This is a genomic window from Novosphingobium kalidii (assembly GCF_040534015.1).
Lineage (GTDB): Bacteria > Pseudomonadota > Alphaproteobacteria > Sphingomonadales > Sphingomonadaceae > Novosphingobium > Novosphingobium kalidii.
Genome location: NZ_JBEWLY010000023.1, coordinates 168,424 through 226,094, shown reverse-complemented (window position 1 = coordinate 226,094; position 57,671 = coordinate 168,424). Strand labels below are relative to the sequence as shown.

The window sequence follows — 57,671 nt, the reverse complement described above, 5'->3', positions numbered from 1 at the left end:
GGCTTTGAGACCAATAGGACCGATCCCGCACAGATCACCCGCGTCTTTGCCGGCCTTTGCGTCGGAACTCACGTAGAGTCCAACCAGCTCCATGTCTGGATGCTCGATGACAGCCCGCAGCGCTCGGCTGCCGATATTCCCTGTCGCCCATTGGATTACCCGGTGCTTGCGCCGCTGCGACATCGTGTCTCTCCCTCATTGTACGTATAAAGAAGGCGCCGGAGGACCATGCCCCCGGCGCCTCAGGATCGTCATAAGGGGTGTGCGGCGGAGCGGGCAATACCCGCTTGGTAACGCCGCTCCCGGTTAAAACTTCACGCCCACTTCGGCACCGAAGGTGATTGGCTTGCTCCAGTTCGCGCCGATGCCGAAATTGGAATACTGCACCTGCGTGAGGTAGCGGCTGTTGGTCACGTTGTCGCCGTAAGCGGCGAGGTACCACCGCTCGCTGGGCGCAGTCCATTGTGCCCGCAGCGACATCGTCTCGTAGCCGCCCTGACGGAACTGGATGCCCGATGGGCCGAAGAAGAAGCTCGACGAATAGGACAGATTGCCCGACAGCGCCAGTTCGCCGCCGCCAAGATCAACCGCATAGCGCGCCGCCACGAAGCCGGTGAATTCCGGCGTACGCTGCATCGTCACGTTGTCGAGATCCTGTCCGATGACCGGGAACTGACCTCCAACCGGGGTGTAGATCGGCGCGTTGTTGAAGTTCTTGTAGCGCGCGTGCACCCACGACGCGCCAGCCGAAAGGTCGAGACCTTCGACCGGCCGATACCGCGCCGAACCTTCGAGTCCATAAATCTCCGACTGAGCGGCGTTCACGATTCGAGCGGTTCCGGATTCAAAGATCGAAACCTGCAGGTCCTGGTAATCGTAGTAGAAGCCAGCGCCTTCGAACGAGAGGCCGCGTGTCTCATACTTGAAGCCGACCTCATAAGCGTCGACGCTCTCAGGCCTCACCCGAGTGCAGACATACGGCGGATTCTGGCAAGAGCCGCCCACGTCAAGAACTGCAGCCTTGTAGCCGCGGGTAAACGAAGCGTAGATGCTGGAACGGCTATCAGGCTTGTAGCGAACCACGAGGCGCGGCGTGAGACGGCTATCGTTCGTGAAGTCCACGGCATCAGGATCGCACTCACGCACATACACACGGCCGTTGGTCGAGCTGCAGACCGTTCCGTCCGGCAGCGTAAACGTGAGTGGCTGAAGGAAGCGTGTGTTCCAGTAAGGATCGCTCACCTTGTCATAAGCATATCGTAGACCTGCGGTCACAAACAGCTGCGGTGTGACTTCGTAAGTCGCGTCGGCGAAAGCTGCGTAGCTCTTCACCGTGTTCGCCGACCCGCCAAAACGAATACGCTCGTTCGGGCCACTACCGGCATTGTCGAGGAAAGTAAGGTACTGGTCAGTGTTTTCAAAATAGAAGAGGCCTGCGGTCCACTGCAGTCGTGTTCCGGCCCTAGAGGACAGCAAGAACTCCTGGCTCCAGGTCTCGTTATTGTTCGGCAAGCCGAGTTGGAAGATGTCGGCGCCGGAATAATCGAGATCCTGAGACGCGTTGACCTTCTCGTTCCTGTACTGCGAGTAGGACGTCAACTCCGCGAAACCAAGATCGGCCGTCACCGTGGCCTGCAGTACGTCCGAATTCGAACGGAAGAACTCCGCGACTGATCCGGACGCTATGCGGTTCTTGGCAGTCGTAAATGGGCCCAGGGCGCCACCGAAGGGGGCGCCGAGGCCAATGTCACCGCCTTGATAAGTCGCGGCCAAAAGCGGCGTCGGATCATCGACACTGCTGTGCTTGTAGCGCAGCAGCACCGTGACATCGTCGGTCAGTTCGCCCTTGAGGCTGACCCGGCCCGACCAGTTCTCGAACTCACCCACACGGCGATTGCCATTGCTGATGTCGCGCTGCCAGCCGTCACCACGAGCATAGAGCCCTTCCACGCTGATCGCGACACGATCCGATACGACAATGTTGGCGATGCCTTCCGCCCGCGCCTCGTTGAAGCGGCCATAGCGGATCCGGCCTTCAAAGCTGTCAGCAACGGTGCTCGGCTCGCGAGTGGTGACCAGAATGGCACCGCCGGTGGTGTTCCGGCCGAACAGGGTTCCTTGTGGCCCCTTCAGCACCTGAATTCCCTCGACGCTAATCAGGTCGAAGTCTGCAGCAAGCGGGTTGGGCGAATAGAAGCCGTCGACGTAGATCCCGACGTTTCCACCGCCACCCGAGGTAGTCACCGCCGTGCCGATGCCACGAATTGTGGGCTGGAAAAAGCCACCCGCAAAATCGAACCGCAAAGCTGGCGTGATTTTGCCCACATCGGCCAGATTCTGGACGTTGGCGGTTGTCAGCGCTTCCGCACTAAGGCTGGTGATAGAGATCGGCACGTCAACTTGTGCCTCTGCGCGCCTTTGCGCCGTGACGATGATAACGTCGTTATCCGCCGCTGCGATATCGCTCTGCGCTTGTGCTGGGCTGGCGGCCAAAACAGCCGATCCGACGATTGCCCCGAACGATACGGACGTGCGAAGTCGCTTCGATTCCATGCTGTCCTCCCCTGCTCACTGTTTTTTTATTGCCTCTGAAGGCTATATTCAGCAGTTTTCTGTACAGCTGTCAAATCCGTCTGCAATGTGTGCAGTCTAGCCACGCACTCCCCGATCCGCCGGTATGCCGAAGGACCCTATGGCCCCAGATAACCGATGGTCTCTTGCCGCGGATCGTAAGACTCGGCTTTCCAGCGTACAGAGCCGAATGGCCGCTCCAGCCGGCGAGTCACGCGGCGCCCGCTACTCCTGCGGTTGAAACTGTCCGCCTCAGCCTGGATCTGGAAGTCGGCCTGGCTGTACCGATCCCGCATACGCAGGTAATCGCCCCAGGTGGGGCAGTAGTAGCGCTCCGTCCAAAGCGCGGGATTCTCAACATCTCGGGCGATCGTCCAGTCGAAGCCGCCAATGCGTTTGCGCACGCGCTGCAGCTTCATCATCGTCGCATAGAATTCGCGAGCACGATCCGGATCCACGTCATACTCGACTTCGATGACGATGGGGCCGGAGCGCAGCGTCAGCCCTAGTGCAGCTTCGGGCTCATAACCGATCTCGACAATCGAGGTGTCTCCATCGTCGCTGATGAGCGGCAGGAGAAAGCCGACCAGGGCGGTGGCAGCCGTTGCGATCCCTGAGGCGACGAACGCCGTTGACACGTCGAAAGCACCGGCGAACTCACCCCAAGCCCAGGCTCCGACACCAATGCCCATGGTGATCGCCGACGAGTACAATGAAAGCGCCCGAGCGGCGACCCAGCGTGGGGCCGACAACTGCACACTCACGTTCAGGATCGCCACCGTGAGAATGTTGCAGGCGCCGATCACGAAGAAGGCCGCGCAAGTGAGAAAGAGGTTGTGGCTCAATCCGATCATGACGAGCGCAGCACCGCTGCCCACGGCGAAAATCCGGACCGCCCCTTCGGTCGAGATGCGCCGCTTGATGTCCGAGACAAACAATGCGCCCAATACTGCGCCAACGCCCTGTGAGCCTAGCAGAATGCCGAAAATGGCGGCATCGCCTTGCAGCATGTTTTTTGCAACAAGCGGCGCCAGCGCAACCGCCGTGGCTGTGGTCAGCCCGAAGATGAGAATTCGGGTCAACGCTGTGCGGATGCCGGGCGAATGCAAGGCGTAACGCGCCCCGCCGATCATCGCCCGATCGATCCGCTCGGGAGGGAGCCGAGACGGCGTGTGACGCCTTCTCCACAAGAAGAACGCGAACAACAGCGGCAAATAGAGCAGCGAGGTGAGACCGAAGACTGCCTTTGCACCCGCTGCGAGTACGATTACGCCACCAAGCGCGGGTCCGAAGCTGCGAGCAACGTTGTAGCTGATGGTTCCCAGCGCCACCGCCGCTGGAAGGTTCTCACGCGAGACCTGCTCGGGAATGGAAGCTTGCCACGACGGCGAATACAGAGCGACGCCTGCTCCGATCAGCGAGCAGAACACAAGCAGTACCCACGGGGTAGTAAGGCCGAGGAAGGAAACGGCCGTCAGCACAGCCGCTGCAACCGAGGAGAAGCCCAGACCGGACATGGCGATCTTGCGGCGATCGAACATGTCGGCGATCGCGCCTGCGGGAAGCGTCACGAACATGAGCGGGATCATCAGCGCCGTCTGCACCAGCGCCACCATCGTGGGCGAGTCGCTCAGCCGGGTCATCTCCCAAGCCGCGCCGACCCCCAGGAACAATTGCCCGAAGTTCGAGAGCAGGCTGGCGATCCAGATTTGCCGGAATACCCGTTCACGCAGAGGGGCGAATGCGCCGCCGGATGCCACTTGCTCTCCCGCTGCCATGCCTGCAAACCCTCCTCGGTGGAATGATTTTCCGTCTTCACGGGATAGGTGCCCCCGTCAAGCTCGGGCCTAGGCGCCCGCCTAGAAAAAGCTGGCCGACGCCAAGGCGTTGCCATAGATACTAACCCTTGAAAGCAATCGCGACAGCGATGCCCTGTCGGATTGCATTTTCACTGCCCGGCCCGCATGGCCGTGTTCAAACAGATCATCGCAGGAGATCCGCCGTGGCTGATGCCTATATCATCGATGCCGTCCGCACGCCCCGAGGTATTGGCAAGATGGGCAAGGGTGCGCTCTCGCAAATGCACCCTGAACACCTCGCGGCAACCGTGCTGGTCGCGCTCAAAGATCGGAACAATCTGAACACGGCGGAAGTGGACGATGTCATATGGGGCACGTCCGGCACCATAGGCCTGCAAGGCGGCGATATCGGTCGCATGGCAGCGCTCGACGCTGGCTATGACGTCCGCGCAAGTGGCGTGAGCTTGAACCGCTTCTGCGGCTCGGGTCTGACCGCGACCAATCTGGCGGCTGCCCAGATCATGTCCGGCATGGAGGACCTGGTTGTTGCCGGAGGCTCGGAACAGCTCTCCTACGTCAATCACTTCGGCATGAAGCTGCGCGAGGCCGGGCTGAGCTCGGGTGGCATGGGGGTCGGCAATCCACGGCTTCAGGCCAAGCATCCGCAGACTAACCAAGGCGTTGCAGCCGATGCAATCGCTGCCTTGGAGGGAATCACGCGCGAGGACCTGGAAGAGCTTGGGGCGGAGAGCCAACGCCGGGCTGCGGTCGCACTCCAGGAGGGACGCTTCGCGAAATCCACGATTGCAGTGAAAGACGACGATGGTACCGTCCTCCTTGACCGCGAGGAGTACCCGCGGCCCGAGACCACCAAGGAAAGCCTCGCGCAGCTCAAGCCGGCTTTCGAGATGTTTTACAACATGCCAAGCGAGAAGGACGGCCCGACCTACGCCGAACTCGTCAAGAAGAAGTACCCTGACCTGGATTTCAAGCCCATCCATCACGCAGGGATTTCGTCGGGGGTGGTCGATGGGGCCGCAGCCATTCTGCTGGCATCGAAGGATTACGCCGAAAAGCACGGCCTTAAGCCCAGGGCGCGCATCGTCGCCACCGCCAACGTCGGCGATGACCCGACCCTGATGCTGAATGCCCCGGTTCCGGCCGCGCGGAAGGTGCTTGAAAAAGCAGGGCTGAGCAAAGACGACATTGATGTCTTCGAAATCAACGAGGCTTTCGCCGTCGTCGTCGAGAAGTTCATTCGCGACCTTGATCTTGACCGCGCGAAAGTAAACCCGAACGGCGGCGCGATCGCGCTCGGCCACCCCATCGGCGCCACGGGCGCAATCCTCATTGGGACCGCTCTCGACGAGTTGGAACGGACCGGCGGACGCTACGCCCTGATCACAATGTGCGCCGCAGGCGGCATGGCGCCCGCGGTCATCATCGAGCGAGTATGATGTTGACGGAGGAACGAACGCAGACAGACGTGGGTACGGCGGAAGAGCAGGCTTTAGCCCCGTCGTCCTGCACGGTACCGCCGTCGGAAACGCGCCGACACATAGGATTGCGTTTTACGGTGCTGGCGAGACTGCTGCGGAACAACTTCGATCGCGAAGTGGTCAGCCTGAACGTCACCCGCTCGCAGTGGGCGATGATCGCGGTCGTGTCTCGCGCACCAGGCGCGACTCAACGCACGATCGCAGAAGCGCTCGAAATGTCGGAAGCCAGCGCTGGTCGCTTGATCGACCGACTATGCGCCGAAGGACTGCTTGAGCGCCGTGATCGGGCGGACGACCGCCGGGCACGAGCCGTTTATCTTACGCCTGCGGCCGAACCGTTGCTGGAGAAGCTGGCGTCGATTGCTCGTGCAAGCGAGCAGCGCATGTTCAAGGGATTCTCGGACGAGGATCTCGCTGCGCTAGGCAACTACCTCGACCGCATCTACGATAACGTCAGTCGAGGCTGACCGACCACGCGGCCTCTACGAATCTGGGAGCGCTCCACATCGCGCGAAGCAAAAGAAAGGGCGGCACTTGCGTGCCGCCCTTCGTTCTTTTCAGGACCGTTCGCCCAATTACTTGGCCAAAGCGATTTCCTTCTTGGTGAGCGACGTGGTGACCTTGCCACCCATTTCGCTGATGGTCGAAGCAGGTACAGTTACCAGACGACCATTGAGGATGACCTGCGGGTTGCCTTCGGCGCTGATACGGTAGATCGGCGCGACGCGGTAGCCAGCGCTGCTGTAGAGCATCATGCCGGCGTTAAGGTGAACCGAAGCTTCCTCGGTCACTTCGCGAACGGACTGCGAGGTCTCAGCGAAAGCGGCGGGAACAGAGACAGTCGCAACGGTGGCGACAGCGGCGAGAGCGAAGAACTTGTTCATGGTGTTTACTCCGGCGTAGCGACCGGGGCGATGCCCCGAACTAGGGTGGTTTGTTTTCCTTGCTAACCTAGGTTAGGGATGCAAGCCGCGCAAGTCAATTGCAAATGCTGCAAGTGCGAGATAGGTTTCCTCAACCGCTTGAGAACGCGGCGGTCCTTGGCGCGGCTCCCTTCGCGACCGCACACCAGCCTTTTGCCCGCTACCCCCACAAAGCAGATCATCGTCGACACGATGGGCTGTGCGGTTGATCCGCTCACGGAATGCGAGCAAACCGGCTCGAACGGCCTGCAGCGCTAGCTCGGCCAAGAATCAGTAGGGATGAGCAGGACTATGGCGACTAAGGTGATGCAGGGCGTGCGGGTGCTGGAAGTTGCCCAATTCACGTTCACTCCCGCAGCCGGAGCAGTCCTCGCCGACTGGGGCGCGGACGTCATCAAGATCGAGCATCCGGTGCGCGGCGATACGCAGCGCGGCTTCCTCAACATGGGTGGAGTCAAGCTCGACCCGCTCCGGCACACGCTCATGGAGCATCCCAACCGCGGCAAACGCAGCGTCGGTATCGACCTAGGCACGGCCGAGGGGCAGGAGTTGCTGTATGAGCTTGCCAAGCAGTGCGACGTGTTCCTGACGAACTTTCTCCCGCAGGTGCGCCAGAAAAACAAGTTTGATGTCGAGCACATCCGCGCCGTCAACCCGAACATCATCTACGCCCGCGGCTCGGCTATGGGCAACAAGGGCCCCGAGCGCGAAGTTGGCGGGTTCGACGGCACCGTATTTTGGGCGCGCAGCGGTATTGCCAAAGCGATGACTCCCGATGAGCTTGAAGGCCCACTTTCCCAAGGCATTCCTGCCTTCGGTGATTCCATCGGCGGCATGTTTATCGCAGGGGGCATCTCTGCTGCCCTGTTCCACCGCGAGAAAACCGGTGAGGCCCTTGAAATCGACGTATCGCTGATGAGCACCGCATGGTGGGCTTCGGGCGCGCTGATCTCGCAAGTGATGGAGACCGGAGCTCTCACGGGTAATTCGATGCCGAAGTCGGGCGGTTCGCCGGTGAATCCCTTCATGGGCAACTACCGCTGCTCCGACGGGGGCACGATCAATCTGTGCACGATCAGCCCGACCGGTCATATCCGCAGCCTCTTCGAGCACCTCGGCATCCCGGAAGCGGCGGAAGACCCTCGCTTTTCCGAACCACGCGCCTTGTTTGACAACGCCGAGGCGGCGAGCGCTCTTATGGTCGAAGCGTTCGCCAAGCAGCCCTTCGAATACTGGCGCAAGCACCTGAAGAGCTACAGCGGACAGTGGGCGCCGGTGCAGACATTCCGCGACCTGCTGACAGACGAGCAGGCCATCACCAATGACATGATCATTGAAGTCGAAGGTGCCGACGGCGGCGAACCGCTCAAGCTCGTCCGCGGACCTGTTCAGTTCAATGGCGAGAAGCTTGAAACCACTCGCGCGCCTCAAGCCTCTGAGCACACGGAGATCGTGCTCATGGAAATGGGCGTCGATTGGGACCGCATCGAAGAGCTGAAAGCCAAGGGCGCCATCGCCTGACGACGCGAGGCGCGGGGGTTCCTTTTGCATGAAGCAGGTGATGAAAGGCGTCAGGGTCCTGGAAGTGGCCCAATTCGTCTTCGTCCCTGCTGCGGGCGGCGTGCTGGCGGAGTGGGGTGCAGACGTCATCAAGGTTGAGCATCCCGTCCGCGGCGATGCGCAACGGGGCATGCTCACGATCGCGGGTGTCCATCTCGATCCTGTAGCCAACCCGATGATCGAGCATCCGAACCGCGGCAAACGCTCGATCGGTATCGACATCGCCACGCCGGAAGGCCGCGATCTCGTCTATGAGCTAGCAAAGACCGCCGACGTCTTCATCACCAATTACTTGCCCTCAGTGCGCCAGAAGTTGCAGATCGATGTCGAGCATATCCGTGCTGTTAACGTCGACATTGTCTATGCACGCGGTTCCGGCTTTGGAGACAAAGGGCCGGATCGCGATCGCGGCGGCTTCGACGCGACCGCCTTCTGGATACACTCCGGCGTTGCGCACGCACTCACTCCGCAGGAGTTCGAAGTGCCGCTGACGATGGGCATCGGCGGCATGGGCGATTCGCAAAGCGCCATGCACTTGGCGGGTGGCATCGCCGCAGCGCTGCTGCACCGGGAACGCACCGGCGAAACGAGCGAAGTGGATGTCTCACTGCTCAACAGCGCAATGTGGATGGCCGGGCTGGTGATCCCGCCCTATCTCCACACCGGCAAGATGGCCCGCGTCAGCACCCCCTCGCCCGGCGGCGCAATGGTGAACCCGTTCCTGGGGCACTTCCGGACCGCGGACCAGCGCGTCATCAGCCTCTTCATCATGGTGCCCGGTCCGTACATCCGCGACACCTTCACCCACCTGGGCGTGCCGGAAGCCGCCGACGATCCGCGCTTCAGCGATGCGCGTGCACTGATGGAAAACAGCGTTGCTGCAAGCGAGATCATTGCCGCCGCCTTCGCCACACGGCCGTTTGGCTACTGGCGCGAGCACCTCAAGACGATGAAGGGGCAGTGGGCCGCCGTGCAGAGCCTGCTTGATCTCGGCGACGACCCGCAGGCGAATGCCAACGACGCCTTCATCGAGGTCGCGCCGATCGACGGCTCTGCGCCCATGCGGATCGTCCGCAGCCCCGTTCAGTTCGACCATCAGCCTTTCACCACGCCTCGCGCGCCGCAACCCTCCGAGCATACCGAGATGATCCTGCTGGAACTCGGCCTTGAATGGGATGACATCGAGCGCCTAAAGGCGAACAAAGCCATTGCCTGATCAGGCCAGTATCACGAGGAAAACATCATGAAGCCCGGAACCCGACTGAAGAGTGCCACCTGCGATACTGAAGTGATGGTGATCCGCACCGCCGGCGGCACGATCGAGTGCGGCGGCGCGCCGATGGCCGAAGCCAAGCCGGCCGAAGCTCAGCCACTTGCTGCCGACTTTTCGGCCGGCACGCTGATGGGCAAGCGCTACGTCGATGCAGACAGCAAGTACGAGCTGCTCTGCGTCAAGCCGGGCAAGGGCTCGCTGTCCGTCGACGGCGTCGCCCTTGTCGTGAAGGATGCCAAGCCCCTGCCCGCGTCCGACTGATCCAGCGCTACTTCGCCCACCGGTCCAGCACTTCAAGGCCCACGAACCCACGATGAACATTGCTCTCTTTCTTGAAATGGCCGCTGAGGCTGCGCCCGATCGTGTCGGTCTCGTCTGCGACGGGAAGCGCTGGACTTATGGCGAATTGCTGTCCGCCGCCCGAGGCGCTTTCGAGCTGATCGTCGAGAGCGATGCGCAGTATGTCGCGCTTCTCGACGAGAGCAGCGAAGCAGCGCTGATCGCGGTGTTTGGCGCGGCTCTGGCCGGTGTGCCCTACTGTCCCCTGAACTACCGCTTGCCCGACGCCGATCTTGCCGCGCTGCTCGGCCGCATCGCGCCGGCTCTGGTGATCGGCGACGAAGAGCGCGTGATCCGCATCGCAGGCGATCAGGGGCACACGATCATGCCTCGCGAGGAATTCAGGCTGAAGGTGCAGGAGGTCGTGCCTGCTCAGGAAACGCGCGAGTACGACCCGGGCGAGGGCATCGCCATTCAGCTGTTCACCAGCGGTACGACGGCGGCGCCGAAGGCTGCCATCCTGCGCCACTCCAACTTGCTCGGCTACATCCTCGGCACTGTCGAATTCGCGTCGGCAGACGAAGATGACGCGGCGCTGGTCGTCGTCCCGCCTTACCACATCGCCGGCATCTCCGCCCTGCTCTCCTCGATCTACGCGCAACGCAAAATCGTGATGCTGCCCAACTTCACACCGGAGAACTGGCTCAAGCTGGTGTCGGAAGAACGCATCTCGAATGCCTTCGTCGTGCCCACCATGCTCGCGCGGATCGTCGATGCGATGGAAAAGGGTGCTTCAGCCGAGGTCTCCAGCCTGCGCGCCGTGGCCTATGGTGGCGGCAAGATGCCGATCGAGGTGATCCACAAGGCGCTTCAGCTGTTCCCGACAAGCGGCTTCACCAACGCTTATGGGCTCACCGAAACCAGCTCGACCATTGCCCTGCTCGGACCGGATGAGCATCGCGCCGCCCTCGCGTCCGAAGACGCTAAGGTGCGCGCGCGGCTGACCTCGGTCGGCAAGCCGATCCCCACGGTGGAGATCGAAATCCGCGGGGAGGACGGCAGCGTATTGCCGGTCGGCCAAGCCGGAGAGATCTATGTACGCGGCGAGCAGGTGTCGGGTGAGTACAAGGAGAAGAGTGCGCTCGACGCCGAGGGTTGGTTCCCCACGCGCGACGCGGGCTACATGGACGAGGAAGGCTACCTCTTCCTGTCCGGGCGAGCAGATGACGTGATCGTACGCGGCGGCGAGAACATGTCGCCCGGCGAGATCGAGGACGTGCTGCTCACTCACCCTGCCGTCGCAGACGCCTGCGCCTGCGCCGTACCGTCGATCGAGTGGGGCGAGGCCGTGGGTATCGCAGTCGTCACCCGCGAGGGTCACGGCGAACCGACCGAGGATGAGCTGAAGGAGTTGGTGCGCGGACGGCTCCGATCCAGCCGCGTACCCGAGAAGGTCGCGTTCGTGACCGAACTACCGTACAACGAGATGGGCAAGCTGCTCCGCCGCAAGGTCAAGGAACTCCTTGCCGACTGACGGCACCATCGACGGCCCAGCGATCCCCCTGGCGCGCTGGGCCGACAGACGCCTGAAAGCCCTCGCCTCATTGAGCGGTAGCGACCGCATCGCCGCGCTTGACGGAGCGACACTTGTCGGTGAGCGCGGCTCGAACGGCGACTACCGCATAAACGGGCGAATTTCAGCTGGCGTTGGCGGCAGCCGCCTGATGCCCACACGCGATGGCGGCTGGTTTGCGCTGACTTTGATCCGTGCCGAGGACCGGGAACTGCTGCCTGCGCTCTTCGGTGATGCCGGACTTGATATCGCTGACAACAACGCAATTGCACATGCTGTGGGGCTCCACGAATGTGCCGATCTGGTGGCACGAGGGCGCGACCTCGGACTACCCGTCGCCTCTGCAGACGAAACGCCGGTCTCCCCGCCAGTGGAAGTGCTCGCGCACGGACCGGTGCGAACCCGCGCGCCAGGTCATCGCCTTCTGGTGGTTGACCTTTCCGCTATCTGGGCTGGTCCGCTTGCCGGCCATCTGTTCTGGCTTGCCGGAGCGGAAGTTGTGAAGGTCGAGAGCTTTGCGCGGCCGGATCTCATCCGGCGCGACGACCACGCGACCTTTGATCTCATCAACCAGGGCAAGGCCAGCGTGGTCATAGACTTTGCAAGCAGCGCCCAGAAGGATGCTCTCGTCGCGTTGATCCGTCAGGCCGACGTGGTGATCGAATCCTCCCGACCGCGCGCGCTCAAGCATCTGGGCATTGACGCCAAATCGCTCGTTGGCGAAGTGCCTGGGCTCGTCTGGCTATCCGTCACCGGGCATGGTGCGAGCGGAGAAGCCGCGAACTGGACGGGCATCGGCAATGACTGTGCTGTTGCCGGCGGGCTCAGCCGCGCGCTTGCCGATGTCACGGGCGAGATAGCCTATGTCGGAGATGCGATCGCCGATCCTCTGACGGGAATCACGGGCGCGCTCGAGGGCTGGCGCGCCCTCGTCTCGGGCCGGGCGCAACGGATCGGCCTTGCGATGAGCGCGATTGTTGCCAGTGCTATCGACGAGGAGCGAGCTTACGACGAGGACGCCTTCCTGCAGGAACTGCGCGCCTGGGGCGCCGCCCAAGGGCAGCAATTCCCTAAAGTTCGCAGACGCCCCTTGCTCGCCCGGGTGCGCGATATCGGTGCCGATAACGAGCGTTATCTTTCATGCTGATCTGCGACGCTGACGTACTCGGCCACGGTCGTTGTGACCTGCGCATCCAAGATGGCGTCGTGGCTGCGCTTGGCCGTTTCGCACCGTTTCCGGAGGAGCCGGTGATCGCGGCGTCCGGCGGCGCGCTCCTGCCCGGCCTTCATGACCATCACATCCACCTCGCTGCACTCGCGGCAAGGGCTGCCTCGGTTGCCTGCGGCCCCCCGGATGTTCTTGACGGAGAAGCTCTGCATGAAGCGCTTTTTATGGCGCCGGGCGACGGCTGGATCCGAGGTGTTGGCTACCACGAGAGTGTTCTGGATGCCCTTCCCGACGCAGCGACTCTCGACCGCATGGTTCCGGACCGCCCCGTACGCATCCAGCACCGCTCAGGTCGCATGTGGCTTCTGAACAGCCGCGCCCTCGATCAATTGCTCGCCGCCGGAACGCCGCCGCCGGGGCTTGAGCGCAACGCAGGGCGCTTCACCGGCCGCCTTTTTGAAGAGGACGCATGGTTACAGCGCTCGCTCGGAAGCACACCTCCAGATCTCGGCACAACGAGCGCAGCTCTGGCCCGCTACGGCGTAACTGGCGTGACCGACATGTCACCGCGCAACGATCCCGCGATCGCCAAACACTTCGCCGAGCAGCGGAGCACGGCAGCCTTGCTCCAGCGGTGCGTCCTTGCAGGGAACCTGAGCCTTGCGAATACTTCGGGAGAGGCTTGGCGCCTGGGCCCCGCCAAGCTGCACTTGCATGAGGCGGCATTCCCCGCCTTTGGGGAAGCCGTGGCCTTCATAAAGGCCGCACATCAACAGGACCGGGCAGTGGCAGTTCACTGCGTGAGTGAGGTCGAACTGGTGTTCGCCTTGGCAGCGATCGAAGAGGCCGGGGCAATGCCGGGCGATCGGATAGAACACGTGTCGGTCGCTTCCCCTCAGCTCCTGGAGCAGATGGCGCGGCTCAACCTCCACGCGTGCGTCCAGCCCCGGTTCGTTGCCGAGCGCGGCGATCGCTACCTCCTGGATGTGGAACCGCGGCATCACCCGGACCTGTATCGCCTCGGCTCACTCGCGGCGCGGGGGATACCTCTGGCCGGCGGCAGCGACGCGCCTTACGGCAGCGATGATCCTTGGCTGGCGATGGCCGCAGCGGTGTCACGGCGCACGGCAGCAGGCGCCATCATTGGCCCTGAGGAAGCGCTCGATCCCGAGCAAGCGCTGGCTCTCTATCTCGCAGACCCGCTCGACTTCACGCGCGAGCGCACGATCAAGATCGGTGCCACCGCGGACCTTTGCCTACTCGATCGCCCGTGGGCAGAGGCCCGCCTCCGCCTCACCTCAGATGACGTTGCAGCCACGTTCGTGGCTGGCGAAATCATCCACCAGCGCGTCAACGAGCCCCCAATCCAGAGCAAGCCTGGCGCTGAGCCGACGGCCTGACAGGAACATCAGCGTCGTGCGCTGCCGTCCGATCCGACGCGGCAGGGAAACGCAGCCTCCCGCGCCCGGGATGATCCCCATGGCGAGCTCTGGCAACTGAAACCACGACCGCTGCGTGGCGTAGATACGGTGGGCAAATGCCGCCAGTTCGATCCCAGCACCCACGCAGGCTCCGTCCACGTGCACTTCAAGGCGCTCCGCACATTCCGCGGCAGCATAAGCCGGGAGTGTCAGGGAGCGAATCGCGTGCGCTGTCGCCGGGTCTGCCGTCGTGCCGAACTCGTCGAGATCCGCGCCAAGGCTGAATGCCTTACCCGCACCCTTCAGGCAGATCTGGTGCAAGCTGGCGTCCAGGCTTGCCAGTCCCAGCACAGCCGACAGATCGTCGCGCATCTGCCGGTCGATGGCATTTCCAGAAGCCGCGCGGTCGAGAACGATCTCAAGCAGGTTGTCCCGCCGCTCTGCACGGACGCGACCGGGTGTCGCCGAGATCGACCTTCGAGCTGATTTCCAAGCGGCGTGCTCAGCACTGCCTTGCAGCATCGCATAAGCCATCGATTCGATTGGAAGCGCACAAGCAGGCTCCAGCCCCGCAGTTGACCGCAGCAGTTGCACGAAGGCCCCTGCCGCACGGGGATTCGCAGCGACATTCCGGATGAGCGTGGCGACTTCGAAGGGTGGCTCCATCACCACATCGACTTTCGAGGCGAGCGGATGCGCGCGATTCCCCAAGCCGATCACGGGACATGGAGGCAGCCGCAAGTCGAGGTCCGCCTGCGCAGACTCCAGATCGATCACCGCGAGCGGCCCACCCCAAGAGTCCTCCATTCGTGAAAGGCGGCTCGCGGGAACTGTGAAAGAGGCAAGGTCCATCTTGCTCTCCTCCCTCCGCAGGCAAGCGGTGTCACGCGCTTTTGCTGAACGTGCTTCCAGGGCCGGACTATCGTGGGTGGGCGGCGCTTCAACCCGCGCCCTCACGCGCCCTCTTGAGCTTCCTGTGAGTCGAAGCTAAGCAAGCTAAGGAAAAAACGAATAAGCCTCATTTTCTGTTGACGCTGCCGTCTGCCGGACCGATGCTGCCGGTGTCCGCTGCAAGAACAGAAGAGGCGGAACGGAGGAGATGTTTATGCCGGCTGCGTCGTCAGGCTCGAACAAGGCAAAGATCGCTCGTCGCGTGATCGAAGTGCTCGAATACTTCGATGATGCTCATCGCGAGGCGACAGTTATGGACATCGTGAGGCGGTATAATCGCCCGCAGTCCAGCACATCGGAACTTCTCTCAAGTCTCGTCGAGCTAGGTCTTCTTCACAAGGACCCGTACACGCGCTCCTATCGCCTCACGCCGCGTGCCGCGCTGCTGGGGAGTTGGGGCCAGCCCGAGATGATCCGTGACGGCCGTCTGGTGCGGCTGATGGACCGTCTCGCCGCTCAGACGGGCCTTTCGGTTTCGCTCACCGGAATGGTCGGGCTCGACGCGCAAGTCATCGCCTGGCGTCACGGTTCAAAGGCACCGACGTGTACGCAGGATTTGTTCGGCGGGTGCAAGGAACCGCTGGCCCGCAATACCGCCGGCGTGCTGATGCTTTCGACTGTCGCGGCAGATCGCTGCGAAGGCATGGTCCGCCGGCTCAATGCGGAAGCCGACGCGGCGCACAAGTTCTCGGCCGTGGAGATGATGACCCGGATTGAGAGCTGCCGCGCGCGTTCGTACACGTTCGGGCAGGTTGGCTTTGGCTCGAAAGCGGATTCCCTTTGCGTACTGGTGCCGGACCAGCCGGAAGACCATCCGCTGGTAATCTCACTGGTCTACGGGCGCGATGACAAAGTGAACGCCGAAGGCCTCGTACAAAGCGTAAGCGAAGCCATGCGCGCCTGTTTACCCGATCCGAACAATTCGAACGTCGAACAGTTGCTGAAGCAGAAGACGGCCGCCTGAGGACGACCACTTATACGCCCGAGCCTGCGGCTCGGGCGAACCCGAACCCGCTCAGCTTTTTGCCTTGCCGCCAACGCCCTTCAGGTACCGTTCCATGCCCTTGATGTAATCAGGGTTTAGCATCAGTGCAGAGTTGGCCATTCGCTCCACGTGGCGGCCCATTTCGCGGCCGACTTCGGAGCACATTTCGATCGCGATCTTTGCCGCGCCCATCTGCTCGCCGTTCTGCTTGGCAAGGTGGCGGACGAAGTCCATCACCTCTTCGTCGAATGTCTCGTCCGCATAGACCTGGTGAACGAGGCCCATGGTAAAGGCCATGTCGGCGTCCGCCTTCTTGTTGGCCATGATAAGCCAACGTGCCCAATGTGGGCCGCACAGCCGGGTGAGGCGGGAAACCCCGCTGGATGCCGGGAGAACGCCGAACAGGCCTTCTGGAAAGGCATAACCAGCGCTCTTGGCGGCGAGGCGGAAGTCGCAAGAGAGCGAAAGCTCAAGTCCTCCGCCCACGCACATGGCTTGGTGCGCGACAACGATGGGCTTCTCGATGTGCTCCATCTCGTCCCACAACTGCTGCATGTTGTTCAAGTTGAGGCGGTGGTTCTCGCGGATACCGCGGGCGCTTTTCGAGTTGCCCATGGGCGATACGATCTTCTGATTGCCGGCCTTGAGGTCCGCCCCGGCACTGAAGTACCGGCCAGTCGCCCGGATCAGCATGACCTTCAAGTCCTCGCTATCCCGGAACGTCAGGACAGCGTCCGTCAGCAGATCCATCATCTCGCGTGAGATGGCGTTCAGCTTGTCGGGCCGGTTCAGTGTGCAGACGATGATCGAACCATCGACGATCTCGGTCAGCAGGTGAGGTGCATCTTCGCTCATGTCGGTCTCCTTAACCGCGCGTACGCGGCAGGCCCAGCCCACGCTCGGCAACCATCGAACGGTGCACCTCGCTGGTGCCGCCGTAGATCGTGGTGCCGGCCGCGTGGCGATAGCACTGGTTCAGCAGCGCCGCCGCTCCTGGCCGCTTGGACAGTGAAAGTGGTGCGGTAAGGTCTAGCAGATCACGGCTGTCGCTGAGGAAGACCTCAGACGAGTACATCTTCGCCATCGGACCAAAGGCGTGGTTCGGCTTCTTCTCCACGCTGGCCCACTGCGAGCGGTAAGCCAGCATGTCCGACACCCACAGGTGCGCATACGTGCGTGCGAGACGGCACTGCGTACGCGTCTCTCCAAGAATACCAAGCTCCTCGCACACTTCCTCGGCAGCCTCGATCATGCCGTTGATGGCTTTTGAGAACCCTCCGCCGTGCTCCAGTTCGAGAGCAGCGCTCATCGTCCTCACGCCGCCGTCGATCTCGCCCAGACGCCATGAGTCTGGGATGGTGACGCCGTCATAGAAGGTGATGTTCGTGCGCTCGTCCTGGAACGTGTGGACCGCCTGCACCGTGACGCCCTCGATCTTGAGGGGCACGATGAACATTGTCAGTCCCTTGTGCTTGGGCACGTCGGGATTGGTGCGCGTCAGCATGAGGACGTAGCTCGCAAGGTTCGCGCCGCTGGTCCACATCTTCGTGCCGTCGATCCGCCAAGACCCGTCTTCCAGCTGTGTCGCCTTGCATTGTGCCGCGAACACGTCGGAACCGCAGCTGGGCTCGGAGTAGCCGAGCGAACAGAGCACGTCGCCACCGACGATCTTGGGCAGGACTTCCTGCTTCAGCTCATCGCTGCCGTACTTGTCGATCATCATCGCGACCATCGACGCGACGCCTGCGCCGGGCGTGTTGTAGCCTTGGCGCTCAAGCTCACCCATGGCGGCGATGCGGGCGTAAGGCGAAATCTTGCGGCCGGCCAGATGTTCGGGAAGCCCAGGGAACAGCAGGTTGTTCTCGGCCAGCATCTTGTGGACTTCAGGGACGTAGCCTTCCCACGAGTAGTGGAACTTCGCCTTGGTCTCCTCCGGCACTTTCGCGAAAAGCCCAGCGAGTTCGGCGCAAACCGCACGAGCCTCGTCACCCAGGTCGAAGTCAATGGGAACATCGCCCACATCCGGTAGCGCCGGCTTCTCGTCCGCGTAGAGGCGCCGTCCCGCCTCCTCCAACACAAGCTGCGGATCGCCCATGACCAGCGGCCACGCCTTCGCCCGCAGGTTGAACAGGTGGATGTCGTACTCGACCGAGAGGCCGTACCCGCCAAACGTATGCAGACCCTGAGCAACGGAACGCGCTGCGGCATCGCAGGCGTACCAGTACGCAAGACTGATGCACGGCGCAGCTTCGTCCGAACCTTCGGACAAGTCGTGTATCGCCTTCCAAGCGAGGAACTTGGCGCCATCGACGTCGCACAGCAGATCTGCCAGCGGGTGAGAAATGCCCTGGAAGGTACCGATCAGCTGCCCGAAAGCCTTGCGTTCAGTCGCGTAGACCGACGCCAGCCGCAGCGCCTCACGGCCGATGCCGGACAGGCCGATGGCCATGTACAGCTTCCACTCCTCGAGGGCGGCCTCGAAAGTGGCCGCAGCGCCGGAACCCAGCACTTGCGCGTCCAACTCGCCAAGGTCGATCTCGGCGATCGGTGTGGTAGCGAGGTTCTCCTCCGCCTTGCGGGCACTCTCCGGCACGGTGACGAGGACCACGTCATCGCCTTTGCGGGCGATCACTGCTTGTGCGACTGCCCCGCCTGCGACCCACTGCACCGGCTTTGAAGCCAGATCGTGCATGGCGATGGACACCACGGCCTCACCGGCGATCGCCTGCTCGAGCAGCTCTTCCGCACCGCCAAGCTGGGCCAGCAGGCGTGTCGCCACCAAGGCCTCGGCAATGGGGCCGGAGACGAGGGTGCGCCCCGCCTCTTCCATCAGCAGGGCGGCGTCGAACACGCCGAGCCCCATGCCACCAGCGTCCTCCGGCACACGCATGGCAAAAGCGCCGAGCTCGGCAAGACCCGACCAGAGCGCCGGATCGAAGCCCCCGGTTTCCATCGCCTTGCGCACCCGAATGGTGCTCGAATTCTCATCGAGGAAGCGCGCGAAAGTGTCACGCACCATGCCCTGTTCTTCGGTAAGATCGAAATTCATGAGTGTCGCCGTTCCAGGAGTTATTGTTGTCGTTGGTCGCGAACTAAGTTCGCCCTTGCGGCAACCCTGACCATAGACCGCAACCCGGTTCAATGGCCTTTTAGTGCCATCGCGCGTGCGATCCAGAAGAGGGCCGTGCAGCATCGCCCGCACGATTCGCGGCCGGCTCGATTGGCCCTGCCGCCAGACAGTGATACACAGTCAATCACCCGGCAGCCTTTGCTTGGAGAACCCGTGGCGCGACTGAAGAGCCTGCAGGAAGAACCCGTAGAAGCAAGCCGGGAGTTGCGCGGCTACCGTCGCTGCATCCAAGTGGTTCCCGATCACGGACGCGTGACTGCGCTGCTGGAAGACGACATCCACTCCATGGCCGTTCGCCTCCACCATGACGGACTTCGGGTGAATGAAGTGGAGACATTCCTGGACCGAATGCCTTGGAACACCTGTCCCGGCGCCGCCGCGGTCCTCGTGGATACTTTCAGCGGCAAGCCCTTGGCCGAAGTGACGCTACGCACTGCACGGAAGGCCAATTGCACGCACCTTCATGACCTTGCCGTGATCGCTGCCCAGCACGCGCAAGACTCGGCCGAAACCATCTTTGACATCCGCGTCAGCGACCCTGTCGATGGTTTGCGTATGCTGGAGCTGGACCGGAACGGCAACGCGGTGTTGCAGTGGGTGGAGCAGGACGGACAAATCGTCTCCCCGCCCGAGGTTGCGGGGCGCTCGCTCATGACTCTGCGCGATGCGCTCTCCGCAATGTCGCCTGAGCAATCCCAAGCCGGCCGGCTGCTGCAGTGGGCGGGGCTCGTCGCACATGGACGCACGATCCCCTTGGAACGGCAGAGCGACGCCATGCAGATGCCGGCGAATTGTTACGCCTTCCAGCCCAAGCGAGCGCTTCTGGCCCGGCGCGTGGGCGCGGTCATCGACTTCACGTCAAGCGGGCTTGTCCCGGGAAAGAAGCTGCGGGGAGAGCTCGGCCTGGCCTCCGACTGATCCCTTCGCCGCCCAGCACCACAGTAAAAGCACGGGAGAGAAAACAATGGAAATGAAGGACATGGTGATCATCTCGGTGGACGATCACATCAGTGAGCCGCCGGACATGTTCAAAAATCATCTCTCAGGCGAGGCGCTGGAGACAGCACCCAAGCTGCTGAAGGATGAAAATGGAAAGGACGTGTGGCACTATCAGGGGCAGACTTTCGCCTCTGTTGCCCTCAACGCAGTGGTTGGCCGCCCATTCGAGGAATATGGCATGGAGCCCACCTCGCTGGATCAGCTCCGCGAGGGCGTCTACGACGTGCATGAACGCGTGAAGGACATGGATGTCAACGGCGTCGCCGCATCGCTGAACTTCGGCTCAGTGTTCGACTTCGCTGGCGGCCGACTTCACCGGGTGCCAGACAAGAAGCTCGCTACCACGCATATCAGCGCCTACAACGACTGGCATATCGACGAATGGTGCGGCGCTTATCCCGGGCGCTTCATCCCGTGCGCCATCCTGCCGACCTGGGACATGGCCGCAACCATCGCCGAGTTGAAGCGCGTCAGCGACAAAGGCTGTCACACGATCTCAATCAGCGAGAACCCGACCTGCCAGGGCCTGCCCAGCATCCACAACGCGTACTGGGACCCCTTCTACAAGGCGGTCAACGATCTCGACATGACGATCTGCCTGCACATCGGCGGTGGCAATCCGGCGCCGCATGCCTCGATGGAGACGCCGATCGAAGCATGGATTTCAACCATGCCGATGTCGATCGCCTACGCTGCATCTGACTGGCTGCAGCTGGAAGCGCTCCACACGTTCCCGGACATGCGCATCGCGCTTTCGGAAGGCTCAATCGGCTGGGTGCCCTATTTTACCGAGCGCGCGGACTTCTCGAACTCGCGTCATAAGTATTGGACGAACTCACGGTTCCAGAACCTCAAGCCCAGCGAGATGTTCAAGCGCCACTTCCTGAACTGCTTCATCGACGATGCGTTCGGACTGCAGAACATCCAGTTCATCGGCGAAGATAATATCGCTTATGAATGTGACTATCCGCATTCCGACACTCTGTGGCCGGAAGTGCCAGAGCACCTGTGGCCCACGATCAATCATCTCACCGACGCTCAGATCGACAAGATCACTCATGGCAATGCGATGCGCTGGTTCCGGTTCGACCCGTTCCAGCACTACAGGCGCGAGGAGCTGACGGTCGGCGCGCTGCGTGAGAAGGCGAAGGCCGCGGGCGTGGACACTTCTCCCAAGTCATCTCTCGGTGAACGCCCTCTTGCGGAGGGCGACGTGCGTCCCGTTACGTCGGGTGACATCATGAAGATGTTCATGCGCCACGAGGATGCCGAGCAAAAGCAAGACGCCTGAAGACAGAAAGGCCGCGCCGCTCGGCGCTGCGCGGCCCTTTCCCGAGGCAGCATACAGGAACGCTCAGGTGCCGCGCATGTCTCGAATCGCCATTTCCAGCAGCCTCGCGCTGCAATCGAGATACCGGTGCCGGTCCGCGTCGAACGGCAGCCCGGTGAGCTTGGGAAGTCGATTGTCCGTCGCCAGCGTGATGGAGCGTTCGATGCCCGTCATCAACACGGTGGCCATCGATGTCTCGGCCTGACCAGGCTCAGATCCCTGGCACATCTGCCGGACCACCAAGGCAATGAGCGGTCGGGTCGAATCGATACGGTGGTGCATCATTCGCACATCAAGCTGATCAGCCAGGCTATTGCGGAAGTGAAGCAAGCCGGAATGGCGAGCCCAGAAATCGTGGTAAGCGGCGACAAAAGCCGCCGTTCGCTCTGGCAGTTCGGAATCAGGCCAACGCTCTCGAACGAGCGCCATGTAGGCCTCTTCCGCCGTTGCCATGACGGGTTCGAGCACCGCCAGTAGAAGTTCTGTCTGATCCGAGAAGTAGTTGTAGACAGAGGAAATACCAAGCCCCGCTCGCCGTGCCACGCCGCTCAGGCTGAACGGCTCATCCTCGCCTAACTCGATCAGTTCAAGGGCGGCTGCGAGTATCCGCTCACGCGTAATTCGCCCTTTGGGTCCTAGCCGCTGACCGGCCAGATTATGGCTAACAGCCGCGCACGCGCCGCTCACGGCGGCGGCAAGTGCGGGCGGGAAGAAGGGCCTCTCCTCCCGCGCAGTTACCGCCGCCCTGTTCATTACGCTATCAGGCCGCTTCGACTTTGCGGACCGGCCACGCCAGCATCTTCACGTCGGTGTATTCCTCAATTCCCTCGACGCCCCACTCACGACCGACGCCGCTCGCCTTGTAGCCGCCGAAGGGAATGTCGCCGGCGATGCACATGCCATTGTTGACGCTGACCGATCCGGTGCGGATGCGCTTGGCCACGCGGATGGCGCGCTCATGATCGCCCGAGCTGACCCCCCCGGAGAGACCATAGTTGCTCTCATTGGCGATGCGAATTGCATCCTCGTCGTCCTCGAAGGGGATCACCACTAGGACCGGTCCGAAGATCTCTTCCTGGGCGATGCGCATGTCGTTGGTGACATCGACGAAACACGTCGGCTCGATAAACCAACCGTTGCCCTTGTCGGGACGCGTATTGCCGCCCACCAGCAGGGTTGCCCCCTCTTCCTTGCCGATCTCGATGTAGCTCATCACGCGCTCCATCTGCCGCTTGGACACAACGGGACCCATGACATGCTGGGGGTGGCTTACGTCACCCCAGTTGTCGCCGAACTGGCCATAAGCGCCCTTGAGGATTGCCTTGGCTTCCTCGTAGCGGCTCTTGGGCACCAGCAGACGGGACTGGACTGCACAGCCCTGCCCGGCGTGGAAGACGAGCATAGACATGCCCACCTCCATCGCGAAGTTCGGAGCATCGTCGAGCACGATCTTGGCGGACTTGCCGCCAAGTTCGAGAAACACGCGCTTCAGCGTGGCTGCGCCCTGCTCCATGATCCGCTTGCCGACTCCCGTCGACCCGGTGAAAGAGATCAGGTCCACGCGTGGATCGGTGACGAGCATCTCGCCGGCAAGAGCGGGGTCTTCGCCGAATACCACATTGATCACGCCCTTGGGGAAGCCCGCTTCGTTGGCCAGCTCACCGAAGATCGCGCCCATCCCCGGTGTGTTCGGAGCGGGCTTCAGGATGACAGTGCAGCCCGCGAGCAGCGCGGCCACGACCTTGCCGATGTTGACATAGAGTGGCACGTTCCACGGCGTGATCGCCCCCACGACGCCGATCGCTTCACGCACGCCGACGCGCTTGTGAATCGAGCCGAAAGCCTCCTTCTCACCGTAGTCCTTTTCCCACTCCACGCGGGGGAATACCGCGAGGTAGTCGTCCCAGCCATCGAGCGCCATATTGACGTGAGCGCGGAACACGGCGCCCTGCGCCGCCCCGGCTTCATGCACCGCCAGATCCGCCAAGCGGCCGCGGTTCTTCTCGAACAGTTCGCGAAACTTCTTGACGAGTTCGAAGCGCTTCTGCCGGTTCTCGTCCGAGCTCCAGTCCGTATGGTCGAATGCTTCGCGTGCTGCGGCGATCGCAGCCTCGACGTCCTGCTTCGTGGCGTCGGCAGCCTTTCCGACCGCCTCACCCGTCCAAGGGCTGGTAATGTCGTAAGTCTTGCCGCCGGTAGCGGCGCGCAGTTCGCCGTTAATGAAGAGCTTGGCTTCGGGAAGTGTTGTCATGTTCTGGTCCTTGGCGGTTCGCATCGCAGGAGGAAAGCGTTCAGGGCTTGCAGGCGCTTACAGACACGTGCGGCAACTGCACGTCGGCAGGCAGGTCGAGGATGGCGCGGAACACGCCGGTCACGTTTTCGCAATTGGATATAGGACGCGCCCGCAGATCGAGGCCGTTGGCAAGGCAGCTCTTGTGGAACTCCATCGCCGCTGCGGGGTCCCACGCCGGCGGCTCCTTGCCGATCTCGTACATTTGACCCGCCCGCACCGTGGTTACACGGATGCCGCTCTCCTCAAGCTCGCCGCCAAGCGACTGCCCGAAACGCTCCAGACCGGCCTTCGTGCTCTGGTACAGAGACAGCATGGCGAACGGGACGCTTATCGACTCGCTCGTCACGTTGATGATCTGTCCGCCCTTGCCCATCATCGGAATGGCGGAGCGGCAGCAATAGATTGGCCCCGCCAAATTCGTGTTGATGCTGCTGGCGATCTGCTCGTCTGTGGCGTCCACGACCTTGAAGGGTTCGTAAACCGCAGCGTTGTTAATCAGCACGTCGATGCTGGGCTGGCGTTCAGCGATAGCCGCGAAGGCCGCACGAACGGAATCTGGCGAAGCGACATCGCATTCCACGGCGAAGTGCGGCCCGCCGAGTTCGTCCGCCAGTGCCTGCACCTTGGAAAGGGTGCGGCCCAGAAGCACGAGCGTATCGCCTTCCGAAGCAAAACGCCTGGCCAAAGCGCGGCCGAGGCCCACACCTGCGCCGGTGATAACAATTGTCTTGCCCACGGTTCCTCCCGATTGATCTTCCAAGCTCCCGCTGGAGTTGGCACATCATATCGCCAAGGCAAGGCACTGGCTATCGCAACAGCGATAGTTCACCACAGCAAGAGAACGCCGTTCTTTTATCGCCGTTGCGGTTGGCTGAAAACGCTCCTCCGTTTCGGAAGAAGGTCAGGATTTGGATGCTTTGACCTGCACGTCCACGATCAGCCGCGTCAGCCGCTGTGAGGCTATTCGCCAACCCTGAGCCGTGCGCACGTATCGTTCATGGTAATGGCCGAATCCGGTAAGGTCGAAAGCGTCCTTGATGACGCGGTCCTGCATCGCCCAGATCACGTCCGCCGCGTCAGCTCCATCGAACGCCATCTGCGGTGTATGCACCTGATGCGCGGTTTTTGCTCTGGCAAGGCTCTGGCGCACAAAGCCGGCCATGGCCTCGCGCCCCTCGACAACGGAGCCACCGCTCTCTGTCGTGTCGAAGCGGCAATCCTCGGTGAAAAGCTCCTTCCAAGCATCCCACTGTTTGGTGTCCAGCAGGCGGCAATAATCGGCCTTCACGTTGCAGATTGCCAGCCAGTCGGCGAAGTCGGGCATCTCCGTCATCGGCATTCCCTTGCTACGCGGCAGTCTGTTACGCTGCGGCCTCTAGGCGTTCTGTCGCGAGCTTGCGAAGCTCGGCGGTCTTGATCTTGGCGCTTCCGGTGGTCTCGAGATCCTCCTCAGCTACGAACAGTATCCGCCGAGGAACCTTGTAGCTGGCGAGCTTCTCCTTCGCAAAATCGCGAATGGCGGACGCCTCGGGCGAGGCGCCGTCGACCGGCACGATGCACGTCACCACGACTTCGCCGAGCAGTTCGTCGGGCACGCCCACCGTCTGTGACAGTTTCACATCCGGATGCTCGCGGATCACCGCATCGATCTCCAGGGGTGAGACGTTCGCGCCCCCGGTCTTGATGATGTCGTTGAGGCGCCCTTCCCAGTGCAATCGCCCCTGCTCGTCGACAAAGCCGCCATCGGCCGTGCGCAGGAAGCCTTCGGAGTCGAGCGACTCGTCGAGCGGGATGCCGAGGTAGCCGAGCATCAGCGTCGGCCCCTTCACCGCGATCTCGCCCCGCTCACCCACCGGGACGGTTTTGCCCGACAGCGGTTCGACGATCTTGATGGTGGACCCGGCGGTCGGGATGCCGTGCGTGTCGCCGGCGATGTCTTGCGGCGTTCCGGAGGCGAATACCGAGATCAGCGTGAAAGTCTCGGTGTTCCCGTAGGCTTGGCCCGGCTCCAGCCAGGTCGTGCTGACCGTGGGGTGCTGCGCGATCGGCATGCGCTTGTCGACGTAGCGCATCGCCGAGAGATCGACGTCCATGTAGTTCGGCGCGTCCGCGAGTTGCGGCCACTGGTGCGGCCAGGCAAGCGCCATGGAACAGCGCTCCTTCTCCATAAGGTCCAGCGCTTCGGCAGCGTCGAACCAGCGCTGCAGCAACAGCGTCCCGCCGCTTGAAAGCGTCCCCCCTAGAGCCATGGTGAAATTACCCGACCAGAAAAAGCCATTGGCCGACCATGTGCGCGGCGGATGCTCGGGATCGAGCGCGTACCATTTGGCCCAGCGCCAGAGCTGCAGGCACACGCCGCGGTGTGCGCTGAGAATACCCTTTGCCTTGCCGGTCGAGCCGGACGAGAAAAGAAGAATGCCGGGATCAGAGGGCGCAACTGCGTCAGATGCGGCAAGCACCAGCCCATCCGCCACATCCTTGCCGCGAGCGAGGAAAGCGCCCCACCCCTCAATCATGCCGAACGGCTCGTCCTGATCGATGACAGCGGCGTAGCGCAGGAAGGGGAACTTGGTCGAATGCAGCGCGCCGGGCTCTGCATCCTCGGCGGCTGGCTCGAGATCGAGCAGCATCTGCGCGAAGTCCTTCTTCAGGACCCGACGTTCCAGCAGAAGGAACGAAACACCCGAGGCCTTCAGGACCACTTCGAGTTCAGTCGGAGTGAAGAACGTGCTGATCGGGGTGGCCACGCCGCCGGCCAATGCCGCGCCGAAAGCTCCGGCCAGGAACTCGTGCCGGTTGGTCATCAGAATGCCGACCCGCGTGCCTTTGCCAATGCCAAGGGCGACGAGCGATCTGGCGACTTCCATCGCGCGGTCGAGCAAGTCCTGGTAGGTCCAGCGGATCACCTCGCCATCGAGGTGGATTACCGCAGCCTCGCGCGGGCCGTAGCGTTCCGCGATCTCGCGCACCCAGCCGCCGAGCGTGAGAGCGCCAATGCCCTCCTCCTCGGCCAAAGGAATGCCGCGAACTTCCGACATGCCGTCGACGATCTCAGCCAGTTGCGTCATCTTCGTCCCCTTCCCGGTCACTGACAGCGACGGGCAAACCCAGTCGCGGTAGCGACGATCCGCCTCGTAGCCCGCTCTTGATGGCGTAAAGCGTGCGGACGGGCGCGATGCCTCGTCCGCACGCCCGAACTCAGGCGTTCACGTCGACGATGTAGCGGCCCTTGACCTCGCCCGACATGAACTTCTTGGCAGTGTCCACGGCCTCGTCAAGACCGATGGTTTGGGCAATCGTGTCGAGCGCAGCCGGGTCGAGATCCTTGGCGAGACGGTCCCAGGCCTTGAGGCGCTTCGCCTTAGGCGCCATGACGCTGTCGATGCCGAGCAGCGAGACGCCGCGAAGGATGAAGGGCATCACGGTCGCGGTGAGGTCAGGGCCCTGCGCCAAGCCGCACGCGGCAACAGCGCCGCCGTAGCGCGTCTGCGCAATCGCGTTGGCGAGTGTGAAGCTGCCTGCGGCGTCAACCACACCGGCCCAACGCTCCTTCTGCAGGGGCTTGCCCTTTTCTGCATATTCAGCGCGATCAATCACGGTTTCAGCGCCGAGACCCTTCAGATAGCCTTCTTCGCTCATCTTGCCGGTGAGCGCGGCGACACGGAAGCCCAGCTTCTTCAGCAGCACGATAGCAACCGAACCTACGCCGCCGGTGGCTCCGGTGACCAGGATTTCGCCCTGCTCGGGCTTCACGCCTGCATCGACCAGCGCATCGACGCACAGTGCAGCGGTGTAGCCTGCGGTGCCGATCGCCATCGCTTGCGCGGGCGTGAAGGCGCTTGGCAGCGGCACCAGCCACTCACCCTTGAGCCGGGCCTTCTGCGCCAGGCCACCCCAGTGAGCCTCACCCACGCCCCAGCCGTTGAGGACGACGGTATCGCCAGCCTTCCAGTCGGCCGAGCTGCTCTCGGTCACGGTACCGACGAGGTCGATACCCGGAACCATCGGGAACTTGCGTACGACCGGCGAGCTGCCGGTGATCGCAAGGCCATCCTTGAAGTTGAGCGTCGAGTAAGCAACGTCGATGGTGACATCACCTTCAGGCAGTGCACTCTCATCCAGCTGCTGCACGTTAACGGTCTGACCTTCGTCGTTCTTGTCGATCACGATAGCAGAAAACATTGGTCTCTCCTGGCTGGCCGGACGGCACGGTCCGGGCGAAAACACCCGCCGAGCGGGCTATCACAACTATGCGCCCGCACAAGGCGCATGTGGCTTGCTCCGTCAATGCCGCGCTGGACGGTCATCGCCGGAGCGTAACAATTACGCCTCGTCTTGATCCTTCCCCGGCTTCACTCTGGCAACGATCTGCGGGAAAGACTGCGATCGCATCGTGCCGAACAGAGAAAGCCGCAGAACCTCGTCACTAAAGCGCCGACTTAGCTCCAGCCGCTGCTGCGCTGTGACCGCATGCGCCCGCGCAAGAATGGGCCAGAAAAAAACACCAGCGAGATTTACCACCGAAAGCACTTCGACATCGATACCGGGTTCTGCAAGCGGAGTCTTGGCAAACCGCGCGAAGGAACCGGCGTACTCGCGCCAGAACGGGTCTTCCTGCGGATCGGGAGAGGCCAGGACCTGCTGTAGCCAGACGCGGCAGAGGTCCGGGTTTTCCATGGCGAAGTCGCATAGCCGCTCTGTCATGAGGGCCGGATCGACTTCCTCGACCGGCCGCTCGCCGAGTATCTCGGGATCTCCGAAGACCGCGCGGAACAGCTTGTCCGACACCCATTGCACAGTGGCCGCGATCAACCGTTCGCGCGTCTCGAAATGCTGGTAAGCGGTGCCGCGGTTGACCGCGGCCAGGTGTGCGACAGCCGAAAGGCTGACGCCCTCGGGGCCATCCTTTGCCAGCAGGTTGCTCGCCGCCTCCAAGATCGTCTCGCGCGTGGCCGCGGGGTCCCGCACTCTGCGCTTCGCCCTTGAGACTATAGTGGTTGCTGCCGTCATCGCACCAGCATAGCGAATGCAGGACTAGACGACAATGTTGACTATCAGCCGCTGACCTTGGGAAGTGCCGCGACTTCAGCAAGCACGCGCTTGGCGTGCTCCTTCCGGCAAATGAGCAAGTCGGGCAGATAGACGTCCTGCTGGTTGTAGATCAGCGGACTACCGTCAATGCGGGAGCAATGCAGCCCCCACCCCAGCGCAACCGCTACGGGCGCACAGCTATCCCATTCGTACTGACCGCCCGAATGGAGGTAGATATCCGCCTCTCCACGCAAGATCGCCATGGCTTTCGCGCCAGCCGACCCCATCGACACCAACTCGGCACCCAGCGTTCGCGCAATTTCGGTCGCCTCCCGAGCAGGACGCGTGCGACTGACGACCATACGCAGGACATCCGGCGCCGGCGGCACATCGCCGGGCTGGTCAGAGCGCAGCACCTGACCACAACCCGGCAGCGCCACCGCCCCGAGCACGGGCACGCCGTTTACCGCCATGCCGACGTGGACCGCCCAGTCGGCGCGCGCCTCGCCGTACTCGCGCGTGCCATCGACCGGGTCGACGATCCACACCCGGCTGTGGCTCAGGCGCTCGGCGTTGTCCTTTTCCTCCTCTGACAGCAGACCATCGTTCGGCCTCTGCTCCCGAAGAGCGTGGACGAGGAACTGGTTGGCCGTCTGGTCACCTGCCTTGCCCAGTGACTTGCCCTCGAACACGCCGGAAGCCCGGACCTGCAGCAGGATCCTGCCGGCTTGATCTGCGAGGTGCGCGGCGAGATCTCCATCATTTTCCAAGGTCATCAGGCGTCTCCCAGCAGGCGGTCGACGATGAGGTTCGCAGCCTCTTCCGCAGTTATCGCAGTGGTGTCGATGCGGATCTCGGGATCACGCGGCGCTTCATACGGGCTGTCGATACCAGTGAAGTTCTTGAGTTCACCCGAGCGTGCCTTCTTGTAGAGGCCCTTCACGTCACGGCTCTCCGCCACTCGCAGCGGGGTGTCGATGAACACCTCGATGAACTCGCCCTCGGGCAACATGCCGCGCACCATGTCGCGCTCGGCCTGAAAGGGCGAGATGAACGCTGTGATGACGATCAGTCCCGCGTCCGTCATCAGCTTGGCCACTTCGCCTACACGGCGAATGTTCTCGATGCGGTCCGCCTCAGTGAAGCCCAGGTCCTTGTTAAGGCCATGGCGGACGTTATCCCCGTCGAGCAGGAAGGTGTGCCGGTTCATGCGGTACAACTTCTTCTCTACCAAGTTGGCGATGGTCGATTTGCCTGAGCCCGAAAGCCCGGTGAACCACAGCAGCGCGGGCTTCTGGTTTTTGAGATCGGCGCGCTGCTTGCGACCAATGTCGGTCGCCTGCCAGTGCACGTTTTGCGAACGGCGGAGCGAGAAGTTAATCATGCCCGCACCGACCGTGGCGTTGGTCATCTTGTCGATGAGAATGAAGCCGCCCAGCGTGCGGTTATCGTTGTAGGGTTCGAACACGATGGACCTGTCGGTGGTCAGCTCGGCTACGCCAATCGCGTTCAGTTCAAGCGTTTTGGCCGCCATGTGCTCCATGGTGTTCACGTTGACCGTGTACTTCGGCTCCTGCACGGTGGCGGAGACCGTCTGCGTACCAAGCTTCAGCCAGTAGGCTCGCCCCGCGACCATCGCCTCGTCCGCCATCCACACGAACGTGGCCTCGAACTGATCGGCGGTCTGCGGCGGACTATCTGCCGTAGAGATGACCGAGCCGCGCGAGCAGTCGATCTCGTCGGCGAACGTGACAGTGATGGACTGGCCGGCCACAGCCTCTTCCAGATCGCCGTCAAACGCAACGACGCGGGTAATCGTACTGATCTTGCCCGAAGGCAAAACGCGGATCTTATCGCCCGGCTTCACTGCTCCGGTTGCGATCAGGCCCGAGAAACCGCGAAAGTCGAGGTTCGGACGGTTAACCCACTGCACCGGCAGACGGAACGGCTTGTCGGCGTCAACCGAACTCAGCACTTCCACCGTTTCAAGGTGCTCGACGAGCGTCGGCCCCTTGTACCAAGGCGTGTTGGCCGACAGCGTCGTGATATTGTCGCCCTTGAAGCCGGAGATCGGCAGCGCGGTGAAGCTTTCGATTCCAATGCTGCTGGCGAAGTCGCTGTATTCAGCCACGATCGTGTCGAAGATCTCCTGACTGTAGTCCACCAGGTCCATCTTGTTCACGGCGAGCACGATGTTGTGGATGCCGATCAGGTGGCACAAGTACGAGTGGCGCCGCGTCTGCGTCAGCACGCCCTTGCGCGCGTCGATCAGGATCACCGCGAGGTCGGACGTGGAGGCGCCTGTCACCATGTTGCGCGTGTACTGTTCGTGGCCCGGGCAGTCGGCGACGATGAACTTGCGCTTCTCGGTGTTGAAAAACCGGTAGGCGACATCGATGGTGATGCCCTGCTCACGCTCCGCTGCGAGGCCGTCTACCAGCAGCGCGAAGTCGATCTCCTGCCCTTGCGTACCCACCCTTTTGGAATCGGCGTGGAGGGCATCGAGCTGGTCCTCGAAGATCATCTTCGAGTCATAGAGCAGACGACCGATCAGCGTGGACTTGCCGTCATCGACACTGCCACAAGTGATGAAGCGCAGCATCGTTTTGTGCTCGTGCTGCGTCAGGTACGCGTCAATGTCCTCGGCAATCAGCTTGTCGGTGACGTAGACAGCTTCCTTCGTGGTTCCCTCGGTCATCAGAAGTACCCCTGCTGCTTCTTGACTTCCATGCCAGCGCCGCCCGCATCCTTGTCGATCGCTCGACCCTGCCGCTCCGAGGTTGTGGTGAGCAGCGTTTCCTGAATTACGTCGGGAAGAGTCTTGGCTTGGCTTTCGACCGCACCCGTCAGCGGATAGCAGCCCAGCGTACGGAAGCGGATCGAGCGCTCCACCGGTACTTCGCCTGGCTGGAGCGGGAAGCGCTCATCATCGACCATCAGCAACATGCCGTCGCGTTCCACCGTGGGGCGCTTTTCCGCGAAGTACAGCGGCACGATCGGAATGTCGTTGAGGTGAATGTACTGCCAGATGTCGAGCTCGGTCCAATTCGAAATCGGGAAGACGCGGATGGACTCGCCCTTGTTCTTGCGGGCGTTGTAGAGATTCCAGAGCTCGGGCCGCTGGTTCTTCGGATCCCAGCCGTGCGAGGTGGTGCGGAACGAAAAGATGCGCTCCTTGGCGCGGCTCTTCTCCTCGTCGCGACGCGCGCCGCCGAAAGCCGCGTCGAAGCCAAATTTGTCGAGCGCCTGCTTCAGACCTTCTGTCTTCCACATATCAGTGTGGAGCGCACCGTGGTCGAAGGGGTTGATGCCCTTATCCTTCGCTTCCTGGTTCTGGTAGACCAGCAGTTCCATGCCGGACTCTCGGGCCATGCGGTCGCGCAACTCGTACATCGCCTTGAACTTCCACGTGGTATCGACGTGGAGCAGCGGAAACGGCGGCGGCGCAGGATAGAACGCCTTGCGCGCAAGGTGCAGCATCACGGCGCTGTCCTTGCCCACGGAATAGAGCATCACCGGCTTGGATGCTTCTGCAGCGACTTCGCGGATGATGTGGATCGACTCGGCCTCAAGCCGTTCAAGGTGCGTGAGTGTTGTCATAGCCCTCTCCGATTGTCGGGTTTCCACCTCATCGCAGAGGTGACATCGGAGCGAACCTCCCGTATGGGAGGGTATGCCTCTCACAAGCAGAGACGAGACTGACCTCCTGCTTCCGTTGTTCGACGGAGGCCGCGAGAATGCGCCGTTCTCAACCTTGCTCGAACGTCTGCGCCGCAGAACCCGCTCAATATACGTGAGCCTGACTATCCGTTTGAGCGAAACGCCTGACCCTTATGCCTTCTTCGTGGGCCCCGACATCCACAAGCGCGCGCACGAACTGGAACTGCACGACCTTAATCTCACCGACCGCGTTCAATACGATCTCCTGAGACCCGGGCGCGTCTACAGTGGCGACGAGTTCGATGCTCACGATCCGGCGCTACGCGCACGTCGAGCGCGTGACATGCGCAAGCTCGGCCTAGTGGATGAGCGCGTTGTGCGGGTACTCGATGAGGATCTAGCGAGCGCCTGGCTCATCATCGCGAGCGACCGCCCTTGCACCGCCACCGATAGCGCCCTGCTTTCCAGCCTCGCTCCTTACGCGGCCGCTGCGCTGCGCACTTTCATCGCTGCCGAGCGGCAGACGCTGACGGCTATTCTTGATGCGGAAAGCCTGGAACGCACCGGCACTGGCTGGATGATATTCGACAAGTCCGGCCGCCTTCTCACGCTCGCGCCCTCAACTGAGCGCTCGCTGCAACAGATCATTGGCCATGCCCCCCGGTGCGGGCAACCGCTGCGTGAACTTGGCCCCTCAGTGGCCCGCGAGTTGGGCGAAGCAGCTGCGCGCTTCGCAGCCGATCCCGGTGGTGACGACGCCACTATCGTGCTCCATGAGGCAACGCGCATGGAAGCGATCCTGCGCGCAGCACCGTCCTGCGGCCACCTGATGCACGCTCCGGTGATGATCGCCCATTGCCATCAGCCGCGAAAGCCGGAACCACGGCGCATCACCCACCTCGCGCGCCTCTACGACTTACCAATACGCGAAGCCGAACTGGCCATCCTGCTTGCGGACGGCATGTCACTTGCCGAAGCGAGCGGCACTATGGGGCTGACGATTGAAACAACGCGCAACTACTCGAAGCGGCTGTTTGCCAAGATAGGTGTGCGTGGCCAGCCCGAACTCGTAAGCGCCGTCTTCCAGAGTTGCGTCATGCTGGCGTAAAGCAATTTCCTGAAGATGGACTGGAACTCCACGCCCTCTGACCGGCGAAAGGCGGCCTAATTGGCCGGAACTGCTACCGCATCGTCACCGACATCGACCGCCTTCACATCCACGTCGGAATGGGGCTCCTGATATGTCTCGACGGCCGGCAAGTTTTCTTCCCTCATGTTTTCAGGAAGTACGTCGACTTCATCTGGGTCGGAGCAGGCAGCAAGCCCAACCGTGAGCAGAGCCGCGGCCAAGCTGTGTTTCCAGATCATTCTAATAGTCCTTTTGAAACGGCGCCAGCCTGACAGCTAAAGCAGACTACTTGCGGCTACTTTGCACCCTGACAGCGCTGCTGCGAGGCTTGGCTTGCAGCAAAAGCAGCATGCGCGCGCCACACTAGTGGCGCCGCGCTACTGCTCGACAGTTCTTTAGCAGTCGTCGTCAAGCACGCCTGCTTCCGTTGGCGCGTCACACACGTCGTTCTCGTCGTTGTAGTACGTAGCTGCCGCTGCGCCGGCACCAGCGCCGAGCAGCGCCGCACAACCGGAAAGGCTGAAACACACAACGCCCCCAAGGGCCGCGATTTTGATTTTCTTCAACATGTCCATTCTCCTGTTCTCGTGAGATTAGCTAAGACTCTTCAATGCTGGGCCTTCGATCTCATCGGCCTGATGAAGGCAGTGTCGTACTCGCCACACGAAGATCAAATCTCAGCGGTGCTGCGCAGACTTATCCGCCGAGCCTGCTTTCACTCGCCGTCTTCCAGGTCATTGCCGGGCGATCGCCCCAACCTAACCCAGCAGCGCGTGGCTGTATGCAGTTGTCTTGCTGCTCTGTCATGCAGACCGGGTACACTTGACCATCGGCCCGCACTGCAATCGCGCGACCACTCGCCGCTCGCTCAACAACGACAGGCGACTCGGCCTTGTAAGAGGAAGCCTGTGCGATTGCCGACGCAGGACAGACCAGCACAGCGGCGGCCACAATCATAGAAGCTTTGATACTCAAAGTACATTCCTTTCATTCTCCAGCAGATGGGATGTATCGACAACGATATGAATACCGGAACAGTTCCATCCACCAATGGCAGTTTACTACATCTTACGGAATTATCGATGATGTGGGTCAGTACACATGATCTTTTGCGAACCTCATCATTGAAGGTCCATCGAAAGCGCAAGGCATCATCAACATACCGGATCATTCGGCGAATATCATTTTTATCATTTTGCTTTGTTCATGAACCGGGAGCCTCGGTAATCGGCAGCAATCTCCGTCTGGCGTCAGAGGCACTGCTGAACCTCGGCTCTGGCATCTCAAGAGCACCAGACACACGGAGGGACCGAGCACGAACGACTCAGACAGGGATGCCACGACGTCTGTGCCAAGGATGCAACGATCCTAGCGAGACCTCAGCCCCGTGCTCATCCGGTACCTCGCCCCGCCCAACAGGAAGTCAGGACGGGACGCTGTTCGCAAAGGTCACCGGATTACGGCAATACCCGCTTTAGCGCCTGGACAAGCTCTTGCCTGCTGAACGGCTTCGTGAGTTGGGGGACACTTTCAGAAATGCGCTCGTTGGCATTGACGAAGCCTGAGACCAGAAGCACGGGCATTTCCGGCCGCTCGCTTCTGAGCAACTGGATCAACTCGCCACCGGACCGCCCCGGCATGATGTAGTCCGTCACCACAGCATCGATGGCAGTGTCCTGCTGCAAGATCTCCAATGCTTGATCGACGCTCTCCGCTTCAACCACGTCCTGGCCAACATCCCTGCACATCTCGGCGGTGGCGCGACGCACCGGCTCCTCATCGTCCACCAGGAGAATGCGGCGGGAAGGCAGGTCGACGTTCGCCACGCCGGTGCTGTCATCAGGGGCAGCTCCCGCGCTACAGGGAAGCACGATCGTCGCGGTGGTGCCTTTGCCAAGCTCACTTACCAACTGAAGCGCGCCTCCAGATTGTGCAGCGAAGCCATGCACCATCGACAACCCCAGTCCAGTGCCCCTCTCCGGCGGCTTGGTCGTGAAAAATGGGTCGACGGCTTGCTTGCACGTGGCTGCGTCCATCCCGACACCCGCATCCGTCACACTCACGAACACATAGTCACCGGCTGCAAGAAGGGAGTTCTGATCGCAGGACATCTGATCCGCGCGGATGCGAAGAGCGCCACCTTCCGGCATGGCATCTCGCGCGTTGATAATGAGGTTCAGGATCGCGAGTTCCAATTGTCCGCGATCGGCGAGTGCAGGACACAAGTGAGGCGCAAATTCCGTTTCCAGCTCGATTGCAGACGTGAGTGACCGCTCTATGAGATCCGCCATGCCGCTGAGGAGGTCTTCCAGATCTACCCCCTCCGCGGCGAGCGATTGCCTGCGCGAGAATGACAACAGGCGGCTGACAAGCGCTTTGGCGCGCTCCGCGCTGATCAAGGCGGCTTCGACGTAGCGCAGCGTACGTTCGTCGCTCGCTCGCCGCCGGATCAGGTCGAGCCCCCCAACGATGGGCGTCAGCAGGTTGTTGAAGTCATGAGCCACACCGCCGGTGAGGCGGCCGAGCGCTTCCATTCGCTGTCTTTGCAGCTCCGAAGCTTCGCGCAAGCGATCCTGCTTGAGTTCGGCGGCCAACAATCGCGCGAGCAGCACCAGCAGAAGAATGCTCACCATCGCAGCTGCGCCAAGAAGAAGAATGGCGTTTCGCAGCGGCGCCGAAAAGGCGTTGGCCGGAGTGGTGACGCGCACCTTCCATGAAGTGCCCGCCACTGGCGCCCAGCTCTCGACCGGCGGCGGGCTGTTCTTCCGCATTGCGCTGCCCGCCGCCGTGACGGCGTGACCCGATCCGTCTATCGCAGAAGCAGTCCAACCCTCAGGAAGGGGGCCAAACTCCAGCAGCCTGCTAAGGCGATCGGCGGGCACAACCGCGGACACCACATACCGAACTTGGCCATCTTTGATAACCGGTGCTCGCACGGCAAATGCGAGCCTTCCTTGAGGGCCCCGCGCCACGTCTCCTACTTGAGGGCGGCCACTCGCAACAGCGCGGACAAAGCTTTCCTTCTCGACAACTTGCCCCTGCCGCGTTCCCGCGATCGGATCAGGAACATCGATAAGCCTCTCTCCGTCGGCATCCGCGGCGGATACAACGCGCCAATCCTCTTCGCTGGCGACGATGCGCGATGCAAGTAGGCTGAAGCGCTGCCAGTCCACCCGAGGCCCGTCGAAGGCGGGGGATTGCGCGATCATCTCGACTGCCTTGATGTTGCTTTGCAACTTAACGGCCAGGAGCGCCGCAGCAAAGCGCGCGTCAACTTGTGCTTGCCGCTCGACCGCGCGGCGCTCGTTCCTGAGAGTGATGGCGCCGAATGTGCCTCCGAGCGCGACAACCGGTAGCAAGCCCGCGATGATGAGAAGGGAAATGGAACGTCTCATCATTGCCCCGACTTGAGAGGCCCGAAGTAGGCGCTTCTCGAGTCTCTATCAGCCAATCTTTTCGTTGATGTAAACAGGTCGAGGGAGCAATGTGAGTAAGTTCACGGAAGATGAGCTGCCTCAACCGGGTAGCATTCCGCGGAGCTGCGCCAAAGAAGCAGGGCTTCTGCTAGCTCAGCCGCCTGTAGTTCAGGCGCTGCCAAGATACCCGTTAGCTGACGGCCCGGACTCCCGAAGTGGGGAGCCCGGACACTCGCTGCTCAGTCCTCTGCTTCTTCAGCCTCTTCCTTGGTCTTGTGATTGACGCCTTCCTCTTCTGCGGGCGGCGAGTAGACCGTGAACAACTTCAGCGGCTCATCGCCCTTATTGATAATGTTGTGCTTTGCGCCTTTGGGAATGACAATCATGTGGTTGGGCGTAACCTTGGAACGGCTTCCGTCTACGACCGCCTGACCCTCTCCGGCGACGAAAAACGTCGTCTGATCTGCGTCGTGCGTCTCCTCGCCGATATCGTCACCGGGCTCGATGCTCATGAGAACGATTTGGCAGTTCTCGTCGTAATAGACCTCTTTCTGGAAATTCTTGTTCTTGGTGGCTAGCTCAATCATGTCTCTATTGAAGATGGCCATGCTCTGATCCTGAAGAAAAGGGGTGGGTAGAGAGTTCGCTGTAACCATGTGCGGTCGGTATCGTTCAACACCTCAGGAAAGCAGAGGCTCCCAGCCGGTTAGAATAGTCAGCCGAAAGCACGCGTTGGGCCTTCGAACACACCGTTGGCCCAGGGCGTGCAACATCTTTGCCAGAGCTCAGCCAGTACCCCGACTCGCAATGTCGACCAGCGGCAAGCTTTCCTGGAGACTACGCCTTTAGAATGATCCCAGCTTGACACAGCATGCACCGACCATCCTCCAAAAGACCGGAAATTGGCGGTTAATGCCGCGTTCACGGCTTTTCGAACCGAATGTTTTCAGCCCATTAGGAGTACTTGGCGCGTCATTAGACATACGCTATTTTACATATCACAAGGCAAATATCCCGGGTCGCAAGGCAAGAGCACAAGTCAGTGCGCAAGTGGCGCTGATCTGCAACAGCAGACAGGCCGTAAATAGGGGATGCCAGATGATCGGATCGACGGATATCGTTTTGCTTTGCCGTAATACCATAGTTCGTGAGGGGCTAAGGCGGATACTCAGCAGCGAAGATTTCAACGTAGTGTTGTCTACACACGAGATCGCAGAACTAACCGCTCTCGATGTCGTGCTTCAAAAGGCGATAGTCCTGATCGACTCCAGTTCCGAGGAAGCGGAGACTGAGGCGCTGAGCATCGTCCGGAAGCGTTATCCGTCCTGCTACCCTGTCATCCTGGCGGACCATTTCAACTATCAAGCGATGGTCGCGGCTCTTCGCAACGGAGCGCGCGGCTACATCGTGAAGGAGATTTGTTGCGAGCCACTGGTCAGCACTTTGCAGCTTGTGGCGTTGGGAGAAAAAGTGCTGCCGTCGCAGCTGGCAGACGAATTGCAGCTGCGGCCTGCTTCAGTCGCGCAGAGCGGCGAAGGTGCCGTTACCGCGACCAATCTGTCAGATCGGGAGCTGGAGATCCTTGAATGGCTCGTCATGGGGTGCCCGAACAAGGTGATATCGCGCCACATGGAAATCAGCGAGGCGACGGTTAAAGTCCACGTTAAGGCCGTGCTGCGCAAGTTGAGCGTCAAGAACCGCACACAGGCGGCGATCTGGGCAGCCAACCATGGCCTGCGCGCGCGCGATATGGATGATGCGGGCGACTTCGAGGCGAACTACTTCGCCGCCCAGCCGGTGACAGACCTTTCACGCGCCGTCCCGGCCATCGCCTAAGGCGAACCGAAAAAGCAAAGACCATGGTCACGATGGTCAACCGCTGCCTCGGGAAAGCCGTGGCCGCCGCAAGGCTCTTGCGCCACCCTGGTAAAGCTGATCGCGTTCGGTTGGTCGCAATCGGGCATCTGCTCTCCGGCAATTTCCTGAGTGCTGCGCTGATGCTGGTCAGCATCGCAATAGCAGCGCGCGTACTGGAGCCTGAACGCTACGGGATCATGGTCATGGTCCTGTCGTTCAGTAGACTGGTGGAACGGGTCCTGCGCTTCGAATCCTGGCAGGCGCTGATCCGTTTCGCTGCGCAGGAGGAGCAGGAGAGCAATCCTGAGCGCCAGTCGCGCCTCTATGCCTACGGCCTGCTTCTCGACGCGGGCGCTGCCGCACTGGCCGCCTTCACCTCGGTGGCTCTGGCGCTGGTTGGGCAAGCCATCGTCGGCATCGAGCCGCAACACGTCGAACTGGTGGCAATCTACGCCGCTGCCTTGCTGCTGAACCTTGGTGGTGTGCCAACGGCAGCGCTACGGCTCGCCGGCAGGTTCAGACTTCTCGCTTATGCTCAGCTCGTGGCGAATGTCCTGCGTATCCTCCTGGCGGCACTCTGCGCATGGGCAGGCGCGGGGCTGCTCGGGTTCATGGTGGCATGGACCGTGGCGCAAATTTGCGGATCGCTGATCATATTTGCATTGGGGATGCGCGCGCTGGCCTCCAGCAGAATTCCCTCTCCTTTCAAGGCGGGAATACGTGGGCTGCACCGTGATTTTCCCGGGTTCCTCAGCTTCGCCTGCTCGACCAACCTGTCTTTGACGCTACGTGTCATCACCACCGAAGCAGACTCGCTTTTCGTCGGCACTGTGGCAGGGGCGCCCGCGGCAGCTATCTACCATTTGGCCAAGCGGATCGCGAAAGTTGCCATGCAGGTCGCCGCGCAAGTTCAAGCTGTCATCTATCCGGATGTCGCGCGAATGTGGGCGCGCGGGAATGTCGCAGGATTTCGACGCGCCACCTTGAACGTGCAAGTGGCATTAGGCGTGCTGGGCGTATTGATGCTCGCGGCTGCCGCAATCATCGCGCCATTTATCCTGCGCATCGGACCTGGCGAGTCCTACATGAGCACATATCCCCTTCTGCTTGCACAGCTCGTTGCCGTCATCCTCACCTTGTATGCCGCGCCGTCGCGGTCGGCACTTCTGGCGATGAACGACAGCTGGCATGTGCTGAAGGTTTCGCTCGTCGGCACGACGATCTTCACGGTCATCGCTCTACTGACCGTACCGCGCTTCGGCGCCATCGGAGCCAACATTGCCCATGTCGCACTGGGTGCTTGCATAGCGGTCGCTCTTGAAGTGCGTCTGTTAGCACGCCTTCGGGAGCACCAGGCCGGAGCGCAGCATCCGACAGTCGAGCCCCTACGCTCGTAACGGATCTGAAGCGAGTTCCGCCGTTTTCCAGGCCTCACCACCCCTTTGGCGAGTCGTCGTTACCGGCAAGAAGCTGCGCGACGATCTGAGTGCGGTTCGTTACTCCACTTTGGGCCATGATGGCGCGGATGTGCACCTTCACCGTGCTTTCGCTGATAGCGAGCCGCGCTGCGATCGCCTTGTTGGAGAGGCCGTATGCAAGTAGCTGAAGCACCTGCCGCTGCCGTTGTGTAAGGACGGCGCCTCTCTTTCCCAGAACACCCGACGAGGCATCGTCAGTGCCAACTGCGCAGGCGGATCCGCCGCCCCCCCGAGTCAGTGATGCAAGCAGTTCGCGCGGGATCACAGCCGTGCCGTGACGAGCGAGCCGGATGGCAAGGGCGATCGCCTCTCCATCCGCCGACGTGGGAAGGACTACGCTGGCGCCTGCGGCAAGCACTCGGATAAGCGGCTCGACATCGTTCATGTCCACGAGCGTGATCAACGCCGCGCCCGGCCATCGACGCGCGGCGGCGTTGAGGCTTGTTTCCAGAGCGATTGCGTGCGGATCAGCGGACGAGAAGATGACCGCATGGGGCGGACAATCGCCAGTGTACCCGCCAACGGCGTGCGTGGTCAGGATAGTGCCGTCCACCACGCCCTCTAGAGCAGCAGCAGTGCAGGATCTGTTGACCGCATTTGCCTCGACGATCAGGACCCGGATCAGTGGAACCCCAGCGCCATCGCCAGGACTGTCAGCCGATAACCGCAAGGTCATTGAGTTGCACGACGATAGAAGGCGCGAAGCCGATCCTGCAGCAACTGCAGCCAGCCGCGCCGAAGCTGCTCCCCATCCGAGTAGTAGCTCGCGGCTCCCATATAATAATCGACAGCCCCACCATAGCGGCGACGTGCATGCTCCCGGTAATCGACCTGGTTTATCACTGCGCCGACAGCGCCGTTCTGCAGCATCTGCATGGCCGCGTTCATTTGCCCTACAGTGGTGCCTCCCCAGCGCACGACAATCAGTGTCGCGTCGGCGACGCTTGAGAGTGTGCGGGCGTCGTGCACCGCCAGAACCGCTGGTGCATTGATGACCACCAAATCGAACTGCTCGCGCAAGTCATTGAGCAGGCGGTTTATCTGGGAGGCTCTGATGAGAGCGGCGGGATCAGGCACCCGCACTGGAGTGCTGAGTACCACGGGAAGGTGCACCGGCCCCTCGCCGTCTGGTACTGCATCGGCGGAGTGAGGTGCCGGCAGCAGGTCTCGCAACTCGGACTTACCCGTCAGATAATCGAGCAGGCTGGGGCCATCGCTGTTGCTCTGGATCGAGCGCAGCACGCCCGCCCCGGTGCGCCGGAGATCAAGATCGACGACCACAGCGCGCCGGCCCAGCGCCGAAGCCGCGGCCGCGAGGGTAAGCGATACGCTCGATTTTCCGTCACCCGGTAGCGGCGATGTCACGAGCACGCTCTGGCCACTGGTCCCGTGCGCAAGATCAGCTACCTCGTGAGCGAAGGCGCGGCCGACTTCAGCGTAGAGAGACTGCGGCTCGGTGAGTACCGGATTGCGCTCCATCTGCTCCGGCAAGGAGTCGCTCAGCTTGGGGAGCATAGCGAAAGTCGGAAGCCCGTACAGGTTATAGAGCTGGTCGGAGGTGCGCAGACGGTTGTCAAACATCTCGATCGCGAGGACGAGAAGCAACGCCAGCAGAAAGGATCCCACAAGTGCCGCCAGCACGGCCTTCTTGGGAGTGGGGGCGACTGGAACCGTCGGTACGGTGGCAGCGGAGACCATCGAGGAATTGATGCCGGTTGAGTCCAGCTCCGCGCGGATGGTCTGCGCGCGCTGGGCAGTAGTCAAATAGGCCTGCCGAGCGACCTCAACACGCCGGTCGAGAACGGCAAGATCGACATTGGCACGGTTGCTCGCGAAAGCGCGGTCAGTCAGTTGCCGGACGCGCGACTGGAGTGATGCAGCCCGCGCCTGCTCTGCCCCCGCCTCACCAGAAGCAAGCCGTTGCTCCCTTGCTGCATCGGCGGCGTTGCGGGCAATATCAGCCGATATTACCGAAGATCGCACACGCGCCATGTCGGCGTCGACCTGGTTGATCTGAGCATCGAGGCGCTGCATCCTGGGATGGTTGCTGCCCAGCGATACGGCCAAATCCGAGTGCTGTTGCGCCAGCGCCACGCGCTCGCGTTCCAGCTGCTGGAGAACCGGAGACGTAGCACCGACGCTCGTCCTCGCCTGGGCGGCGCTACTGACGCCTGCGGAGCGGACGGCGCTGGCGGACTGCATCGCCGTCGCACTCGCAGCCTCGGAAGCGATCCGGTTGATCTGCTGATAATCCTCTGCGCTCCCCGCGCCAATGAGCATGCTGTTTTCGCGCCTGAAGTCAGCCACTGACCGTTCTGCCAGGCCCAGCTCCGCCGCCAGTCGCTCACGCTCGATGGCGATATCTCGCAGCAGCTTGTCGCGCCAGCTCTGCCTTCTTTCACGGCGGAGTTCGCGTAAGCTGTCGACGTACTGATTGGCGATCCGCTGCGCCAGCTGCGGACTGGGCGATCGCACCGCAATGTCGATGAAGTCGGAATCGTTTGTGCTGATCACCCGCGTCTGGTTGCTCAGCTGGCGAGCCGCGCCCTGAATTGTCATCGCACGATTGCCGGTAAAGACCGGGTTCGTATCGAGTGCCAGATCCTTCACCACTTCCTCGGCAAGCGCCGAGGAGCGGTAGATGCGCGCTTCGTTGGCGACCCGCTGCAGATTGCGTGCCGCGTCCGCCTGATTGGTGCCGCTTGAGTCGTTAAGCTCCACCTGAACCGTCGACGTCGCTTCGAACACCTCGTTCTGACGTAGCTGCATGATGAGAACAGCGGTAACGCAAACGATGACGACCCCGGCGATCAGCACAGCGTGGCGCCGGATGAGATTCCAGATGTGGTGCGGTGAAAGCTGCTGCCCCACTCCGTTCGGCTGCCGCGCGCCACTGCCAGCGGCCGCGCCGCCGTCTGCAGGAAGAGGGAGAATCATGGGAATGCTCGCCACGTGCAATCGCCTTTGCCACCATAGCGCTGCCCTGTCGGGAGCGCCGATCAGGCCAAAGTGAGCCGAGGCGACGTTCGCCGCAAACGCTCTTGCGGCCAGCCCGATGAGCAAAGGTATTAGGCAAGCCTCACTACTGGATGCTGGCCGATCCGCCACTGATGGCTGGCCGGCATCGCAGCGAGCGGAGTGCCACGCTTCCGCGCGGAAGCCGAGAAGGCACCGGGCTACTCCTAGGAACTACTCAGTTGTTGCAACTCACCAGAAGACGTCAGCGAGCGTAAGACGTATTCATGAGTTCTTTGGCTGACGCACTGATCGGTCGCATGGATGAAAGCGATCTAAAGCCAGGGGCCCTGGCTGCACAGTTCATGACCGGTCGTCTCGCGGTTCTCGTACGCTGTCCCGATCTGCGGGCACGGCTGTGGAGTCCGCTTCTTGAGCGTCTGGCCGAGCAGCTACCCTGGGAAGCGCCACTCCTGGATATCGCGCGCAACCACCACGGCTGCGGCAACATCACCTCCGACCTCGGCGACGTGTTCTACTTTCAGCCAGGACTTCACGGCTATATCGGCCGCAAAATCGAGCTGGAGCGAGAAGAGCATGGTGGCGTTCGGGCCCACCCCGCGCACTTCGTGCAAGGGCCGAAACGATACTCCTCTTGCCCTTCTTCACTGGCCGAGTGTTGGGCTCTGGGCCGTAGCCTCTTTCGAGCGATAGCGCCTGCGGGAAACGAGACGACACTCAAGCGTATAGCGCTTCAACGCCTTAAATATCAAAACCTTGCCTCCGACTTCGACGCGCTCAGCGATCTCACAACACACTCTTTGGCACGATGGGGGCGCCTCGGCGCGCGGATCGACCGCGCGCGCGTGAATGCAAGAGGCGGGTTGAAGAGAAAAGGACCATCTGACCTCTACGGCCTGTTAGACCAAGTCCCGGGTGTAAGTCGCGCTGGCCACCTGCTGAACAGTCTGTTCCGTCGCCATGACGCTGCGGCGCGAACGGGGCAGGGCGAGCGGGTGGTCGAGGCTGCCCACTACGACCATCGCTACTTCACGGCCTTGTGCGGCTATCGGCCGGAGATGGCGACGCAGGTATTCGCCGATGAGCAGTGGTATGACCTGCCCGTGGGGCTGGAGCATCTCGTCGTCTTTCCAGGCGAGCTTGCCGCTCGCGACTTTGGTCTCAAGCCCGTGCTTCACCGCGTGCTGCATCGGCAGGACCTGGAGGCCTCGCGCTCTTTGAAGGGCGAACGCACGCGCAACGTCACCCTCCTGTTGGGCGCCGTTTAACCTGTATCAGGGCTGGACACGGCGACCGTAAATGGTGCTGAGCGCAAGCATCACCGGGATGGCCCAATTGCGCGAATACATGTGGGGCAAAGAGCTCGTGTAGACCAGGAAAACGAACACCACTGCAAGAGCCATAGCACCTTCCCGCGGGCGTACTCTGAAGCCTTGTCCTGCCAGCACGACCAACAAGCACAACATGCTAATCAGGCCAACGAAGGCCACAATGCCCCCTTCGTTCCAGATCAGGAGATAAAGATTATGGACCGGGTTATCGTGTGCGCTGATGACGCGATACTGGTCCACGCCCATCCCAATGAAGGCTGTTTGTTCAGCAAAGTGCCAAGCCTCCTCCATCAGTTCCGCTCTGTTAACAAAGGTGCCGGCCTGATTGAGATCAGCACTCCCCACGGCACCACCCACCCGGTCCTGGAACGTGGCCGGAAGCGGTGCGCCGCTAGCCACGAAAATGCCGGCAGCGACTGCAACTGCCAGAAGCAGCCGCACCAGGTAACGCAACCCGAACAAGGTGATTGTGATCAGCGCTGCGACACTCGTCGCCGCGAAACCCGTGAAAGAGGCGCTGAGCATCAGCCCCCAGACCAGCACGACGGCGCAGCATAGCCCTGCGATCGGGGGCAGGATTCGCTCCCTCAAGCAGTAGAGCAGCATGGGCATGGCGAAGGCGACGGATGCGCCATTAGGATTAGGTTCCCCCGCCATCGCTCCCACGCGACCATTGCCGCTGATGAAACCGTCCCCGAGGTAGGGCAGCGCGTCGTTCAAGGTGAAGAAGAACGTCGCGACGACACCGATGGCTTCCGACGCCGTTACACCCAGCACGAACACCGCGCATACGCGACGCGTCCAGGTTGCGTCCTGGCTCATCATCAGCATCGTGACGCCCAGGTACGCCATGGAATACTGCGACGCCACGTTCAGCCACCGAAGCGGATCTCCGTTGAGAAGAGTGCTTATGAAGAGACCCGTCAGCATGGTGAGCAAACCGCCGAGCCAGAACGGCGTCAAAGCCCCGAAAGGCGCTCGGGTGATCCGGCCTTGCGCCAGCAAGATGAGCAGCGAGCAAAGAACCAATGCGTCAGCGAGGGTAAAGTTTATGGTGCCGAGTCGAGCGAGATTCCATGTGCTGAAAAATACCGCTCCAGCAAGGAACCGGGATGATACACTGCTCAAGTTAAGCATCTCAGCGTGCCGGCGACCGCTGGGCCACGAGCCTTGGCTCCCACCTTGATGGTCCAGCACAGGAGCCGCGGGATTTCGGGTGTCGGCGGGAAAGCGGGCTATAGTCATTGCTGCGCAGGCTGCTTCAGCACCGCTGACAATGCAAAAGTCCTTCGGCAGCGTGTGGCTTCCCAAAGGAGTTAGTCTGCGCTGACGCTGTCAGTATGCTGCGCCCAAGCGGGCCGAGCGCGACATATACTAAATCGCAGCCCTCTCCCTCGCAGTGACAATTGCCGCGTGCAAGGCGGAGATAATAACGTGGCTCCCGAAGTCCTTCACGGGAACGCCATGTGCTGAACGTCGAGCCTAAGCAAACTGAGGCCCAAGCCGCGGCCTCGATTGTGTCCAAAGCTTTAACCTCCCAGAGCGCCCTGAGTGCCGCTTCTGCAGTCGCGGGCGAGAATGCGCCGGTGAAGGTGATCTACATCGCCGGATATGGCCGCAGTGGCACGACCTTGCTCGACATCGCGCTGGCCCAGGCGCCTGACGTCATGGGTGCTGGGGAACTCACCACACTTGCGCGCCACGTTTGGACAAACCGGGAATTCTGCGCCTGCGGCACCGCAGTGCCTGAATGCGACGTTTGGCACAGAATCGTCGAAGGCTGGGGCCCCAGCCGGACCAACTCTTCCCTCTTAGAATATCGGCGTCGACAGCTTTGGCGCGAAGCGTTGCTGGGGCCTGGCCGTTTTTTGGACCGCCTCCGGCGGAGCGCCTCATCGTCCTTTGCGCGCGAAACGTTGCAGTTGTTCCAGCAAGTAGCGGAAGTCACCGGCAAACCGATTATCGTGGACTCCTCAAAGCTGCCGGGTCGCGGCTTCGTTCTTGCCGACATTCCGGGCATCGAACTCTATGTGCTGCATGTTGTGCGTGACGCGCGAGGCGTCGTATGGTCCCTGCGCAAGCCTTACAAGCGTGACCTCGCCAATGGCGTGCAGCGCGATCTTCATCCAAAACCTCTCCTCTACGCGGCGCTGCGCTGGGCGAGCGTCAATCTGGCGGCGGAGCGCCTCTGCCGCCGTGTCGGCGCTGACCGGAGCTTGCGCGTGCGATACGAGGATTTCGTCGCAGCACCGGAGGAGACGGTCGCACGCGTCTTGTCTCTCGTGCGCGGGGCTCCCGTTGAGCAGCCTGTCCTTCCCGCTTCCGGCGCACTCAAGCCCTCGCACCAAATGGCAGGCAGTCGGCACCGCATGCAGTCCTCGATCCGCGTGAGGGAGGATGGCAGCTGGGAGCAAGCCATGCCGACCGAGCAGCAACGGCGGGTAGCGCGCTTGTGCGACTCTCTGATGCGGCGGTACGGCTATCCAGGACAATCCGCATGACGGCGCGAAATCGGCCGCGAGAAGGACGGCCGCGCCGTTGCTTCCACCAGTTGCTCCTTTGCGGTATCGCTTCCGCTTTGCCGCTGGGCGCATGCAACAGCGAAAGCAGCGCGGAGACCCCGAACTCTGCCTCGTACACAATCCGCCCTCTTTCCGGCCCATTCGCATTTCCCGGGGCAGTCGGCTTCGGAGCTCAAAGCCGTGGCGGTCGCGGCGGCAAGATCATTGAGGTCACCACCCTTGCCGATGCGGGCGAAGGCTCACTGCGCACCTGCCTGGAGCACAAGATGCCGCGCGTCTGCGTGTTCAGGGTAGCAGGCGTGATACGCTTCGCGGGAAGGCCACCCACCATACGATCCCCTTACCTGACTGTGGCGGGCCAGACAGCGCCCGCACCCGGCATCACCCTGGCCCACTCCGGCGGACCGGACGCTCGTACGCCGCTGCTCATCAAGAACACACATGACGTCATCATCAGGCACATCCGCGTCCGTAACGACCGGCTGGGAGAGAGCCGCGGCTCGGAGGACTCCTTCACGATCGAGACCAGCGACAACGTTATCCTGGACCACGTCAGCGGCAGCTGGGCCCGGGATGAGATCGTCAACGGCTATGGCGACAACGACAGGATAACGATCAGCAACTCCCTTTTCGCTCAAGGCATACCCCGGCACGACAAATGTGCCCTGCTGGCAAGTGACCCGAAGACGGCTCAGCGGTTGAGCTTCATCGGAAACCTGTGCGCGCACAACGGGGACCGAAATCCCGATATCAACTTTCCGCCAGGCTCGTGCGTCGAAGTGTTCAACAACGTACTTTACAACGCGCAGTCCGAGTTTGCCGAGGTGTGGCAAAGCTTCGGCGGCTCGCCCGTGGCCATCATCGGCAACAGCTTCATCGGCGGCCCGGACACCAGCAAGAAGGCCGTGGGCATCGCACTCAATACTACAGGCTCCACTGGCAAAGCCGCCGTTTACCAGACGCGCAACAGCTTCGAGGGGAACTTCACGCCAGTGGGCGCTGAGATCGCCTCTGTCGCGGTAAGCAGCCCCCCCTGCCCGCTCAGCTTTGAGCCGCTGCCAACCGCTGTCGCTCGAACCCGCGTTCTCGCCGAAGCAGGTGCGTGGCCGAGGGATTCCTTTGACCGCGAGATGGTGGAGACAGTTCGCAACCGAGCGGGGAGGATCGTTACCAAGCCAGGGATCATCCCCGCAGATGCGCAAGCAAGCGCGATGACAGCCCCCCCGTACCCCGACATCGACCGCGACGGCATGGATGATCGCTGGGAAGCGAAGAACGGCTCTAATCCGTTCTACCCCGATGCCTGGGCCGATCCGGACGGTGATGGCTTTGCCCATCTGGATCGCTTCCTCGATTACCTCCATCAGCGCGTCATGACCGGAGGGGAAGCCACATGAGCTTGCCTCAGGCGCTGTCGAGAAACGATTGCGTTCGTGTGGCAACCGCGCGGGAGGCAAGTCGCCGCACCATCTGCTTTCCCTTTGCAGGCGACGCGGTGGGCGGCAGCCATCTCTCGGTCATGGGGCTGCTGGAGCAGATCGATCCATACCGCTACCGAGTGTTGGTGGTGCCCGAGATTGCGGGAGGTCACATCTCCGGTCTTTTTGCTAGCTTCGCCCAGGCAACCGATCCAGGTGTGGCGCACGGCTTCACACCGGGAGAGGCTTTCACGCCAGCCAAGTTCATGCAGGCGCTGCAAGGCTCGCGCGCACGGCGCAACTTCCTGCGGGAGCAGCGAGTGGATATCGTCCACCTCAACGACGGCCGCAGCTGTGCCAACTGGGCGGTTGCGAGCCGGCTCGCGGGCACCAAGCTCCTGTGGCATAACCGCGGCAATCCGAATGCACTTGGCCTGCGCTTTGCCGCACCCTTCCTTGCCCATCAGGTGGTGGCGGTATCCAGTTACGCCTTGCCCCGCGGCGCGCTGTGGTCATCTGGCAAGCAAGCCCGGGTCGTCCACAGCCCCTTCGACACCGATCTGGAAGTAGATCGCGCAGAGGCACGGCAGGCATTGGTCCACGCGCTTGGTGTGTCACCAGACACGCTGATCGTAGGCTACGTTGGCGCCTTCGTACCGCGTAAGCGACCCGATATTTTCGTGGAGGCGACGGCGCGGCTCCGTGCTCTCGTGAACCAGCCGATCATTGGCACGATGTTCGGCCAAGCTCGCACGCAAGCGATGGAGAATCGCTTGCAGAAGCAAATCGCGCAACTCGATGCGGGGGCATGGATCAGGCAAATGGGTTATCGCGAGCCCGGCGCCTTTTGGATCGCGGGGTGCGACATACTGCTAGTCCCCGCAGTCGACGAACCCTTCGGGCGAACGCTGATCGAGGCGATGTTGGTCGGAACGCCGGTGGTCGCAGCGGAGTCTGGCGGCAACATCGAGGCGCTAACCGGCGGCCTGGGCTTGCTTGCCGCGCCTGACGATCCCAGCGCGCTCGCATCCGCTTGTGCGAAGCTGGTACGGGAGCCCACCTTTGCCGACGCCATCGCTGCTCGAGCACAGGCTTATGCGCGCGATCACTACAGCCAGAAGACTCATGCAGAGCGCGTCTGCGCCGTCTACGAGACATTGCTGGCGTAGCGGCCGATCCCTCAGCTCGCTGCACGACCACGCCGGCTCAGATAATCTGCCGCACCAGCATGAAGGCTTCGGCCGCATGGCGAAACACCGTCGCGCCGCGCACCTGAGCCAAGGCACGAATGATCTCGGGCGACCTCTCATCCGGCAGCGCTTTCACTTGCGATTGAAATTCGCTGAAAGCGACAAGCTTCTTTTCCAGCGTTTCGCTGATATCTATGAAAACGTTCGGCAGGAATCCCGGCGTGATGCCTGGCGCCCACCAGTTGGTCTCCGACAGGGTCTCATAGGCAAGAACACGAGTGGGCGCATCGGGTGAGCGGGGCCGCCCATAGACCAGCGCAGCGTTGAAAACCGCCTGATGATCCGCATGGATGTCACCAAGGAAGGGGATAAAGATCGTATCGGGTTGGATCGCGGCCAGCGCGCCATCGATCGCTTGATTAAGGCTGCTCTGGGACAGCTGGTCCAACTCCGCTGCCGGCAGGTCTAGGAAGCGCGTGTTCGCAACACCCATGAGCCTGTGAGCAGCCAGCGTCTCACGCCTGACTTGCTCCACGAACTCCGCCTGGAATCTCGGAGGCTGACCGCGGGTCACGACCACAACTTCGACGTGCGCACCTTCGGCGATCAGTCGCGCCATAGTCCCGCCGCACCCCAGTATCTCGTCGTCCGGATGGGGAGCGACGATGGCGACCCGCTTCATCAACGTGAGGGTCATGATACGTGTGCCCCAAGACGCGCGTGGAGAATGGGCGGACGGCCCGCCGCTTCACTGCTCCACTCCGTCACCCGGATCAGGTTGCCGTCTCCGCAGCGAACGGCGAACAGATCCGCATCGCGCCAGACCACCTGACCAGCCGCGCCCAGATGACCATGACCGCCCTGCAGCGCCTCCGCAGCCCAGAGACGCAGCTGACCCGACCTGCTGTTGGTGAAGGCCCCAGGATAAGGGCGGCTTACCGCACGGATGAGCCTCACCACGCTCTCAGCCGGAGCGCTCCAGTCGATTTCGCCATCAGCATCGGTTCTGCGAGCACAAAAGGTCGCGCAGCGTTCATCCTGCCGCCGGCGTGGAAGGTTGCCTGCGGCCAGTGCTCGCAGGGATCGGTGCAGCATCGTCTGGAGCGCCTCCATGTGCTTGCGGTATAGTGACGCGGCGGTTTCGTCCGGCGCGACGTGGAAGAAGGCCTGATCGAGGATATCGCCAGTATCGACGCCATCATCTATCCAGAACAGTGTTCCGGCCGTGATCGGTTCGCTGTTCAAAATGGTCCAGGGAATGACCCCGCGGCCACGCAGGCGCGGCAGAGCCGCCGGATGATAGCCAATCACCCGCCCAGGAGCGAGGGCACGAAACTCCTCTCCACAGATTTGCGACCAGCCGATCACGAAGATGTAGTCAGGGTCCCAAGCCGCCAGCCGCTCCAGCGCATCCGCATGATTGACGTTTTTGACCTCCACCAGCGGGATGCCCCTCGCGACAGCAGCTCCAGCGAGATCGGCGATGTCGGAATGGCGCCCGGCGAACTCGGGAAAAAGCGTCACGACCGCATCCACCTGGCAGCCGGGAACACCCACCATGGCTTCCAGCGCCACCATGCTGCTATCAACCGCTCCGACGAGGATTACACGCATATGCCTGTCCCGTCCGGCGTTCTCCGCCTATTACCACCCATACCGTGCGCAGAAGGATCAAGAGGTCCATTCGCCAGTCCCGTCGGTCCACATAAGCTAGATCAATCGCCAGCTTCTCTTCCTGAGTAAGCAGAGTGTTGCCGCTGACCTGCGCAAGCCCCGTCAACCCCGGAGCGACAGCGCCGCGCCGAATGCCCTCGTCACCCATGGCGGCCACGGTGTGCGGCAACAGGGGGCGCGGACCGACGAACGCCATGTCGCCGCGCACAATGTTAATCAGCTCTGGCAGTTCATCGAGACGCGAGCGCCTAAGGATGCGTCCAAGCCGCGGTGTGCGTTCCTCATCGGGAAGCAGCTCGCCGTTTGCGTCACGCGCATCCGCCATGGTTCGAAACTTCATCATCTCGAAAGAGACGCCACCTAGCCCCGCCCGGCACTGCCGGAACAGCACGGGACTGCCGAGACCGAGCCGCACCGCGAGGCCCACCAGAAGCAGAATGGGGCTGCAAAAGCCAAGCAGCACAGCTGCGGCCAGACGCGCCGGGAGAGTTGCGATCATGCTGCGACTGCGGCCAGGTTCGAAGCGCTGTGATGGCTCTGCTTTGACGCGGCGCCCAGCAGACCCATAGCCTGGAGCAGCATCAGGTTCACCTTGTCCACGTCGTAAATTCGCACCGCGAGTTCACGGCCCGCCTTGCCCATGACGGCGATGCAATCACGGTGATCTGCGAAGCTCCTCATGGCGGCCGCCAGCGCTCCAGCGTCGCGGGGTGGCACTAACAAGCCGTTCACGCCTTGAACGATCGGTTCCCGGCAACCCGGCATGTCGGTGGTGATGACCGGCCGCCCGGTCGAGAGCGCTTCCAGGATCGTGCGGGGCAGCCCCTCGCGATAGAAGCTCGGCAAGACGAAAACGTGCGCGCTGCCGAGCACCGGGCGTACATCCCGCGTCTCGGGCAGCAGCGTGATAAGGCCCTCGGCCTGCCAAGCCGACAGAGCTTCGGCAGGAATACCGGTGGGGTTCTCCGTCTCGGGCCGGCCGAGCAGCAGGAAGCGGCTGTCAGGCACGAATTCGCGCAGCTCTCGCGCTGCTTCTGCGAACTCGGCCACGCCCTTGTCTCGCATGAGGCGGCCCATCATCAGAAAGGTAAGCGGCCCATCTGGCAACGGCTGCTCTGCATAATGTCTTGTGTCGACGCCGGAGCCGGGTACCTGAAGCACGCGCTGCCGCGGGTCGATGATACCGTTATCGAGCATGTCGCTGCGGTCATCGCTATTGAAGACGAACAGGCACTTCGCGCGCCGGACGCCAGTCCGGTAGAGACGCGACACCACCCGCCGGAGCAGCGGGCGCCCATCGGCCTCGCTACTGAACACGTAGCCAAGGCCGCTCATGATCGGGAAGAACGACGAGACACCGGCCAGTCGCGCGGCGATACCTCCGTAGATGATCGGCTTTTGTGTGTATGCCACCACCACGTCGGGCCGCTCCTGCTTCAGGAGCCGCCGGTAACACAGCAAGGTGCGTAGATCCGCGACAATGCCGGTGCCAGCGCGAGCCATCGGCGTCAGGTGGAACGCGACGCCCCACTTCTCTAGCGTCTCGATCACCGCGGGCTCACCGTCGGGGGCGGCAGCAATGACCTCATGCCCTTCAGCGCGCATGCGCTGGATCAGCGCCCCGCGAAAGTTGACGAGCGACCATGAGAGGCTCGACAGGATGATCACTTTCATCTGCGGTTCCTTCCCGTCCGCCCACCGCACCAAAGCGACGAACACATCAAAGTGCCGGCGCGCGTCCGCTGGACAGGGCATAGCTGATCGTAGCCAGACCGCTGGGTGTGCATCGGTAGAGTATCCATTCGGATATCAATCAGCAGACCAGGACTACTTGCATTCTCGAAAGAATACTGTCGTACCCGCTAAGCCTGCACAGACCGAGCATCGGGATATAAGCCCTTCGATCGATTTGCTGCTGCCGCGGCATCTGTACTTCTGCAACCCGAGCAATGCTGGCGCTTGCTTCAGAAAGAAGGGAACAGAGCGATGGCCGGGAGTGGACTGGCGCCTGCGCAGGAATGCGGGCTACTGGGGAGCAGCCAACCGTACAGCCTCACGACCAAGTGCTGGTCCATCCTGGAGCGGTTCGAGCGCAAGCTGAAGCTGCGAAGCCCTCGCGCCTTCTGGATCGGGCGTCTGGGCGCCATCCTGACACTGGACGCGATCGCCATCCTTGCCACGCTGAGACTTACACGCGCGATGCTGCCGGGCGTCCGCACGCTTCAGTCGATCAACGACTTGTGGTTCGGGCTCGCACTAACCGTGTTGACGCTGGCCGGGCTTCAGGTCGGCGGCGTCTATCGCTACAGCTGGCGCTACACGACCTCGGCAAATGTTCTGCACCTGGGCGGCACTCTATTTGCCAGTTCGGTGCTGATCTGGCTCGCAACAGCCGACTTCATCATCCCGCAGCCGGTGCATCGCGCAGAGCTCTTCGCTTTCATCTGGACTCACATCGCTTTGATGATGGCGGCCATGATCGCCATTCGCCTCATCAGACGCGGCGTGCGCGAACACATCCATTCGCAGCGGGTCCGGCGAATGAGCGGCCCCCAGCGTCGTATTCTTTTGCTGGGTGAATTGCAGTGGGCGCACGCGATGATCAACCTTGTCTGCACCGATCCTTCCAAACTGGAGATCGTCGGCGTTCTCACTCCCGATGGGCGCGAGCGGAACCTGCGGCTCGGCAACGTCCGCATCGAAGGTTCGCCGGACCAGCTGATTGAAATCGTCAACAGCCTGGACAATGCCGGCCGCCGCCCCAGCAGCCTGGTTGTACAGGAAAGCAGCGAGTTGCTCGCACCGCAAATCCTGGCCAGCATTGCGACTGTGGCGGAATCGCTCGATCTGACTGTGGCGCGCTTCCGCCCTCCATGGGCGAACTCTGATACTAAAACGAACGGCGTCGAGATCGAGCGCATGCCGTTGGCGGACTTGTTGGGGCGACCCGAAGTGGCCATACAGCACAGCTACGTCGAGCAGATGGTGGCTGGCCGCCGCATCATGGTCACGGGCGCAGGCGGCACGATCGGCGGCGAACTTGTCCGTCAGCTCGCCACCTACGGGCCTGCGGAGATCGTGCTGCTCGACCACTCGGAGTATGCACTCTACGCCATCGAGCTGGACATCCGCGAACGCTGCCCCGGCTTCGTTATCCACGCAGAGCTATGTTCGGTGCGCCAGCGCACGGCACTTTGGCAAGTGTTCGAGCGGAGGCGCCCGGAGATCGTCTTCCACGCGGCCGCGCTCAAGCACGTACCCATGGTGGAAGCCAATCCATGCGCGGGCGTGCATACCAACGTACTGGGCACCCGGAACGTAGCGGACGCGGCTTGCGCCTTCGAGGTACAAGCCATGGTACAGGTCTCCACGGACAAGGCAGTCAACCCCGTCGGCCTGATGGGCGCCACGAAGCGGCTGGGCGAACTCTATTGCCAGGCCTTGGACCTGATCGGCAGTTGCGACCCGGACAGCCCGCGCTTCCTGACCGTGCGGTTCGGCAATGTTCTGGGCTCCAGCGGATCGCTCATCCCGCTGTTTCAGCGCCAGCTGGCGGCAGGAAAGCCGCTGACCGTCACGCATCCGGATATCGAACGCTTCTTCATGACGGTGCAGGAAGCCGTGCTGCTGATACTGCAGAGCAGTGCCCGTGCGCTCCAGACCGATGCGGATCGCGGCACCATCTTCGTTCTCGATATGGGCGAACCACTCCGGATCGTGGACATTGCCAAGAGGCTGATCAGAATGAAGGGCCTTCGTCCGGACATCGACGTACCTATCAAGTTCATCGGTCTTCGCCCCGGCGAGAAACTGTACGAGGAACTGTTCGACAGCAGTGAGGCGAAGATCGAAAGCGCCATCCCCGGCATCTTCGAAGCAATGCCTTCTCCGATCCCGCTGCACATGCTCATCAAGGGCTTCAATCGCCTTCAGGAGCTTATCGACCTCGGCGACACCAAGGCGCTTACTGAGCTTACACACGCCCTGGTCGGGGCCTCATCCAAGTCGCGCTGGGCCGAGATGCTGAAACGCCTGGACAGCGACCATTCCGAAAAGACGGCTCCACAGGCCCCTTCTCCGGACGGGCAAGCCCACGAGCCGATGTTCCTCTGGGCAGGAAAGAAGGTGGCGTCATGACCCCAGCCGCTCCCGCTCTGGCCCAAGCTGCATCCTCGAGGGAAAATATCCGGATCAGTCCGCTTGACGACCCCTCGCGCCGCTGGCCTCAACACGATGAAGATGAGGTAGCAGCCGTCACCGCAGTGCTACGCAGTGGACGTGTGAACGCTCTGGTGCACGGCGATGAGACCAGATCATTCGAAGAGGAGTTCGCGCGCTTCTGTGATATGCGCCATGGCGTCGCGGTCGCCAACGGCACGCTTGCGCTTGAGCTTGCGCTGCGAGCCCTGCGCGTTGGCTGCGGGGATGAAGTGATCGTCCCGGCACGCAGCTTCTTTGCAACAGCGGCGAGCGTAGTCGCGGTCGGTGCGATCCCGGTCTTCGCCGATATCGCATCCGACGGCCTCACCATCGATCCTGCGTCCGTCGAGCGGATGATAGGTGAGCGCACTCGAGCCATTCTTTGCGTCCACCTCGGGGGACGCCCTTGCGACATGGCCGAACTCACCGCGATCGCCCGCCGCCATGGCATGTGGTTGATCGAAGATTGCGCTCAGGCGCATGGGGGGCGCTTCAACGGTCAGCCGCTCGGCAGCTTCGGCCACGCAGCCGCTTTCTCCTTCTGCACCGACAAGATCATGTCGACAGGCGGCGAAGGCGGCATGCTCCTGCTTCGGCATGACCCGCACTGGGCGCGCGCCTGGGCCTATAAGGACCACGGCAAGAACCCGGACAAGGTGCTTCGCCCGGCATCCGGCACCGGCTTTCGCTATGTTCATGATAGCTTCGGCACCAACTGGCGCATGACTGAAATGCAGGCGGCGATCGGCCGGGCCCAACTGGTGAAGCTGCCTCGCTGGCTTGAGCAGCGCCGCCGCAACGCCGCTACGCTGGCGGCACTCCTCGCCCCTGATGCGCGAATAGAGCTGTTCAGCGAGCCTCCTGAAATCGAGTCCGCCTACTACCGCTTTTACTGCGCTCTTAATACATCATGGCTGTCGGATAGGAGTACCACCACCAACGTGGTGATCGCGCGGATGATCGCGCGCGGCATACCTGCCGGTAGCGGGTCATGCCCCGATATGTCGCAAGAAGCAGCCTTTGGCTCGTCGCCGCCGCATCGGGATGGCTCGCTCTCCACAGCGCGGGAGGCCGGCAAGCGCACGATTGCGCTGCCGGTAGACCATCTGCTGAACGAAGACGACATGCGGCGCATGGCCGATGCTTTGCGCAACACCCTCGACGAACTGTCCATCTCCTCTCTGGAGGCGCTCGCATGAATTGTCCCGGTCTGCCGCAGTTCATCATCATCGGTGCAATAAAAGGAGCGACAACTTGGCTCCACCACCAGCTTCAACAGCACCCCCAGGTTTATTTGCCGGCGCCCGAGCCTCACTTCTTCAGCCAGCACTACGAGCAGGGACTGGAGTTCTATCGGGAACTCTTTGAAGCCGCCGCACCCGGTGAAATGCTGGGAGAGAAATCAGCCGACTACTTGGCGCACCCGCTGGCGGCGAAGCGTATCGCGCAGACGCTGCCGGACGCTCGCCTTGTGGTGCAACTGCGCAATCCGGTCGACCGCGCCTATTCTGACTACAAGATGCTTTATCGCCGCGGCACCGTCACCAAGGGGCCCGAGGCCTATCTGCACCCGAACAATCGCGAACAGCCCCGCTTTCTGGAAGACGGCCTCTACGCCGCGCACCTCAAGCGCTGGCTGGAGATCTTCCCGCGCGAGCAGCTGCTGGTGCTTCTGTTCGAGGATGTGAAACGCGCACCGGTAGAGACCGTGTCGACCGTGTGCGGCCATCTGCGGCTGCCTGTCCACTACTCGGAAGAGATCGGCAACACGCCGCGCAACGACAGCAGGGAACAGTTGCTGCCGCTGCCCGTCAGAACCGCTCTGGCCCCCCTCAAGCACGCGGTGCGCCCGCTGCGCGGCAACACGATGTTCGAAGGCGTGCGGCGCGTTCTGGCGCGAGAGATCCGCTACCCACCGCTCCCTGGCAGCGTCCGTAACCGGCTCGTCGACTATTACGATGCCGACATAGCGGAGCTTGAGAAACTCATCGGCCGCGACCTCTCCAACTGGCGCGCGCCACGGCGTCGGGCCGCG

At 62.1% G+C, this 57,671-nt stretch carries 49 protein-coding genes (2 of these 49 only partly in view); 21 read left to right on the top strand and 28 right to left on the bottom strand.

Annotated elements, in window-relative coordinates:
* From ABVV53_RS14920 to ABVV53_RS14910, 3 genes are all read right to left on the bottom strand, one after another.
* On the bottom strand, positions 1-183 hold the 5' portion of the coding sequence (locus ABVV53_RS14920) for an NAD(P)H-dependent amine dehydrogenase family protein (RefSeq protein WP_353985225.1). Its footprint begins 858 nt before the window's first position; the window shows 183 of its 1,041 coding nt (coding positions 1-183); the start codon lies at positions 181-183; the stop codon falls past the left edge of the window.
* 123 nt (positions 184-306) lie between these two features.
* On the bottom strand, positions 307-2,553 hold the full coding sequence (locus ABVV53_RS14915) for a TonB-dependent receptor (protein WP_353985223.1): 2,247 nt from the start codon (positions 2,551-2,553) through the stop codon (positions 307-309).
* 137 nt (positions 2,554-2,690) lie between these two features.
* The gene (locus ABVV53_RS14910; RefSeq protein WP_353985222.1) at positions 2,691-4,349 is read right to left on the bottom strand and encodes an MFS transporter; all 1,659 of its coding nucleotides are present in this window, start codon (positions 4,347-4,349) and stop codon (positions 2,691-2,693) included.
* Between the two features lie 224 nt (positions 4,350-4,573).
* Between ABVV53_RS14910 and ABVV53_RS14905 the strand changes: the two genes are divergently transcribed.
* Positions 4,574-5,827 carry an acetyl-CoA C-acetyltransferase gene (locus ABVV53_RS14905; protein ID WP_353985221.1) on the top strand — a complete coding sequence of 418 codons (1,254 nt, stop codon included), beginning with the start codon at positions 4,574-4,576 and terminating at the stop codon, positions 5,825-5,827.
* A gap of 119 nt (positions 5,828-5,946) precedes the next feature.
* Positions 5,947-6,336, top strand: coding sequence for a MarR family winged helix-turn-helix transcriptional regulator (locus ABVV53_RS14900; RefSeq protein ID WP_353985220.1), 390 nt, complete (start codon positions 5,947-5,949; stop codon positions 6,334-6,336).
* Positions 6,337-6,444: 108 nt separating this feature from the next.
* On the opposite strand, the gene ABVV53_RS14895 is transcribed toward ABVV53_RS14900, so the two are convergent.
* Positions 6,445-6,753: a hypothetical protein gene (locus tag ABVV53_RS14895; protein ID WP_353985219.1), complete on the bottom strand. Its 309-nt coding sequence runs from the start codon at positions 6,751-6,753 to the stop codon at positions 6,445-6,447.
* Positions 6,754-7,083: 330 nt separating this feature from the next.
* Here ABVV53_RS14895 and ABVV53_RS14890 point away from each other — a divergent pair, with 330 nt between their 5' ends.
* Genes ABVV53_RS14890 through ABVV53_RS14865 form a run of 6 tightly spaced genes read left to right on the top strand, consistent with a single transcriptional unit; the run spans position 7,084 to position 14,045 of the window.
* A complete protein-coding gene (locus tag ABVV53_RS14890) occupies positions 7,084-8,313 on the top strand; it encodes a CaiB/BaiF CoA transferase family protein (RefSeq protein ID WP_353985218.1) in 1,230 nt (409 codons plus the stop codon).
* A 28-nt stretch (positions 8,314-8,341) separates the two neighbouring features.
* The gene (locus tag ABVV53_RS14885) at positions 8,342-9,568 is read left to right on the top strand and encodes a CaiB/BaiF CoA transferase family protein (RefSeq protein ID WP_353985217.1); all 1,227 of its coding nucleotides are present in this window, start codon (positions 8,342-8,344) and stop codon (positions 9,566-9,568) included.
* Positions 9,569-9,595: 27 nt separating this feature from the next.
* Entirely contained in the window at positions 9,596-9,886 is a 291-nt protein-coding gene (locus ABVV53_RS14880; RefSeq protein WP_353985216.1) for a hypothetical protein, read from the top strand.
* Positions 9,887-9,938: 52 nt separating this feature from the next.
* The gene (locus tag ABVV53_RS14875; protein ID WP_353985215.1) at positions 9,939-11,438 is read left to right on the top strand and encodes a class I adenylate-forming enzyme family protein; all 1,500 of its coding nucleotides are present in this window, start codon (positions 9,939-9,941) and stop codon (positions 11,436-11,438) included.
* Positions 11,428-12,624 carry a CoA transferase gene (locus ABVV53_RS14870; RefSeq protein ID WP_353985214.1) on the top strand — a complete coding sequence of 399 codons (1,197 nt, stop codon included), beginning with the start codon at positions 11,428-11,430 and terminating at the stop codon, positions 12,622-12,624. Before ABVV53_RS14875 ends, ABVV53_RS14870 begins: the two co-directional genes overlap by 11 nt.
* Complete coding sequence (locus tag ABVV53_RS14865) at positions 12,618-14,045, top strand: amidohydrolase family protein (RefSeq protein WP_353985213.1); 1,428 nt, start codon at positions 12,618-12,620, stop codon at positions 14,043-14,045. The genes ABVV53_RS14870 and ABVV53_RS14865 overlap by 7 nt, the downstream gene beginning before the upstream one ends.
* Here ABVV53_RS14865 and ABVV53_RS14860 read toward each other — a convergent pair.
* Positions 13,944-14,918 carry an enoyl-CoA hydratase/isomerase family protein gene (locus ABVV53_RS14860; RefSeq protein ID WP_353985212.1) on the bottom strand — a complete coding sequence of 325 codons (975 nt, stop codon included), beginning with the start codon at positions 14,916-14,918 and terminating at the stop codon, positions 13,944-13,946. The two genes, ABVV53_RS14865 and ABVV53_RS14860, sit on opposite strands and share 102 nt — an antisense overlap.
* 253 nt (positions 14,919-15,171) lie before the next feature.
* Here ABVV53_RS14860 and ABVV53_RS14855 point away from each other — a divergent pair, with 253 nt between their 5' ends.
* Complete coding sequence (locus tag ABVV53_RS14855; RefSeq protein ID WP_353985211.1) at positions 15,172-15,981, top strand: helix-turn-helix domain-containing protein; 810 nt, start codon at positions 15,172-15,174, stop codon at positions 15,979-15,981.
* Positions 15,982-16,032: 51 nt separating this feature from the next.
* Here the strand turns inward: ABVV53_RS14855 and ABVV53_RS14850 are convergent, their stop codons facing one another.
* Together ABVV53_RS14850 and ABVV53_RS14845 are read right to left on the bottom strand one after the other, a co-directional pair.
* A complete protein-coding gene (locus tag ABVV53_RS14850; RefSeq protein ID WP_353985210.1) occupies positions 16,033-16,857 on the bottom strand; it encodes an enoyl-CoA hydratase/isomerase family protein in 825 nt (274 codons plus the stop codon).
* Between the two features lie 10 nt (positions 16,858-16,867).
* Entirely contained in the window at positions 16,868-19,051 is a 2,184-nt protein-coding gene (locus ABVV53_RS14845; RefSeq protein WP_353985209.1) for an acyl-CoA dehydrogenase family protein, read from the bottom strand.
* Between the two features lie 234 nt (positions 19,052-19,285).
* Between ABVV53_RS14845 and ABVV53_RS14840 the strand changes: the two genes are divergently transcribed.
* Entirely contained in the window at positions 19,286-20,050 is a 765-nt protein-coding gene (locus tag ABVV53_RS14840) for a DUF2889 domain-containing protein (RefSeq protein ID WP_353985208.1), read from the top strand.
* 46 nt (positions 20,051-20,096) lie between these two features.
* A complete protein-coding gene (locus ABVV53_RS14835) occupies positions 20,097-21,422 on the top strand; it encodes an amidohydrolase family protein (protein WP_353985207.1) in 1,326 nt (441 codons plus the stop codon).
* A gap of 63 nt (positions 21,423-21,485) precedes the next feature.
* On the opposite strand, the gene ABVV53_RS14830 is transcribed toward ABVV53_RS14835, so the two are convergent.
* From ABVV53_RS14830 to cysD, 10 genes are all read right to left on the bottom strand, one after another.
* Entirely contained in the window at positions 21,486-22,214 is a 729-nt protein-coding gene (locus ABVV53_RS14830; RefSeq protein ID WP_353985206.1) for a TetR/AcrR family transcriptional regulator, read from the bottom strand.
* 7 nt (positions 22,215-22,221) lie between these two features.
* Positions 22,222-23,712 carry an aldehyde dehydrogenase family protein gene (locus tag ABVV53_RS14825; protein WP_353985205.1) on the bottom strand — a complete coding sequence of 497 codons (1,491 nt, stop codon included), beginning with the start codon at positions 23,710-23,712 and terminating at the stop codon, positions 22,222-22,224.
* 40 nt (positions 23,713-23,752) lie between these two features.
* Entirely contained in the window at positions 23,753-24,490 is a 738-nt protein-coding gene (locus ABVV53_RS14820) for an SDR family oxidoreductase (RefSeq protein ID WP_353985204.1), read from the bottom strand.
* 165 nt (positions 24,491-24,655) lie between these two features.
* Complete coding sequence (locus ABVV53_RS14815; RefSeq protein WP_353985203.1) at positions 24,656-25,087, bottom strand: nuclear transport factor 2 family protein; 432 nt, start codon at positions 25,085-25,087, stop codon at positions 24,656-24,658.
* Between the two features lie 28 nt (positions 25,088-25,115).
* Entirely contained in the window at positions 25,116-26,822 is a 1,707-nt protein-coding gene (locus tag ABVV53_RS14810) for a class I adenylate-forming enzyme family protein (protein WP_353985202.1), read from the bottom strand.
* A gap of 130 nt (positions 26,823-26,952) precedes the next feature.
* Complete coding sequence (gene acuI / locus ABVV53_RS14805) at positions 26,953-27,936, bottom strand: acrylyl-CoA reductase (NADPH) (protein WP_353985201.1); 984 nt, start codon at positions 27,934-27,936, stop codon at positions 26,953-26,955.
* Between the two features lie 141 nt (positions 27,937-28,077).
* Positions 28,078-28,764 carry a TetR/AcrR family transcriptional regulator gene (locus ABVV53_RS14800; protein ID WP_353985200.1) on the bottom strand — a complete coding sequence of 229 codons (687 nt, stop codon included), beginning with the start codon at positions 28,762-28,764 and terminating at the stop codon, positions 28,078-28,080.
* Between the two features lie 44 nt (positions 28,765-28,808).
* On the bottom strand, positions 28,809-29,561 hold the full coding sequence (locus tag ABVV53_RS14795) for a 3'(2'),5'-bisphosphate nucleotidase CysQ (protein WP_353985199.1): 753 nt from the start codon (positions 29,559-29,561) through the stop codon (positions 28,809-28,811).
* Positions 29,561-31,483 (bottom strand): sulfate adenylyltransferase subunit CysN, encoded by a 1,923-nt coding sequence (gene cysN / locus ABVV53_RS14790; RefSeq protein WP_353985198.1) that lies wholly within the window; start codon positions 31,481-31,483, stop codon positions 29,561-29,563. The genes ABVV53_RS14795 and cysN overlap by 1 nt, the downstream gene beginning before the upstream one ends.
* Complete coding sequence (cysD, locus tag ABVV53_RS14785) at positions 31,483-32,412, bottom strand: sulfate adenylyltransferase subunit CysD (protein WP_353985197.1); 930 nt, start codon at positions 32,410-32,412, stop codon at positions 31,483-31,485. Before cysD ends, cysN begins: the two co-directional genes overlap by 1 nt.
* A 46-nt stretch (positions 32,413-32,458) precedes the next feature.
* Here cysD and ABVV53_RS14780 point away from each other — a divergent pair, with 46 nt between their 5' ends.
* Positions 32,459-33,553, top strand: a complete 1,095-nt coding sequence (locus tag ABVV53_RS14780; protein ID WP_353985196.1) for a helix-turn-helix transcriptional regulator — start codon at positions 32,459-32,461, stop codon at positions 33,551-33,553.
* Between the two features lie 56 nt (positions 33,554-33,609).
* On the opposite strand, the gene ABVV53_RS14775 is transcribed toward ABVV53_RS14780, so the two are convergent.
* From ABVV53_RS14775 to ABVV53_RS14760, 4 genes are all read right to left on the bottom strand, one after another.
* Positions 33,610-33,813 carry a hypothetical protein gene (locus ABVV53_RS14775; protein ID WP_353985195.1) on the bottom strand — a complete coding sequence of 68 codons (204 nt, stop codon included), beginning with the start codon at positions 33,811-33,813 and terminating at the stop codon, positions 33,610-33,612.
* A 156-nt stretch (positions 33,814-33,969) separates the two neighbouring features.
* A complete protein-coding gene (locus ABVV53_RS14770) occupies positions 33,970-34,143 on the bottom strand; it encodes a hypothetical protein (protein WP_353985194.1) in 174 nt (57 codons plus the stop codon).
* An 888-nt stretch (positions 34,144-35,031) separates the two neighbouring features.
* Positions 35,032-36,969, bottom strand: coding sequence for a response regulator (locus ABVV53_RS14765; protein ID WP_353985193.1), 1,938 nt, complete (start codon positions 36,967-36,969; stop codon positions 35,032-35,034).
* Positions 36,970-37,229: 260 nt separating this feature from the next.
* On the bottom strand, positions 37,230-37,598 hold the full coding sequence (locus ABVV53_RS14760) for a cupin domain-containing protein (protein ID WP_353985192.1): 369 nt from the start codon (positions 37,596-37,598) through the stop codon (positions 37,230-37,232).
* Between the two features lie 253 nt (positions 37,599-37,851).
* Here ABVV53_RS14760 and ABVV53_RS14755 point away from each other — a divergent pair, with 253 nt between their 5' ends.
* The gene (locus ABVV53_RS14755; protein WP_353985191.1) at positions 37,852-38,826 is read left to right on the top strand and encodes a response regulator transcription factor; all 975 of its coding nucleotides are present in this window, start codon (positions 37,852-37,854) and stop codon (positions 38,824-38,826) included.
* 23 nt (positions 38,827-38,849) lie between these two features.
* Entirely contained in the window at positions 38,850-40,244 is a 1,395-nt protein-coding gene (locus ABVV53_RS14750) for a lipopolysaccharide biosynthesis protein (protein ID WP_353985190.1), read from the top strand.
* Between the two features lie 34 nt (positions 40,245-40,278).
* Here the strand turns inward: ABVV53_RS14750 and ABVV53_RS14745 are convergent, their stop codons facing one another.
* The gene (locus tag ABVV53_RS14745; RefSeq protein ID WP_353985189.1) at positions 40,279-41,001 is read right to left on the bottom strand and encodes a helix-turn-helix transcriptional regulator; all 723 of its coding nucleotides are present in this window, start codon (positions 40,999-41,001) and stop codon (positions 40,279-40,281) included.
* Complete coding sequence (locus ABVV53_RS14740) at positions 40,998-43,277, bottom strand: GumC family protein (protein ID WP_353985188.1); 2,280 nt, start codon at positions 43,275-43,277, stop codon at positions 40,998-41,000. Before ABVV53_RS14740 ends, ABVV53_RS14745 begins: the two co-directional genes overlap by 4 nt.
* Positions 43,278-43,567: 290 nt before the next feature.
* On the opposite strand from ABVV53_RS14740, the gene ABVV53_RS14735 reads away from it, so the two are divergent.
* Positions 43,568-44,569 (top strand): hypothetical protein, encoded by a 1,002-nt coding sequence (locus ABVV53_RS14735; protein ID WP_353985187.1) that lies wholly within the window; start codon positions 43,568-43,570, stop codon positions 44,567-44,569.
* Positions 44,570-44,575: 6 nt separating this feature from the next.
* Here ABVV53_RS14735 and ABVV53_RS14730 read toward each other — a convergent pair whose 3' ends face one another.
* Positions 44,576-45,760: an O-antigen ligase family protein gene (locus ABVV53_RS14730; protein WP_353985186.1), complete on the bottom strand. Its 1,185-nt coding sequence runs from the start codon at positions 45,758-45,760 to the stop codon at positions 44,576-44,578.
* Between the two features lie 389 nt (positions 45,761-46,149).
* Between ABVV53_RS14730 and ABVV53_RS14725 the strand changes: the two genes are divergently transcribed.
* Genes ABVV53_RS14725 through ABVV53_RS14715 form a run of 3 tightly spaced genes read left to right on the top strand, consistent with a single transcriptional unit; the run spans position 46,150 to position 49,741 of the window.
* Positions 46,150-47,133, top strand: a complete 984-nt coding sequence (locus ABVV53_RS14725; RefSeq protein WP_353985185.1) for a sulfotransferase family protein — start codon at positions 46,150-46,152, stop codon at positions 47,131-47,133.
* Positions 47,130-48,551 (top strand): pectate lyase family protein, encoded by a 1,422-nt coding sequence (locus tag ABVV53_RS14720; protein ID WP_353985184.1) that lies wholly within the window; start codon positions 47,130-47,132, stop codon positions 48,549-48,551. Before ABVV53_RS14725 ends, ABVV53_RS14720 begins: the two co-directional genes overlap by 4 nt.
* On the top strand, positions 48,548-49,741 hold the full coding sequence (locus ABVV53_RS14715) for a glycosyltransferase family 4 protein (protein WP_353985183.1): 1,194 nt from the start codon (positions 48,548-48,550) through the stop codon (positions 49,739-49,741). The genes ABVV53_RS14720 and ABVV53_RS14715 overlap by 4 nt, the downstream gene beginning before the upstream one ends.
* 37 nt (positions 49,742-49,778) lie before the next feature.
* On the opposite strand, the gene ABVV53_RS14710 is transcribed toward ABVV53_RS14715, so the two are convergent.
* Genes ABVV53_RS14710 through ABVV53_RS14695 form a run of 4 tightly spaced genes read right to left on the bottom strand, consistent with a single transcriptional unit; the run spans position 49,779 to position 53,110 of the window.
* A complete protein-coding gene (locus ABVV53_RS14710; protein WP_353985182.1) occupies positions 49,779-50,459 on the bottom strand; it encodes a PIG-L deacetylase family protein in 681 nt (226 codons plus the stop codon).
* Entirely contained in the window at positions 50,456-51,376 is a 921-nt protein-coding gene (locus ABVV53_RS14705) for a methionyl-tRNA formyltransferase (protein ID WP_353985181.1), read from the bottom strand. Before ABVV53_RS14705 ends, ABVV53_RS14710 begins: the two co-directional genes overlap by 4 nt.
* The gene (locus ABVV53_RS14700; RefSeq protein ID WP_353985180.1) at positions 51,348-51,935 is read right to left on the bottom strand and encodes a sugar transferase; all 588 of its coding nucleotides are present in this window, start codon (positions 51,933-51,935) and stop codon (positions 51,348-51,350) included. Before ABVV53_RS14700 ends, ABVV53_RS14705 begins: the two co-directional genes overlap by 29 nt.
* The gene (locus tag ABVV53_RS14695) at positions 51,932-53,110 is read right to left on the bottom strand and encodes a glycosyltransferase family 4 protein (RefSeq protein WP_353985179.1); all 1,179 of its coding nucleotides are present in this window, start codon (positions 53,108-53,110) and stop codon (positions 51,932-51,934) included. Before ABVV53_RS14695 ends, ABVV53_RS14700 begins: the two co-directional genes overlap by 4 nt.
* A 312-nt stretch (positions 53,111-53,422) precedes the next feature.
* On the opposite strand from ABVV53_RS14695, the gene ABVV53_RS14690 reads away from it, so the two are divergent.
* The 3 genes in view from ABVV53_RS14690 to ABVV53_RS14680 are tightly spaced (each overlapping or abutting the next) and all read left to right on the top strand, a layout consistent with a single transcriptional unit that may run on beyond the window.
* Positions 53,423-55,573, top strand: a complete 2,151-nt coding sequence (locus tag ABVV53_RS14690) for a UDP-N-acetylglucosamine 4,6-dehydratase family protein (protein ID WP_353985178.1) — start codon at positions 53,423-53,425, stop codon at positions 55,571-55,573.
* A complete protein-coding gene (locus ABVV53_RS14685) occupies positions 55,570-56,835 on the top strand; it encodes a DegT/DnrJ/EryC1/StrS family aminotransferase (protein ID WP_353985176.1) in 1,266 nt (421 codons plus the stop codon). The genes ABVV53_RS14690 and ABVV53_RS14685 overlap by 4 nt, the downstream gene beginning before the upstream one ends.
* Positions 56,832-57,671 carry the 5' portion of a sulfotransferase family protein gene (locus tag ABVV53_RS14680; protein WP_353985175.1) on the top strand. 21 nt of this gene lie beyond the right edge of the window, so the window shows 840 of its 861 coding nt (coding positions 1-840); its start codon is at positions 56,832-56,834; the stop codon falls past the right edge of the window. Before ABVV53_RS14685 ends, ABVV53_RS14680 begins: the two co-directional genes overlap by 4 nt.

Bases quoted from the DNA above. Each gene is read 5' to 3' on its own strand.
- ABVV53_RS14915 (WP_353985223.1), bottom strand. From the start codon at position 2,553: ATGGAATCGAAGCGACTTCGCACGTCCGTATCGTTCGGGGCAATCGTC.
- ABVV53_RS14910 (WP_353985222.1), bottom strand. From the start codon at position 4,349: ATGGCAGCGGGAGAGCAAGTGGCATCCGGCGGCGCATTCGCCCCTCTG.
- ABVV53_RS14895 (WP_353985219.1), bottom strand. From the start codon at position 6,753: ATGAACAAGTTCTTCGCTCTCGCCGCTGTCGCCACCGTTGCGACTGTC.
- ABVV53_RS14890 (WP_353985218.1), top strand. From the start codon at position 7,084: ATGGCGACTAAGGTGATGCAGGGCGTGCGGGTGCTGGAAGTTGCCCAA.
- ABVV53_RS14885 (WP_353985217.1), top strand. From the start codon at position 8,342: ATGAAGCAGGTGATGAAAGGCGTCAGGGTCCTGGAAGTGGCCCAATTC.
- ABVV53_RS14880 (WP_353985216.1), top strand. From the start codon at position 9,596: ATGAAGCCCGGAACCCGACTGAAGAGTGCCACCTGCGATACTGAAGTG.
- ABVV53_RS14875 (WP_353985215.1), top strand. From the start codon at position 9,939: ATGAACATTGCTCTCTTTCTTGAAATGGCCGCTGAGGCTGCGCCCGAT.
- ABVV53_RS14865 (WP_353985213.1), top strand. From the start codon at position 12,618: ATGCTGATCTGCGACGCTGACGTACTCGGCCACGGTCGTTGTGACCTG.
- ABVV53_RS14860 (WP_353985212.1), bottom strand. From the start codon at position 14,918: ATGGACCTTGCCTCTTTCACAGTTCCCGCGAGCCGCCTTTCACGAATG.
- ABVV53_RS14855 (WP_353985211.1), top strand. From the start codon at position 15,172: ATGCCGGCTGCGTCGTCAGGCTCGAACAAGGCAAAGATCGCTCGTCGC.
- ABVV53_RS14850 (WP_353985210.1), bottom strand. From the start codon at position 16,857: ATGAGCGAAGATGCACCTCACCTGCTGACCGAGATCGTCGATGGTTCG.
- ABVV53_RS14845 (WP_353985209.1), bottom strand. From the start codon at position 19,051: ATGAATTTCGATCTTACCGAAGAACAGGGCATGGTGCGTGACACTTTC.
- ABVV53_RS14835 (WP_353985207.1), top strand. From the start codon at position 20,097: ATGGAAATGAAGGACATGGTGATCATCTCGGTGGACGATCACATCAGT.
- ABVV53_RS14830 (WP_353985206.1), bottom strand. From the start codon at position 22,214: ATGAACAGGGCGGCGGTAACTGCGCGGGAGGAGAGGCCCTTCTTCCCG.
- ABVV53_RS14825 (WP_353985205.1), bottom strand. From the start codon at position 23,712: ATGACAACACTTCCCGAAGCCAAGCTCTTCATTAACGGCGAACTGCGC.
- ABVV53_RS14815 (WP_353985203.1), bottom strand. From the start codon at position 25,087: ATGACGGAGATGCCCGACTTCGCCGACTGGCTGGCAATCTGCAACGTG.
- ABVV53_RS14810 (WP_353985202.1), bottom strand. From the start codon at position 26,822: ATGACGCAACTGGCTGAGATCGTCGACGGCATGTCGGAAGTTCGCGGC.
- acuI (WP_353985201.1), bottom strand. From the start codon at position 27,936: ATGTTTTCTGCTATCGTGATCGACAAGAACGACGAAGGTCAGACCGTT.
- ABVV53_RS14800 (WP_353985200.1), bottom strand. From the start codon at position 28,764: ATGACGGCAGCAACCACTATAGTCTCAAGGGCGAAGCGCAGAGTGCGG.
- ABVV53_RS14795 (WP_353985199.1), bottom strand. From the start codon at position 29,561: ATGACCTTGGAAAATGATGGAGATCTCGCCGCGCACCTCGCAGATCAA.
- cysN (WP_353985198.1), bottom strand. From the start codon at position 31,483: ATGACCGAGGGAACCACGAAGGAAGCTGTCTACGTCACCGACAAGCTG.
- ABVV53_RS14780 (WP_353985196.1), top strand. From the start codon at position 32,459: ATGCCTCTCACAAGCAGAGACGAGACTGACCTCCTGCTTCCGTTGTTC.
- ABVV53_RS14775 (WP_353985195.1), bottom strand. From the start codon at position 33,813: ATGATCTGGAAACACAGCTTGGCCGCGGCTCTGCTCACGGTTGGGCTT.
- ABVV53_RS14770 (WP_353985194.1), bottom strand. From the start codon at position 34,143: ATGTTGAAGAAAATCAAAATCGCGGCCCTTGGGGGCGTTGTGTGTTTC.
- ABVV53_RS14765 (WP_353985193.1), bottom strand. From the start codon at position 36,969: ATGAGACGTTCCATTTCCCTTCTCATCATCGCGGGCTTGCTACCGGTT.
- ABVV53_RS14760 (WP_353985192.1), bottom strand. From the start codon at position 37,598: ATGGCCATCTTCAATAGAGACATGATTGAGCTAGCCACCAAGAACAAG.
- ABVV53_RS14750 (WP_353985190.1), top strand. From the start codon at position 38,850: ATGGTCACGATGGTCAACCGCTGCCTCGGGAAAGCCGTGGCCGCCGCA.
- ABVV53_RS14745 (WP_353985189.1), bottom strand. From the start codon at position 41,001: ATGACCTTGCGGTTATCGGCTGACAGTCCTGGCGATGGCGCTGGGGTT.
- ABVV53_RS14735 (WP_353985187.1), top strand. From the start codon at position 43,568: ATGAGTTCTTTGGCTGACGCACTGATCGGTCGCATGGATGAAAGCGAT.
- ABVV53_RS14720 (WP_353985184.1), top strand. From the start codon at position 47,130: ATGACGGCGCGAAATCGGCCGCGAGAAGGACGGCCGCGCCGTTGCTTC.
- ABVV53_RS14715 (WP_353985183.1), top strand. From the start codon at position 48,548: ATGAGCTTGCCTCAGGCGCTGTCGAGAAACGATTGCGTTCGTGTGGCA.
- ABVV53_RS14710 (WP_353985182.1), bottom strand. From the start codon at position 50,459: ATGACCCTCACGTTGATGAAGCGGGTCGCCATCGTCGCTCCCCATCCG.
- ABVV53_RS14705 (WP_353985181.1), bottom strand. From the start codon at position 51,376: ATGCGTGTAATCCTCGTCGGAGCGGTTGATAGCAGCATGGTGGCGCTG.
- ABVV53_RS14700 (WP_353985180.1), bottom strand. From the start codon at position 51,935: ATGATCGCAACTCTCCCGGCGCGTCTGGCCGCAGCTGTGCTGCTTGGC.
- ABVV53_RS14695 (WP_353985179.1), bottom strand. From the start codon at position 53,110: ATGAAAGTGATCATCCTGTCGAGCCTCTCATGGTCGCTCGTCAACTTT.
- ABVV53_RS14690 (WP_353985178.1), top strand. From the start codon at position 53,423: ATGGCCGGGAGTGGACTGGCGCCTGCGCAGGAATGCGGGCTACTGGGG.
- ABVV53_RS14685 (WP_353985176.1), top strand. From the start codon at position 55,570: ATGACCCCAGCCGCTCCCGCTCTGGCCCAAGCTGCATCCTCGAGGGAA.